Below are 44,080 nucleotides of genomic sequence, written 5' to 3'. Positions count from 1 at the left end.
GCGCGCCTGCTGGGCCCGCAGCCGCGCTTCGCGTTCGGCAGCGGCCGCGCGCCGCAGGGAGTCCGCCCGCCCCCGCACCGCGTTGGCGCGCTCCTCGGCGGTCCGCACCGCCAGCCGGGCCTCCACTTCCACGCCGCGGGCGTGTTCGGCGGCGGCGGCGATCTGCTGGCGACTCACGGGTTCCGCCGCGTGCACGTGCTGGGTCTCCTGGGCGTTGCGCAGCCGGGTTTCCAGCGCGGTGACCTCGTCGACGGTCTGCGCGCGCCCGGCTTCGGCCTCCTCGCGCTGGCGCAGCAAGCGGTTCCACTCTTCTTCGGCCGCGCGGGCGTCCTGCCCGAGGCGGCCCAGCTGCTCGTACATCGCCGAGATCGCGGTGTCGGATTCGTTGAGCGCGGCCAGCGCCTGATCGGCCGAATCCTGGCGGGCGGCCTGCTCGGTCAGTGCGCCGGACAGGGCGGCGCTCAGCTGCGCCACCTGCGCTTCCGCGGCCGTCAGCTCGCCGGCGGCCTTGTCGATTTCCGAGGTGAGCTCCAGCGTGGAGAGCTTGCGGTCCGAACCCCCGCTCACCCAGCCGGCGCCCACCAGGTCACCGTCGAGCGTGACCGCGCGCAACTGTGGCCGGGCCGCCACCAGGTCCAGCGCGTCGCCGAGGTCGTTGACCACCGCGACGCCGGACAGCATGGCCGTCATCGCCCCGCGCAGCCGCGGGGGCGCCTCGACGAGATCGAGCGCCCACAGCGCGCCGTGCGGCAGCGCGGCGGCGGGCGCGGGTTCGGGATGGTTTTCTGGGCCGGGCCAGTCGCCCAGAACCAGGGCCGCGCGGCCCCCGTCGGCCTGCTTGAGGGCGGCGACCGCGGAACGGGCCGCGCCGAAGCTATCGGCGGCCAGCGCGTCGGCCGCCGATCCGAGCACCGCGGCCAGCGCCGCCTCGTAGCCCAACCGCACCTTGACCAGCTTGGCGATCGGGCCGAAAAGCCCTGTGCCAGCGTGGTTTTGAGCGAGCCACGCCGCGCCGTCCTTGCGTTCCAGGCCTACCGAGAGCGCGTCGATGCGGGCGCGCAGCGAAGCCACTTCCCGTTCAGCACCCCGCTCGGCGGCCTGCAGCTCGGCGACGCGTTCGTCGGCCAACCGCAACGCGGCCACGGTCCGCTCGTGGTGCTCATCGAGGCCCACCTCGCCCTGGTCCAGTTCGCCCACGCGTGCCTGCACGGTCTCGAACTCGGCCCGGGTCTGCTGCGCGCGGGTGGCGGCCTCTTCGATGCGCTCGGACAGCCGCGCGACGCTGTCATCGATCGATTCGACGCGCGCCCGCATGGTCTCCACCTGGCCGGCCAGCCGCGCCAGGCCCTCGCGCCGGTCCGCCTCCGCGCGCACCGCCGCCAGGTGGGCCCGGTCTGCCTCGGCGGCCGCGCGCTCGCGCTCGGCCAATTCGGCGCGCGCGGCGTCCAGGCGGGTCCGCGTCGCGGCCAGCTCGGCCAACAGCCGCTGCTCGGTCACCTCCACCTGCTGGGCCTCGGCTTCCAGCTCCTCGGGCTTCCTGGGATCGGTGTCACCGGTCATCACCGGCTCGACGTCGAGATGCTGAGCGCGTTCGCTGGCGATGCGCACCGTGGCGGCCACGCGCTCGGCCAGGGCGGACAGCCCGAACCAGGTGTGCTGCACCGATTCGGCCCGGCCCGAGAGCTCGGTGAGCGCGGTCTCGTGCGCGGTCAGCTCCTCCGAAGCCACCGCCAGGCGGGAGGCGGCCTCGTCGTGCTCGCGGCGCATGAGGGCCTCGGCCTCGAAGATCGCGTCGCGCTCCACCTGCCGGCTGACCAGGTCGTCGGCGGCCAGCCGCAACTTCGCGTCGCGCAGGTCGGCCTGGATGGTCTGGGCGCGACGGGCCACCTCGGCCTGGCGGCCCAGGGGTTTGAGCTGGCGGCGCAGTTCGGTGGTCAGGTCGCTGAGCCGCGCCAGGTTCGCCTGCATCGCGTCGAGCTTGCGCAGCGCCTTCTCCTTGCGCTTGCGGTGCTTGAGCACGCCCGCGGCCTCTTCGATGAACGCGCGGCGGTCCTCGGGTCGCGACTGCAGGATCTCGTCGAGCTTGCCCTGCCCGACGATGACGTGCATCTCCCGGCCGATGCCCGAATCGCTCAGCAGCTCCTGGACGTCCATCAAACGGCAACTGCTGCCGTTGATTTCGTATTCGCTGGCACCGTCGCGGAACATCCGCCGCGTGATCGACACCTCGGAGTACTCGATCGGCAGCGCGTTGTCGGAGTTGTCGATGGTGACGGTGACTTCAGCGCGGCCCAGCGGGGCCCGCGAGGAGGTGCCGGCGAAGATGACGTCCTCCATCTTCCCCCCGCGCAGCGTCTTTGCCCCCTGCTCGCCCATCACCCACGCCAAGGCGTCGACGACGTTGGACTTGCCGGAGCCGTTGGGCCCGACGACGGCGGTGATGCCCGGCTCGAAGCGCAGAGTCGTCGGCGATGCGAAGGACTTGAAGCCCTTCAGCGTCAGACTCTTGAGGTACACGGCGTGCCAGACTACCGCTCAAGTCGCCAGGGTCAGCTTCACCGAGGAGTGTCGGCCTGCCCGAAATATGCCTGTGGTTTACAGCTGGACGCACTGGCCACAGTGGCCACATCAGTCACTCGGAGAAGCCATGTTGCCTTCTGAAACGTGATAGCGCCGCCGCTATCACAGCCGGCGGTGTCAGCGCTCAACGAAACCGTTGAACTGCTCTTGCGGCTCCGACCATTCAGCGACCACCTCGTCGACGTGACCCGGCCGGGAAGGCGACGCGGCGCCGCCCTCCAGCAGCTGCAGCAGTCTCTCGGCGGCCTCGCGCGGTCCCTGTGCGACCACCAGCACGCGGCCGTCGGCCAGGTTGGCGGCATAACCGGTGAGGCCGAGCTCGAGCGCCCGGCAGCGGGTCCACCAGCGGAAGCCGACCCCCTGGACCCTGCCGCGCACCCAAGCGGTCAGCCGGACGTCAGGCTCCGACATCGACGATCTCGAAGTTGACGGTCGTGCCGGATTTGAGCGTGCGCCCGACGGTGCAGACCAGATCGACCGCCCGGTTGGCGACCAACAGCAGGCGCTCCTTCTCCTCCTCGGAGAGTCCCGACATGTCCAGCTCGAGAATCTCCTCGAGCAGCGGATAGCGTTCCTGTTCGCGGTCGGCGGCGCCGGACACCTTGACCACGGCCTTGTAGTCGTCGCCCAGCCGGCGCGCCAGCGGCTCGTCGGTGGACATTCCGCTGCACGCTGCCAGCGCGATCTTGAGCAGCTCGCCGGGGGTGAACACGCCCTCGACGTCGTCGGAGCCGATGAGCACCTGCGCGCCGCGCGAGCTGTATCCCGTGTAGCGGCGCGATCCGGTGCGTTCCACCCACAGTTCCGTCATGGCTTCTTTTCTACCGGGCGGACTTTGCGCCGGCGGGCCCGTCGAGTGTGCGTTGAGGGCTTTGAGCGTGATCCCGTGGTGAAAAAGCCGGCGAATTCCCGCCGCACACGCACAATCAAAGCCCTGAACGCTCACTCGAAACACGGGGCCGCGGCTGGCATCTCGGGCAGTAGAACGAGGAACGGTTCATGAACTTCTCCCGGCGCATCACCGCGCCGCAGCGCCGGCAGGGTTCGCCTTCGCGGCCGTAGGCGTCCAGGGACCGGTCGAAGTACCCCGACTCGCCGTTGACGTTGACGTACAGCGAGTCGAACGAGGTGCCGCCCTTGACCAGCGCGTCGCGCATCACGTCGGCGGCGGCGTCCAGCACGGCGATCAGCTGGCGGCGAGTCAGCGTGGCGGCGACCCGCGCGCCGTGCACCTTGGCCCGCCACAGCGCCTCGTCGGCGTAGATGTTGCCGATCCCCGACACCACCTGCTGATCGAGGAGCTGCCGTTTGATCTCGGAATGCTTGCGCCGCAACACCTTTACCACCGCGTCGGCGTCGAAGCGGGGATCCAGCGGGTCACGCGCCAGGTGGGCGACCGGCAGCGGAACCACGCTGCCGTCGACACTGACCAGGTCGGCGAGCATCCACCCCCCGAACGTCCGCTGGTCGGCGAAGCTCAGCACGGTCCCGTCGTCGAGCAGCGCGGAGATGCGGACGTGGTCGGCGCGCGGCACCTCCCCCAACAGCATCTGCCCGCTCATGCCGAGGTGCACGACGAGCGCTGTGTCCGCGCCGTCGGGACCGTCCAGCAGCAGCCACAGGTACTTGCCGCGCCGATCGGTTCCGGTGATCTTCGCGTCGAGCAGCCGGGCGGTGAGGTCGGCGGGCCCGGCCTCGTGGCGGCGCACCGCGCGCGGATGATGCACCCGGACCGCGGTGATCTTCTTGCCCACCACGCGGGCCTGCAAGCCGCGGCGCACCACCTCGACTTCGGGCAGTTCGGGCATTCAGTGATGATCGCAAGCGCGGCGAAGCCGGGCGCAGCGGGTCATCACCATCGATCCAGTGATGATCGCAAGCGCGGCGAAGCCGGGCGCAGCGGGTCATCACCATCATCACCGTCGACCTAGACGGACGTTTTCCCCGCGGGGTCCAGCACTTCCAGCGCTTTCCAGGTTGCCGCGGCGGCCTTTTGCTCGGCCTCCTTCTTGGAGCGGCCCATGCCCGACCCGTATTCGGTGTCCATCACCACGACCACCGCGGTGAACTCCTTGTCGTGGTCCGGCCCGGTGGAGGTCACCATGTAGGACGGCGCCCCCATGCCACGCGCCGCGGTCAGCTCCTGCAGGCTGGTCTTCCAGTCCAGACCGGCTCCCAGCGTCGGCGCAGCGTCCAGCAGCGGGCCGAACAGCCTCAGGATCACCTCACGCGACGTGTCGATTCCGTGCTGCAGGTAGATCGCGCCGAGGAGCGATTCCATGCCGTCGGCCAGGATGCTCGACTTGTCGGCCCCGCCGGTGTTCGCCTCGCCCCGCCCGAGCAATAGATGCACGCCGAGACCCCCTTCGGACAAATTCCGCGCGACGTCGGCCAGCGCCTGGGTGTTGACCACGCTGGCCCGCAGCTTGGCGAGGTCGCCTTCGGATCGATCTGGGTGGCGATGGTAGAGCTCGTCGGTGATGATGAGGCCCAAGACGGCGTCACCCAAGAACTCCAGGCGCTCGTTGGTCGGCAGCCCGCCGTGCTCGTAGGCATAGCTGCGGTGCGTCACGGCCAGTGAGAGCAGCTCGTCGGGGAGGTCGACCCCGAGCGCATCGAGCAGGGCTTGCCGCGAGCTCACCGCTCGTCCCCCGGGATGTCCGGGTCGGACGGCAACATCTCGGCCAACTTGGACCACCGCGGGTCGATGCGATCGTGGTGATGGCCGGGCTCCGCCGCGAGCGCAACACCGCATTCGGGGCACAACCCCGGGCAATCCGGCGTGCACACCGGCGCGAACGGCAGCTCCAGCCCGACGGCGTCGACGATGGGCTGCTCCAGGTCGATGGTGTCGTCGACGATGTGACCGACCTCGTCTTCCTCGGTGGTCGCCTCGGTCGTGCTGTCGGGGTAGGCGAACAGTTCGGTCAACCCGACCTGCACACTCCCGGTGACCGGCGTCAGACAACGGGAGCATTCGCCGAGGGTGGGCGCAGCCACCGTTCCGGTCACCAGCACGCCTTCGGACACCGACTGCACTTGCAGGTCCAGTTCCAACGGGGCGCCCCGGTCGATCGCGATCATGTCCAGTCCGATGCGCGACGGGCTGGGCACGGTTTCCCGCAGAGTGACCATCGCGCCCGGACGCCGCCCCAGCCGGGTGATGTCCACCGTCATAGGCGCGGCTGGCCGTGGCGCTCCTCGGCGGGTCCTTGTAGTGCTGTGCTGCCGCGTCATAGAAGAAATCCTACGGCGCCCCGCGAGTAATGAAAGGGCGCGGACGGGCTAGCGCGTCGCGTAGTCGTGGGTCCCGGCGGCCGTGCGGAGCTGGTGGCGACCGCGTCCCACGGAACGCAGCGTGCCGTTGAGGAACTCCTCGAACTCGGCGAGCTTGTTGTCGACGTAGATGTCACACTCGCCCCGCAGCCGATCGGCCTCGGCGTGCGCGGTGTCGATGAGGCGGGTGGCCTCGGCGTTGGCCGCCTGCACCACCTCGTTCTGCGAGACCAGGCGCTGCTGCTCCTTGATGCCCTCCTGCACGGCCTTCTCGTAGGAGATGTTGCCGTTCTCGATCAGCCGATCGGCTTCGGCCTGGGCGCGGCCGACGCTGGCCTCGTACTCGCGTTTCGCCGCCGTGGCGATGCGAATCGACTCCTCGCGAGCCTCTCCGACCATCCGCTCGCTGTGCTGGCGCGCCTCGCTGACCATCCGGTCCGCCTGCGCTTTCGCGTCGGACAGGAGCCGGTCCGCCTCGGCACGGGAGTGGTTGAGCATCGACTCCGATTCCGTGGTCGCCGAGGAGACCATGGATTCGGCATGCGACTTGGCGTCCTGCAGCATCGAATCACGCGCGTCGAGCACGTCCTGGGCGTCGTCCAGTTCGCCGGGGATCGCATCCTTGATGTCGTCGATCAGCTCCAGCACGTCGCCGCGGGGGACCACACAGCCGGCCGTCATTGGCACGCCGCGCGCCTCTTCGACGATGGCGCCCAATTCGTCCAGCGCTTCAAAAACTCGGTACACGGCCATACCCTCCTGGCGTCGTTGTTGTTACCAGTGTGCCTGCTGTTACCTCTGTGACAGTGGTGGCGACGCCGGTGTGTCGGGCATTTGCTCGCCGAACCCGCATGTCGCGAGTGAAATTCATCGATTTGCCCGTTCACGCCGTGCCGCGGGCCCGACCGCCACGCGGGGTTTCTCAGTCCATATTTTTTTGCCCAGTCCCCGCACCGATTGTGCAGCCATTCTAGGGACCAGGACCGCCCGAGCCTCGAAATCGGCCCACTCCCGCCTTGCTTTATACCCCCCTGGGGTATAGATTGACCGACTGACGGACGCGGCTCCGAACGACCGAAGCGGAGGACTCAGTGAGGGTGCTGGCGGCGATCGGTCATGGCCTGGGCTTGGCGGGGTCGATGACGTGGGAAATCCTGTGGGCGCTGATCCTGGGCTTCGCCCTGTCGGCGGTGGTGCAGGCCGTGGTGCCTCGGTCGACGATCGTGACCCTGATGGGTGACGACCGGCCGCGCACGCTGGCGGTGGCGGCCGGGCTGGGAGCGGCGTCGTCATCGTGCTCCTACGCCGCGGTGGCTCTGGCGCGCTCGCTGTTCCGCAAGGGTGCCAACTTCACCGCTGCGATGGCGTTCGAGATCGGTTCGACGAACCTCGTGGTTGAGCTGGGCATCATCCTGGCGCTACTGATGGGCTGGCAGTTCACCGCCGCGGAATTCGTGGGCGGCCCGCTGATGATCGTGGTGCTCGCCGTCCTGTTCCGGCTGTTCGTGCGGTCCCAGCTCGTCGAGGCGGCCCGGGAGCAGGCCGAGCGCGGAATCGCCGGCTCGATGGAAGGCCATGCCGCCATGGACATGTCGATCCAAAAGGAGGGCTCATTTTGGCAACGGCTCTTCTCCCCGCAGGGCTTCACCTCGGTCTCGCACGTGTTCGTCATGGAGTGGTTGGCGATTCTGCGCGACCTCGTCGTGGGCCTGCTGATCGCGGGTGCCATCGCGGCGTGGGTACCCGAAAGCTTTTGGCGGAGCTTCTTTTTGACCGATCACCCGGGCTGGTCCACGGTGTGGGGGCCGATCGTGGGACCGCTCGTGGCGATCGTGTCCTTCGTCTGCTCGATCGGCAATGTGCCGCTGGCCGCGGTGCTGTGGAACGGGGGCATCAGCTTCGGCGGTGTCATCGCATTCATCTACGCCGACCTGCTGATCCTGCCGATTCTGAACATCTACCGCAAGTACTACGGCACCAGGATGATGCTGACGCTGCTCGGCACCTTCTACGCCGCAATGGTCGCCGCCGGTTACCTCGTCGAATTGCTATTCGGTGCAACGGGTCTGGTTCCAAAGCAGCGCAACGCCAGGGTGATGGAAGCGTCGATCTCGTGGAATTACACCACCTGGCTCAACATTGCGTTCCTTGTCATCGCGGCAGTGCTGATCGCCCGGTTCGTCACCACGGGGGGGCTTCCCATGCTGCGCATGATGGGCGGATCCCCCGAGCCGGCAGATGGTCATCATGATCACAGCCATCAATGCGACGAACGGCCGTAAACATCACATGACGCGAATGCCTTAACTGACGAAAGCCACGATGAGCTTCTCACGAACAACCGTCAAGTGCACCAAATTCTCCCCCTTGCTGGGTCGGTCGAAATCTACAGGTGCGTCTTTGTCCGATTTCAGGTGCGGCGCACTATGGGCAGTATCCTGGGCCTGCGGAAATTTCAATCTGTCGGTCCCGCTAGCGGGACCCATCGGCTAAGGAAGCCATGATGGCGGACTCCGGGATGCCAACGCCGACGGGGGCTGGTGACTATCCGCCACCGCCTTGCGGCCCACCGCCACCGGGCGACATCGGCCGGCTGTTGCTGCGCTGCCACGACCGGCCGGGACTGATCGCCGCGGTGAGCAACTTTCTGGCTCAGGCCGGCGCGAACATCATTTCGCTGGACCAGCATTCCACCGCCCCGGAGGACGGAACATTCCTGCAGCGCGCGATTTTTCACCTGCCTGGCCTGACCGCCGCCAGGGACGAGCTCGAGCGCGACTTCGCCCGCACCGTCGCCGACAGATTCAACATCGACTACCGATTCACCGAGGCGGCCAAGCCCAAGCGCGTCGCGATCATGGCGTCGAAGGAAGACCACTGCCTGTTAGACCTGTTGTGGCGCAATCGTCGCGGCGAGCTTCAGATGGCTGTTGCGATGGTGATCGCCAACCACCCGGACCTGGCCGATCACGTGCGCCCCTTCGGGGTGCCGTTCATCCACATCCCCGCCACCCGTGCGATCCGCGCCGAAGCCGAACAGCGTCAGCTTCAGTTGCTCAGCGGCAACGTGGATTTGGTGGTGCTGGCCCGCTACATGCAGATACTGAGCCCGGCATTCCTCGACGCGGTCGGCTGCCCGCTCATCAACATCCATCACTCGTTCCTTCCCGCCTTCACCGGCGCGGCACCCTACCAGCGCGCCCGCGAACGCGGTGTCAAGCTGGTCGGCGCCACCGCCCACTACGTCACCGAGGCGCTCGACGAGGGGCCGATCATCGAACAAGACGTCGTGCGCGTCAATCACACCCACACGGTCGACGATCTGGTGCGCATTGGTGCCGACGTCGAACGCGCGGTGCTATCCCGTGCCGTGCTGTGGCATTGCGAGGACCGGGTTATCGTTCACGACAACGAAACCGTCGTTTTCTGACGGCTCTCAGGGCCGGTCCGAAAGCTTCTCGCGCAACCGGCGATTCACAGGTTCGGGCAGAAGCTCCGTCACGTTTCCGCCGAACATCGCGACCTCTTTGGCCAGCGACGAGGACACGAACGAATAGCGCGGGGTGGTGGCCACGAAAAACGTGTCCACACCGGCGATGTGCTTGTTCATCTGCGCCATCTGCAGCTCGTATTCGAAGTCGGTGCCGGTGCGCAGGCCCTTCACGATGGCGGTCATGCCGCGCGACCTGACGAAGTCGACCACCAGACCCTCGCCGGCCTCCACCCGCAGGTTGGGCAGGTGCGTCGTCGACTCCTCGATCATGGCGATCCGCTCGTCGAGGTCGAACATGCCCTTCTTGGCGGGGTTCGCCAGGATCGCCACGACCACCTCGTCGAACTGGGCCGAGGCGCGTTCGAAGACATCGATGTGCCCCAATGTCACCGGGTCAAAAGAACCGGGGCATACCGCGCCGCTCATGACGAATGACGGTACACGCCTGGCTCACCCGAATTCGGCCAGCTCCAGACGGGTGTCGCCGTAAATACGCTCGGCCCACCCGGACCAGCCCGCCGGCCACGTCAGCGCCGCGCCGCCGGTCGCGCGCTCTACCGCCGCAACGGTTCGCTCGCGCACCCAGCCGCGCGCGGTCAGCGTGGCCAGCACGGCGTTCATCTCCGCGGCGTCGATGTCGTAGGGCGGGTCGGCCAGTATCAGGTCCACCGGAGACGCGGCCCCGGCGGCCAGGACGGTCGCCACCGTGCCGCGGCGCAGGGTCGCGCCGGCCAGGCCCAGCGCCTCGATGTTGCGCGCGATGACGGCCGCGGCGCGCTGGTCGGATTCCACGAAGAGCGCGGAGGCGGCCCCGCGCGACAGCGCCTCCAGCCCCAGCCCGCCCGAACCGGCGTACAGGTCAAGCACCGTCAGGCCGGTCAGGTCCCGCCGCGCGGTGACGATGTTGAAGAGCGATTCGCGCACCCGGTCGGTGGTCGGCCTGGTTCCCCGCGGCGGGACCGCGATGCGCCGGCCCCCGGCGACGCCGCCGATGATCCGGGTCACGCGCAGGCGTTCACAAGAGCGTCGACCAATAGTCCCAGAACCGCACCATGATCAGCAGAAACACCGCCGTGAACCACAGCGCGGCGATCGACCACCGCCACTGGTACAGCACCCGCACCGGACCGGTCTGCCGGCGTTGCAGCGCCGGACGAAACGCGACCGAGGCGACCACCACCAGCAGCGCGATGGTGACCACCCAGACCACCATGCAGTACGGGCACAACGCCCCGATGCGATACAGGCTCTGGAAGATCAGCCAATTCACGAACGCCGAACCGATCAGCACCCCGACCGTCAGCACGGCCCAATACCATTGGGGCAGAGGCACTTTCGCTACCGCCAAGACGCCGGTGACAATCACCACGGTGAAGCCCACCAGGCCGAGCAGCGGGTTGGGGAATCCCAGAATCGACGCCTGCGGCGTCACCATCACCGACCCGCACGACACGATCGGGTTGATGTTGCACGACGGCACGTACGACGGGTTGAGCAGGATTTCGATCTTCTCCACCGTCAGGGTCAGCGACGCAGCCAGGCCGATCACCCCGGCGATGAGCACCCACCACGCGCTGGGCGCGGCGACGCGCGCCCGGCCGGGCGAATCCGGCGTCAGGTCGCCGCCGTCCTCGGCGCGCTGGGCCGACACCGGGGTTGTCGTCACTGCGCGGGAGCGACGGCGGTGTCTATGCCCGGCACCTCGCCCACTATCGACTTGATCTTGCTGACCAGCGCGTCGGGCGTCGACGGCTCGTAATTGTCGCCGTTGATCTTGATGGTGGGGGTGGCGTTGATCTTGGCAGCCGCCGCCTCGCCGGTGACCTTGGAAAGGTACTTGCCGCTGTTGATGCAATCGGGGACCTTGCCGACGGCGCCGGCTTCGCGGGCGAGTTCGATCAGCCGCGCGTTGTCGGGGAAGCTGGTGCCGGTCTCGCTGGGCTGGATGTCGGCGCTGTACAGCGCGCTGTGGAAACGGCGGAAAGCATCGATGGATTCGTCGGCGACGCACAAGGCCGCCGCGCCCGCCCGCGACGAATAGTTCTGGTTCTTCGGGCTGTCCAGAATCGACACCATGGAGTAATCGGCCGCGATGGCGCCGACGTCGATGAGGTTGGAAACGGTCGGCCCGAACGTGCGCTCGAATTTACCGCAGGCCGGGCACAGGAAGTCCTCGTAGAACGCCACCACGGCCTTCGGGTTGCTGGACCCCGGCTGGGTGACCAGCTTGCTCGACGTGACCCGCACGGTGTCGCCCTCGCCGGTGGCGCTGCTCTTCTTTTTGTGGCTGACGGCCCAGTAGACGACGCCGACCAGGAGGAGTATGACGAACGCGGTGCCGGCGATCTGGATGAGTCGGCCGGATTTGCCGGTACCGGGCTTCAGGTCGTATCGCGGGGGGCGTTTGGGTTTGTCGGCCACGGGTTCGCTGATCCTTCGATGCTGGCTTGTCCGGCGGTCGGACAATGACGCTCTAGACAATGATGAACGCTTGAGAGGCGCCTCTAGCGTACCGGCGCTCGGCCCGGTGAATCAGGCACGGCTCAGGTGGGCACGCAGCGCCGAAATCAGTTCGCTGGTCCCGACGGCGCTGTCGCCGCCCAGCTGGAACAGATTCGCGAAGCCGTGGGTGAGCGAGCCCATGTAGCGCAGGTCCACCGCCGTCCCGGCGGCCTCCAGCGCCGCGGCGTAGGCCTCGCCTTCGTCGCGTAACGGGTCGAAGCCTGCGACCGCGATCAGTGCGGGCGCCAGCCCCGACAGCGACTCGGCCAGCAGCGGTGACACGCGCGGATCCTCCCGGTCTAGCCCCGAACGTCTCAGGTACTGAGACTCGAACCAATCGATGTCGCGCCTGGTCAGCAGGAAGCCGCGGGCGAACAGGCTCATCGACCTTGTTTTGGCGGTGAGGTCGGTCCGCGGGTAGATCAGCCACTGCAACACGGGGGCGGGTCCGCCGTCGTCGCGGGCCAGCTGGGAGACGACGGCGGCCAGATTGCCGCCGGCGCTGTCGCCGCCGACCGCGACCCGCCCGGGGATCGCGCCGAGTTCACCGGCGTGCTCGTGTGCCCACTTGAAGGCCGCGTAGGCATCCTCGACCGCCGCCGGCGCCGGGTGCTCGGGAGCCAGCCGGTAGTCGATCGACAACACGTGGATGCCGGCGTCACGACACGTCAGCCGGCACAGCGCGTCGTAGGTGTCCAGATCGCCGATCACCCAGCCACCGCCGTGGTAGAAGACCAGCAGTGGCGCGGCCGCAACACCGGCCGGACGGTAGTGGCGCGTGCGGATCTCACCGGCCGGTCCGGGCAGCGAGAGCTCGTCCACCTCGACATGAATCTGCGGTCCGGGAAGTTCCATCGACAGCTGGCGCTTGTTGGCTCGGGAAGCACCCGCGTCGTCGTCGACGACCAGGCCGTCGATGCCGACGGCGCGCAACCCGGACAGCATCAGCTGCAGCGTCGGGTCCAGCGTGTTGCCGTCGATGATCACCGAGCGGCCGCCGAACAGTGCCCGCTTGGCGGGGGCCGGAATCCACGGAATGACCTTGATACCGATGGTGGAGACCGCGCCCTGCATGCGGCTCGTCCACCGCATCGGTGCGCGTTTCTCTCTAAGGTCGAGCGCCGGCGCGAGACCCTTGGCCATGACTTCTCCTGCTCCCCTACTCACGCCGAACGACGGTTATCCGATACCCCGTCGATTCCGGCGTGCGTGCGACCACCCTACGTCGTGACCACATTGCCGAATTCCGACCACGACGAGTACGGCACGCACAGGTGTTGATTAGGTGGTGTTTCCAGTGGGTAATATCGTGAGTCCCCAAGTCGGTGAACGCCACACGGATTGCGAGCAACTTCGACGTGTTCGATTTCGAACTCATTGCTTCGCTCGACGACGGAACCCGACCGGGCCGGATCCACGAACCTTCAATTTCACAGGTAGGTGAATGACGTTGACTCGCGAGTCGGGCGCCGCCATACCCTCGATAGCTCTCAATGACGAAAACACCATGCCGGTGCTCGGCCTGGGGGTCGCCGACTTGTCGGAGGACGAGGCTGAGCGGGCGGTGTCGGCCGCTCTCGAAGTCGGCTGCCGGCTCATCGACACCGCCGCCGCCTACGGCAACGAAGCGGCCGTGGGCCGCGCCATCGCGGCTTCCGGGATTCCACGCGCGGAGCTGTTCGTCACCACCAAGCTCGCCACCGAGGACCACGGTTTCAGCAAGGCCCCGGTGGCCTGCAGCGCCAGCCTGGAGCGACTCGGCCTGGACTACGTCGACCTCTACCTGATTCATTGGCCGGCCCCGGCGCGGGGCCAGTACGTCGACGCCTTCGGCGGCATGATCCAATCCCGCGGAGATGGCCATGCCCGCTCGATCGGCGTATCCAACTTCACCGAGGACCAGCTCTCGACGGTCATCGACCTGACCTTCGTCACACCGGCGGTCAACCAGATCGAGCTGCACCCACTGCTCAACCAGGGCGATCTGCGTAAGGCGAATGCCCAGCACAACGTCGTCACGCAGTCCTACACGCCGCTCGCACTGGGGAAGCTGATCGATAACCCGACGGTGACCTCGGTGGCCGCCGAATACGGCAAAACGCCGGCCCAGGTGCTGCTCCGGTGGAACGTGCAACTGGGTAACTCGGTAATTTTCCGCTCGAGCAAGCCCGAGCGCATCGCCGGCAATCTGGACATCTTCGATTTCGAATTGGCCGGCGAGCACATGGATACGATCGACGGCCTCAACGACTGCACCCGGCTGCGCCCGGATCCGGACACCTACGACGGCGCTTGATCCGTTGCCGCCGCGTCGGCGGCGCTACCCCGCCGGGCAGGTGCCCGCGGCCTGACGCAGCACTCCTGCCGACGGCTGGTCCAGCGCCAACTGGTAACCGCGCAGCACGGTGATGAACTGCATCGCGTATTGACACGCGAACGCGGTGTTCGGCGGCATCCATAGGGCCGGCGGCGAATCGCCCTTGTCCTGATTGGCCTGCCCTTCTACGGCCAGCAAGTTGGCCGGATCGTTGGCGAATCGCAGCCGCTCGGGCAGCGGCCAGTTGTAGGCCCCCATGTCCCAGGCGTAGGCCAGCGGGACGATGTGGTCGATCTGCACGGCTTCGCCGACCTTGGCGCCCCGCTGAAACGCCACGGTGGTGTTGGTGTACGGGTCGTGCAGGGTTCCGGTCGCCACCGCGTTCGGACACCGCTTGATCGAAACGTACGTCTTGTCGACGAGGTCGCGGTTGAGGATGTCGTCGCGGGTGTCACACTCGTTGTGCCCGAGCGGGGCGTCGTTGTTGTCGTCCCAGGCATCGCCGAACGCCGCGCGGCGGTAATCGTACCGATGGGCCCGCTCGGGCAGCACCGCGACGCCCGCGAGCACATCGGTGCCGGGTTGCACGGTGGGCACGTCCGCGCGGGCGGCGACTTCGGCACGCTTGGCCGACAACGATCCCAGCGTCTGATAGGCGACCAGCACCGCGAGCACCGCGGCCGCCGACAACCACAGCAGCAGCTTTCGGTTCATGATTTATCGAGGTAGTCGATTCGGTCAGTTTCGGTGAAACGCGCTGCCATCAACCGTAATTCGGGATTCGAGGGGTCCTGCTCGTAGGCCCGGACGCAGAAGTCGCGGGCGGCTTCGATGTACGTTCCGTGATCGGCCAGCGACAGCAGCCGCAGGGTGATGGCCCTGCCGGATTGGTTGCGGCCCAGCACATCCCCTTCGCGGCGCTCCTTGAGGTCCAGGTCGGCGAGGGCGAACCCGTCCATGGTCTCGGCGACGGCCCGCAGCCGCCGACCGGCCTGCGATTCCGGGGGGACCCAGCTGGCCAGCAGACACAGGCTCGGATGCTGCCCGCGGCCGATGCGGCCGCGCAGCTGATGCAGCTGGCTGATCCCGAACCGGTCGGCGTCCATCACAAGCATGACCGTGGCATTGGGGACGTCGACACCGACCTCAATGACCGTGGTGCACACCAGCACATCGATTTCACCCGCGCGAAACGCGGCCATCGCGGCGTCCTTCTCGTCGGCCGACAACCGTCCGTGCATCAGCCCCAGGCGCAGGTCCGCCAGCTCCCTGGAGCGCAATCCGTCGAAGAGTCCCACTGCGGTCGACGAACGCCTGCCGGCCTCCTCTCCTTTTTCCGCGTCGTCGGTCTCGTCGATTCGGGGCGCCACCACATACACTTGGCGGCCCGCGGCGGCCTCCTCGATGATGCGGTGCCAGGCACGGTCGAGCCACGCGGGCCTGTCGCCGACGAAGATGACGTTGCTGCTGATCGGCTGGCGTCCGCGCGGAAGTTCGCGCAGCGTCGAGGTCTCCAGGTCGCCGTAGACGGTGAGCGCGACGGTGCGTGGTATCGGCGTGGCCGTCATCACCAACAGGTGGGGGGTGACGCCCGGACGGGCCTTGGCGCGCAACTGATCTCGCTGCTCGACACCGAACCGATGCTGTTCGTCGACCACCACCATGCCCAGGCTGTTGAAGTCCACCGCGTCCTGCAGCAGCGCATGGGTCCCGACGACGATGCCGGCCTGCCCGCCGGCGACCTCGTCGCGGACCTGCTTCTTCTGCGCCGCGGTCATCGAGCCGGTGAGCAGCGCCACCCGGGTGGCGTTTTCCGCCCCGCCCAGCTGGCCGGCCATCGCCAACTCGCCGAGCACGTCGCGGATCGATCGGAGATGTTGCGCGGCGAGGACTTCCGTCGGCGCCAGCAGCGCGCACTGGTAGCCCGCGTCGACCATCTGCAGCATCGCCAACACCGCAACGATCGTCTTGCCGGAGCCGACCTCACCCTGCAGCAGGCGGTTCATCGGACGGGTGGACGCGAGCGCCTCGGAAAGTACGTCGAGCACTTCGCGCTGCCCGGCGGTCAGTTCAAACGGCAAGCGGCGCAACAGTTCCCCGGCCAAGCCTTCCGGCCGCGGCGGTGCCGGCGGCCCCGACTCGGACAGCTCACCGTGCCGGCGGGCGGCCAGCGCCCACTGCAGGCCGACGGCCTCGTCGAACGTCAATCGCTCACGCGCCCTTTGACGTTCGCGCTCGTCCTCGGAGACATGGATGGCGCGCAGCGCCTTGTCTTCGGAGATCAGGCCGAGTTCCGCGCGCAGGTCTTCCGGCAGCGGATCGACGACGGGATCCAGGACGTCGAGCACCTGTCGCACGCAGGCGAAGATGTCCCAGCTCTGCAGTTTCGCGCTGGCGGGGTAGATCGCGAAGAAGCGGCGTTCGTAAGCGTCTATGACCTCTTCGGCGCTGGTGGCTCGTGACGCGTGGGCGATCTTGGCCAGCGACCTGGTGCCATGGGTCTTTCCGTCCGGCGAGTCGAGGACGAGAAACGCGGGGTGGGTGAACTGCATGGTCCCCTTGTAGTAACCCACTTCCCCGGACAGCATCACCTTGGTGTTTTTGGTCAGATCCTTGCTGATCCAGCCCGCGTTGAAAAACGTCGCCGTCACCTTGTTGCGTCCGCTGCCAACGGTGATGCGGCAATATTTCTTCTTCGGGTCCTTATTCATCTGCTTCGTCACCGCATCGGTGATGACGTCGACGATGGTGATGTGCTCACCCTCTTCGGGCCGCTCGTCGTCGAAGCCCCAGCGGGCCGCGCCCTCGGAGTAGCCGCGCGGGTAGTGCCGGAGCAGGTCGTCGACGGTGCGGATGCCGAACTCGTCGTCGAGCAGTTTCACCACCTTGCCGCCCACGACGTAGTCCAGCCGGTCGGACAGTGACGCCACGGCTACTCCACCCCGATCAGCAGGACATCGCCGCGGTGGCCGGTGCGGTACGCCATCAGCTCGGTTCCCGGGTGGTTGTCGTGCACGTGGTCTTGCAGGATGTCGCCCACAGAGTTGGAGGCTTCATCCTCGATGCCGGCGCCGATCAGCACGGTCACCAGGTCGCCGCCGGATGCCAGCAACAGATCGAGCAGGCCGATCGCCGCCCCGGCCACATCGGCGGCCACGATGAGCACCTCGTCGCCCGCGATGCCCAGGCCGTCGCCCGGCTGGCAGCGACCGGCCCAGGTCAACGCGCTCTCGGTCGCGATGCGTACCGAGCCGTGCCGGGCCGCGCCGGCGGCGCGGGCCATGGTGAAGCCGTCGTCGACCGCCTGCCTATCGGTGTCGTGAACGGCCAGCGCGGCCAGCCCCTGCACCATCGACCCCGTCGGTATCGGCACCACGTCGATCCCCCACCCGATGGCCGCCGTGCAGCCGGCCACTAGCTCCTCGGCGGGCACGTAACCGTTGGGCAGCACCATCACCTGGGCGGCGCCGGTGTCGACCACGGCCCGCACCAGCTGGTGGGCGCTGACGTCCATGGCCAGATCCGGCTGCAGCACGCACGCGCCCTCGCCGGCGAACAGCTCCGCGGCGCCGTCGCCGTCGACGACGGCCAGCACGGCCCGTTCGCGCGTCCAGCCGCCGGCGGGCAGCCCGGTGGCGCCGGAGCTCAGCGCCGAGATGACGATGCGGCTGAGGCGCCCGGCCACCAGTCCCGCCTCGACGGCGGCCCCGGCGTCGTCGGTGTGCACGTGCACGGAGTAGCTGTCGGGCGCGGCGGATTCCTGCGCGGCCGCCTGAGCGATGGCCACGGATTCGCCGAGGCCCTCGAGCCGATTCCGCAGCGCGTCCGCGGCCAAGGAATCGCAGCCGTCCAGCCGGTACATGACCTCGAACTGCGGCGCCGGGTGTGCGGCGGCCGTTTCGGGCCGCGCCGCGCGCGGCGATAGCTCGTACACGGTTCGTGGGGGCGCGTGCCCGGTGATGGTGGAACGCAACGCGTCCAGCAGCACCAGCAGGCCGCGTCCGCCGGCGTCCACCGCGCCGGCGTGGGCGAGCACATCGAGCTGCTCGGGGGTCTTTTCCAGCGCGACCACCGCCGCGTCGCCGGCAGCGGTGATCGCCGCGGGCAGTCCCTCGTCGGCGCACGCCTCGACGGCGTCGGCGGCGGCCCGCAACACCGACACGATGGTCCCGGGTACTTCCTCGCCGCCCATCGACGTGATGACCAGCTCGACGCCGCGCTGCAGCGCCGCCCCGAAGGTAACGGCGTTCATGTGGGGCAGCTCGCCACCGGAGTCTGCTGCCGCGGCCGCGGTGACATCGGCGATGCCGCGCAGGAGCTGCGACAATATCACTCCAGAATTTCCACGGGCGCCGTTCATCGCACCGGCCGACAGTGCCGCCGCCACCCGCGCCACGCACCGGTCGGCGCCGGCTCCCGCGTTGGCCTCCGCCAGCGCGGAACGCATGGTGAACAGCATGTTGGCACCGGTGTCCGAATCGGCGACCGGGAACACGTTGAGCCGGTTGATCTCGTCGATGTGGGTGATCAGGTCGCTGACGGCGGTATGGGCCCAGTCCCGAAGGATCACCGCGTCCAACAGGGCATCCCTGGACGCACCAGACGCATCAAAAGCACCCTCCGAGGTGCCCAAGTGACCCACCTCCCTCCGCGCCAGCCTCCCGGTGGGCGCCAGCGTAGCCCGGCGACGATACGCACGGCTTCAGGCCGCGGCCGCGCGCCCGCGGGCCCGGGTGAACCGGCCCATTGAGCCTAGCCAGCAGGGGCGACAGCACCGGTCGCACGCCGTCGGCCGTTTTGGTGGTTGCCCATGTCAGTCGGTATCCTGGGCAGGCCCGGGTCACCCTGGGCCGTGCCGGCCGGTGGCCGGACCCCCCGAACATTTTGAGGAGTTTGAACAATGGCCGCTGTGTGCGAAATCTGCGGGAAAGGCCCCGGCTTCGGCAAGTCGGTGTCGCACTCTCACCGCCGCACCAGCCGCCGGTGGGACCCCAACGTCCAGACCGTGCACGTCGTGACCCGTCCCGGCGGCAACAAGAAGCGGCTGAACGTCTGCACGTCCTGCATCAAGGCCGGCAAGGTCGTCCGCGGCTAGCTGACTGTCAGCGGCACGCTGCTCGATTATTCAAGCCTCCGAAGCACGGTGCTTACGCGGCGCGGCAGAGCGGGGCGGTAGGGCACGCATGTGGTCGCGGGCGCGGCTCATTATCTCGCCCAGGGTGTGCACGTCTTCGTCCGAAAGCGAGTCGAACAAAAGGTTGCGTACCACCTGGATGTGGCCGGGTAGAACCTTGGCGACAAGGGCTCGGCCCGCCTCGGTGATGTCGACGAGTGTGGCTCGCTGGTCATCGGGACTGGCGTCGCGGGTGATGAGCCCCGCTTTTTCCAACAGTCCCGCCTGATGGGTCAGGCCGCTGCGGCTGTACACCACCCCGTCGGCCAGGTCGGTCATGGTGAGTTGCCCGTCGGCGTCGGCGAGTTTGGCCAAGATCTCGAACTGCACGTAACTGAGATCGCCTTCGGCCTTCAGCTGCTGTCGCACGGCGTACTGGAGCAGGCTGAATGCCTCGGTGAGGGCGAAGTACGTGCTCAGTTGCCCGGGCTTGAGGGCTTCCACCATGCCGCAATGGTACTGCTTCGATCTCGAAGCAATGAGACGACGATCACACCTTCCGCCGGGATTGCTTCGATCTCGAAGCAAGTTGCTTCTTCTGTAACCGCTTCAATTTCGAAGCAAATAGGTAGTGGAGGAAACCATGAAGGCAGTGCTTTACCACCGTTACGGCAGCAGCGAGGTGCTGGAATCCGCAGAGGTCCAGCGGCCGACCCCGGGAGCTGGGCAGGTTCTGGTGAAGGTGGCCGGGACCTCGTTCAACCCGGTTGACGCGGGCATCCGCGGCGGCTATCTGTCCGAGGTGTACGCGATCACCTTTCCGCACATCCCGGGTATCGACGTGGCCGGCACCATCGCCGAACTCGGCGACGGGGTGACGGGGTGGAACGTCGGCGACGCGGTCGTGGCGTTGCTCCCGTTGGACGCCGACGGTGCTGCCGCCGAGTACGCGCTGGCGCCGGCGGAGGTGTTGGCGGCCGCGCCGCGGTCGGTGGCACTGGCCGATTCGGCCGCGCTGCCGACCGTCGGGTTGACGGCGTGGCAGGCTTTGTTCGAAGTCGCCGGATTGAAGGCCGGGCAGACGATCCTGATCAACGGCGCCGGCGGAGCGGTCGGCGGCTACGCCGTCCAGCTCGCCAAGGAAGCCGGTGCCATCGTCACCGCAACCGCATCGGCGCGCAGCGTGGACCGTCTACGCGGCTACGGAGCCGACCGGATCATCGGCTACGTCGACTACACGGCAACACCGATCGCCGTCGCCGGACAGCCGTTCGACGTGGTGCTCAACTTGGTGAGCACGTCACCGGAGGAGACCGAGGCGCTCGTCGGCGTCGTCGCCGACGGCGGCTTCCATGTCGGCACCATGACGTCTGGGCTGGAGGATCCCGCGCGGGGGGTGCGCGCTCAGCGGATCTTCGTCCGTAGCGACGCCGCGCAGTTGGCCGGCCTCGTCAGCCGCGTCGACGCGGGACAACTGCGCATCGACGTCGCCGACCGCCGCACGCTGGCCGAGGCCGCCGCAGTGCACGACGCGGCCGACGCCGGCCGGCCGCCCGGCAAGACGATTCTCTCCCCCGCCGGTCAATAACACAGCGCATGTTGTCCCGCCGGCGGCGTCCGGCGGGACAACACCGTCCCATCCGGTCGAACGTCAGCGCTGCCGCGGCCGTCAATCCGGGACGACGATCACCGTCTTGCCCGCACGCCGGCCCGGGCGCCGGCCACTCTCGAACGCCTCCCTGCCCCGGTCGAGCGGGAACGTCGCGGCGATTTCCACGCGCAGCCGGCCGCCGTCCACGAGGGCGGCAAGCTCGTCGAGCTGACCCCGATTCGGGGTCACGATGAAAAACGTTGCCGTGACGCCGTACTCATCGGCGTTGCCCTCCGGAGGCGGCGCCGACAGGGTGACCAGCCGTCCGCCGCGGTGCAACACGGCAAACGATCGGTCCAACGTCTCGCCGCCGACGGTGTCGATGACGATGTCGTAGGGGCCGCTTTCGCCGAACGCCTCGGTGCGCACGTCGATCACCCGCCGCACGCCGAACCCGCCGAGGAACTCGCGGGCGTCGCTGCGCACGGTGGCGGTGACATGGGCGCCGAGGATGGCGGCCAGCTGGACGGTCAAGGCACCGACCCCGCCCGCCCCGCCGTGCACCAGGACCGCCTCCCCCGGTTGGACCGCGGCGTGGTCGATCAAGGCCTGCAGGGCGGTGAGCCCGGCCAGCGGTAGCGCGGCGGCGACAGCGTGCGACACGGTCGACGGCTTGGCGGCCAGGTCGGCCGCCGGCACCGTGACGTATTCGGCCGCCGCGCCGTCGCGGTCGAATTCGATCAGCCCGTAGACCTCGTCGCCGGCGTTGAAATCCGCTACGCCGGAGCCCACTTCAGAGATCACGCCGGACACCTCGTGCGACGGGATCACCGGGGTCCGGCCGACGCCGTCGCGGGTCCACGTCTCCTCCCACGTCAGCTCGTCGAACGTGATGGCCGCCGCGCGCACCGCGACCAAGACCTCGCCGGCCGCGGGGACCGGGACGGGCGCGCGATCGACGACCAGCACCTCGGGGCCGCCCCGGCGGTGTGCGCGCAGGGCGGTCATCGCGGTCAGGGCAACCGCCAATCGATCGGGTCGGCACCCATTCCCGCCAGCAGCTCGTTGGCGCGGCTGAACGGGCGCGAGCCGAAGAAGCCGCGAGACGCCGACAGCGGCGAGGGATGCGGCGACTCGATCGCCACGCAATCGCCTTCGGCCAGAATGGGTTTGAGCGTCGACGCGTCGCGGCCCCACAGGATGGCCACCAGCGGCCGGGACCGCTCGGCCAGCGCGCGAATCGCGCACTCGGTCACCGCTTCCCAACCCTTGCCCCGATGCGACGCCGGGTTGTTGGGGCGCACCGTGAGCACCCTGTTCAGCAGCAGCACACCGCGCTGCGCCCAGGGCGTCAGGTCCCCGCACTGCGGCTGCGGATGGCCCAGATCGGCGGCGTACTCGTCGAAGATGTTGGCCAGGCTTCGGGGCAGCGGACGCACGTCGGGTGCCACCGAGAAGCTCAGGCCCACGGCGTGCCCGGGGGTCGGGTAGGGGTCCTGCCCGACGATCAGGATCCTGACGTCGTCGAAGGGATAGGTGAAGGCGCGCAACACGTTTGGCCCCGCCGGCAGGTACTTGCGGCCGGCCTCGATCTCGGCGCGCAGGAATTGCCCCATCTGGGCGACCTGGTCGGTCACCGGCTTGAGCGCGGCCGCCCAGCCGGGCTCGACCAGCTCGCTCAATGGGCGCGCGGTCATTGCAGCCCTTGTACGAGCAGCGCCAGCGTGTCGGCGCCCGCCAGCCGGTCCTTCGAGATTTCCTGATATTCGGGTGATTGCGCGCGACCGCGAAAGGCGGCCTCATCCGGAAACGACATCAGCACCAGCTTCTCGCGGTCCCATTTGCCCTCGATCACTTCGGGAGACTCGTCGGCGGCCGGCAGCGTTCCCGGGTGACGACGGAAAATCTCCATGAACCTCGCCTGGTACCGGTCGTAGACCGCCCGGTCGGTTAATCGCAGCTGGGCGATCGCGTACACGGTCACGTTAATATTTAAAGACACCCTAGTACGACTGCCACCCGGCGTAGCCGCTCCACTTCGCGCCGTCGACGAGCACGCGGGCCGGCCCGTCGAGCACGCTCCCGATGACGCGCCACCCGACCGGCGGCGGCCCCGTGAAACACGCCGCCAGGGCATGGTCCTCACCGCCCCCGAGCACCCATGCCCAGGGGTCGGCGCCGACGGCGTCACCGGCCGCGGCCAGCACGTCGCGGTCCGCGCCCAGCGCCGCGGTGGACAAATCGATAGCCACGCCGGACGCCTCGGCGACATGCCGCAAATCGGCGATCAGGCCATCGGAGACGTCGATCATCGCCTGCGCGCCCGCGGCCGCGGCCACGGCGCCCTGGCCGTAGGGCGGCTCCGGCACCAGGTGACGACGCCGCAATTCATCGAATCCCTCGGTGCCGAGGCCAATACCTCTGTGCCACAAGGAATACCCGGCCGCTGAGCGGCCGAGTTCCCCGACGACGGCGATCACCGAGCCGGCTTTCGCTCCGGACCGCAACACAGGTACGCGGCCCTCGAGGTCACCCAGCACCGTCACCGACAACACCCACTGCGGGCAGCTGACCAGGTCGCCGCCGGCGATGCCGGCGCCGATCCGCCCCGCCTCGTCCCACATCCCGTCGACCAGCGCGTCCACCTGCGCGGCCGGCGTATCGCCGGGCGCCGCGAAGCCGACAACGAAGGCCGTGGCCCGCCCGCCCATCGCCTCGATGTCGGCGGCGTTCTGGGCGATCGCCTTGCGGCCGACGTCGCGGGGCGTCGACCAGTCCAGCCGAAAGTGCCGGTCCTGCACCAGCACATCGGTCGAGACCAGGGTGCGGCCGTCGCCCGCCGAGACCAGCGCCGCGTCATCGCCCGGCCCGAGCAGTACCGCGGCGGGTTGTCGGCGGCCCCGCACCAATCGATCGATGACCGCGAACTCACCGAGCCCTGCCAGCGTGGGGGACTCCCCCGATGCGTCGTCGCGCACGCCACCTCCTCCGGCGCGTCCCGGCCGGGTGCGCGCCACTGTACGTCGCCCGACCTGCGGTACGTTGGATCCCTGCCACGCGTGAGCGGACCGCGCCATTTTATGAAAGCAAGGAGGTGCGCGGGCGGTGACGACCGACCCCGTAACCGGCCCAGCTACCGATACCGGACCACCGCGCGCCGTGATGATCGCGGCGGTCGCGCTGGCCGTCGTGGCGATCGGCGTGATCCTGGCCATCGCGGCGACCCGCCAGGCGCCACCACAACCGGTTGCCGTCGCGGCCTTCCCTGCGCCGCAGGCGACCAGCGCCGCGTGCAAGGCGCTGGCCGACGCGCTGCCGCAGCGGCTGGGGGATTATCAGCGCGCACAGCTGGCGCAGCCGGCGCCCCCAGGCGCGGCGGCCTGGCGGGCCGGGCCGGACAGCCAGCCGGTGGTGTTGCGCTGCGGGCTCGATCGGCCCGCCGAGTTCGTGGTGGGGTCCCCGATCCAGATCGTCGATCGGGTGCAGTGGTTTGAAGTGGCCGCCGGCCAGCAATCCACGGGTGACGCCGCCAGGGCCACGTGGTACACGGTCGATCGGCCGGTGTACGTGGCGCTCACGCTGCCCTCGGGATCGGGACCGACGCCGATCCAGCAGCTCTCCGACGCGATCGATCGCACCATGGCGGCCGCTCCCATCGACCCGGCACCCGCGCGTTAGCGCAGACCCACGCCGCGGGCCAACGCCGTCTGGACCATGGTCGCGAGCAGGGTGGGATAGTCGACACCGCTGGCCGCCCACATCCTTGGGTACATCGAGATCGTGGTGAACCCCGGCATCGTGTTGATCTCGTTGATGATTGGCCCGTCCTCGGTGAGGAAGAAATCGACCCGGGCCAGGCCCTGGCAATCGATGGCCCTGAACGCCCGGATCGCCAACTGGCGCACCGCGTAGGCGATGTCGTCGTCGACCTTCGCTGGCACGTCCAATTCTGCTGCGTCGTCGAGGTATTTCGTCGCGAAGTCGTAGAACGAGTCCTCGCGTCCGCGCACGCCGGCCACCCGGATCTCGCCCAATGTGCTGGCTTCCACTGTGCCATCGGGCATTTCGAGTACGCCGCACTCCAGCTCGCGACCGCTGATCGCCGCCTCGACAATCACCTTCGGGTCGTGCCGGCGAGCGTTCGCGACCGCGGCGGGCAGCTGCTCCCAGCTCGAGACCCGGCTGACGCCGATCGACGAGCCGCCCCGCGCCGGCTTGACGAACACCGGCAGACCCAGCCGTTCGCAGTCCTCGAGACTCAACACCGCCCGCGTGGGGCGCAGCACCGCGTGCGGGCCAACCGGAAGTCCCTCGGCGACAAGGAGTTTCTTAGTGAACTCCTTATCCATCCCCGCGGCGCTGGCCAGCACACCGGCGCCGACGTAGGGCACCCCGGCGAGTTCGAGCAGTCCCTGGAGGGTGCCGTCCTCGCCGTAAGGGCCGTGCAACACAGGAAACACCACGTCGACCGACGTCAGAACATCACCGGCCCCGGGCGACAGCGAAATCAGCTCACCGCCGCGCCGCGGATCCGCTGGCAGTGCCAGCTCGGTGCCCGATTCGGCGGTCACCTGCGGCAGCTGCCGGTTGGTGATCGCCAGCGCATCGGGGTTGCCGTCGGTGAGCACCCACGAGCCCTGCGGGGTGATGCCGATCGCGACCACCTCGAAACGCTGCGGGTCGAGATTGCGCAGAATGCTGCCCGCCGACACGCACGAGATGGCATGCTCGTTGCTACGCCCGCCGAACACGACGGCGACGCGCACGCGCTCGCTGGCATTCACAACCTGGAGAGGCTACCGGGTAAAAGGCCCCTAGGTCGGGCGGCGGGCCGCTAGCTGGGGTTTCGCTCGCCGGGAGGCCTCATTCGGGCTTGGTCCTGCGGCCCAGCAGCAAAGCCATCGCCTCGTCCACGGACAGTCCCTTGTGGCAGACCCGGTGCACGGCGTCGGTGAGTGGCATTTCGACGTCGTAACTGGCTGCCAGCGCGAGCACCGACTCGCACGACGTCACGCCCTCGACGACGTGGCCGTCCCTCGCCTGCGTCGCCGATTCCATGGTCCCGCCGCGGCCCAGGCATTCGCCGAACGACCGGTTGCGCGACTGCGGCGAGCTGCAGGTGGCCACCAGGTCTCCCACCCCCGCCAACCCGGCCAGCGTCGCCCCCTTGGCGCCGAGGGCTATTCCCAGCCGCATGATCTCCGCCAGGCCCCTGGTGATGATCGCCGCGGCGGTGTTTTCGCCAAGCCCCACGCCGGCCGCCATTCCGCAGGCGAGGGCGATGACGTTCTTGCACGCCCCGCCGATCTCGGTGCCGACCACATCGCTGTTGGTATAGGGACGGAAGTAGCCGCTGTTCACCATGCGCTGCACGGCAACCGCGCGGCCGGAGTCGCTGCATGCGACGACCGTGGCGGTGGGCTGGCATTCGGCGATCTCACTGGCCAGGTTCGGCCCCGAAATCACCGCGACCTGTGTCGGGTCCACGCCGGTCACCGAAACGATCACCTGGCTCATCCGCATGAGGGTGCCCAGTTCGATGCCCTTGGCCAGGCTGACCAGCGTCGCGCCCTCGGGAACCGAGGGTGCCCACCGCTCGAGATTGCTCCGCATCGTCTGCGCCGGCACTCCCAGCAGCACCGTCGTCGCGCCGGCCAGGGCCTCGCTCGCGTCGGCGGTGGCACGGATGCCCGGCGGCAACAAGGTGCCGGGCAGATAGGCGGGGTTGTACCGGGTGGCGTTGATCTGCTCGGCGATCTCGGATCGCCTGGCCCAGAGCTTGACCGCCGCTCCCGGCCCCCCGGCGTCGACGAGCACCTTCGCCAGCGCCGTGCCCCAGGCACCGGCGCCCATCACCGCAACGGCGCCCTGAAAACCGGCCATGGCGCTGGCCATTCGATACCCCTATCTGTGACTCGACGGTGTGCCGTCACGCTACCGTGACGCGGGGCCGCGGGGTCGCGCTGGCAGGATGGCCCCATGAGCGGCACACGCGCCGACGGGGCGGATGACGGCGCGGGTGACGTCGCGCTGATCATCGCCGTCAAGCGGCTGGCCGCCGCCAAGACCAGGCTGGCCCCGGTGTTCTCGGCGCCCACGCGGGAGAAGGTGGTGCTGGCGATGTTGGTCGACACCCTGACCGCAGCGTCGGGTGTCGAGGCACTGGGCTCGATCACCGTCGTCACGCCCGACGACGCCGCGGCGGCCGCGGCCGCCGAGCTCGGGGCCGGTGTGCTCGCCGACCCGACGCCCGAAGGCAACAGCGACCCGCTGAACAACGCGATCGCCGCCGCCGAACGAGCGATAGCCGGTGCCTTCGCCAATATCGTTGTGCTGCAAGGCGATTTGCCCGCGTTGCAGACCCAGGAGCTGGCCGAGGCGATAGCCGCGGCGCGGCAGCACGGGCGCAGCTTCGTCGCCGACCGGTTGGCGACGGGAACCGCCGCGCTCTGCGCGTTCGGCACCGCGCTCGACCCGCGGTTCGGGCCGGATTCGTCCGCGCGGCACCGCCGTTCGGGCGCGATTGAGCTGACGGGCGCCTGGCCCGGCCTGCGATGCGATGTCGACACGCCCGCCGACCTGACGGCCGCCCGCCGCCTCGGAGTCGGTGCGGCGACCGCCCGGGCCGTCGCGCAGCACTAGCGCGGGCCGGCGAAACCCCGCGCCAGCAAACCTGTACGAGCGGTAAACGGTGCGCCAACGGCGAACGGATGTCCGCCGAGCGCTAGCAGCACCAGCGGGTAATGAGCAATGATCGCATGGTGACCGAAATCGAAGCCGAGCCGCGGCCCGACGAGACCGTATGGCATTCGGGCGAGGCCGCCGTGGCGGCACCACCCGCGGCCACCCCCGCCGCGATCTCCGGCGAGCTGCCCGAGGACCGCTACCTCAACCGGGAACTGAGCTGGCTGGACTTCAATTCGCGCGTCCTGGCGCTGGCCGCCGATAACTCGCTGCCGCTGCTGGAGCGGGCCAAATTCCTGGCGATCTTCGCTTCCAATCTCGACGAGTTCTACATGGTGCGGGTGGCCGGCCTCAAGCGCCGCGACGAGATGGGCCTGTCCGTCCGATCGGCCGACGGTCTGACGCCGCGTGAGCAACTGGCCCGCATCGGCGAGCAGACCCAGCGAATCGCCACCCGGCACGCGCGGGTGTTCCTCGATTCCGTGCGACCGGCGCTCGCCGAGGAAGGCATCCACATAGTCACGTGGGCCGATTTGGATCAGGCCGAGCGCGACGAATTGTCGAGCTATTTCACCGAACAAGTCTTTCCCGTCTTGACGCCGTTGGCCGTCGATCCCGCTCATCCGTTCCCGTTCGTCAGCGGGTTGAGCCTGAACCTGGCAGTCATGGTGCGCCAACCCGAGGATGGTGGCCAGCACTTCGCCCGGGTCAAGGTGCCCAACAACGTCGATCGCTTCGTCGAACTCGAAACCCGCGGTGTTTCCGACGGCGAAGGGCCGGAAATCGTTCGCTATCTGCCCATGGAAGAACTGATCGCGGCATTCCTTCCCGAGCTGTTCCCGGGCATGGAAATCGTTGAGCATCACGCTTTCCGCATTACCCGCAACGCGGACTACGAGGTTGAAGAGGACCGCGACGAAGACCTGCTACAGGCACTTGAACGGGAGTTGGCACGCAGGCGCTTCGGTTCGCCGGTAAGGCTCGAAATCGCCGACGACATGACCGAAAGCATGCTCGAACTGCTGCTGCGCGAACTCGACGTGCATCCCGGTGACGTCATCGAAGTGCCCGGCCTTCTCGACCTTTCGTCGTTGTGGCAGATCTACGGCATCGAGCGGCCGGCGCTCAAGGATCCGACATTCGTTCCGGATACCCACCCCGCCTTCGCCGACCGCGAAACACCCAGGAGCATCTTCGCGACCCTGCGCGAAGGCGATGTCCTGCTTCATCATCCGTATGACTCGTTCTCGACCAGCGTGCAGCGATTCATCGAGCAGGCCGCCGCCGACCCCAACGTGCTGGCGATCAAACAGACGCTGTACCGCACCTCCGGTGATTCGCCGATCGTTCGGGCGCTCATCGCCGCGGCCGAGGCCGGCAAGCAAGTGGTGGCAATGGTGGAGATCAAGGCGCGCTTCGACGAGCAGGCCAACATCCGCTGGGCGCGCGAACTTGAGCAGGCGGGCGTGCACGTGGTCTACGGGTACGTCGGACTGAAGACACACTGCAAGACCTGCCTGGTGGTGCGCCGCGAAGGTTCGACGATCCGGCGGTACTGCCACATCGGGACCGGCAATTACAACGGGAAGACGGCGCGGCTATACGAGGACGTGGGTCTACTCACGGTTTCCCCCGAAATCGGGGCCGATTTGACCGACTTGTTCAATTCGCTTACCGGCTACTCGCGCAAGGTCTCGTACCGCAATCTCTTGGTCGCCCCGCACAGTGTGCGCACGGGCATCATCGAACGCGTCGAGCGCGAGATCGCAGCCCACCGCGAACACGGTGGGGGCCGGATCCGCATGAAGTTGAACGCTCTGGTCGACGAGCAGGTCATCGACGCGTTGTATCGCGCGTCGCGGGAGGGTGTGCGGGTCGAGGTGGTGGTGCGCGGCATCTGCGCGCTGCGCCCGGGGGCGGAAGGCTTCTCGGAGAACATCTCGGTACGTTCGATCCTCGGCCGCTTCCTGGAGCACTCGCGGATCATGCATTTCAATCGCATCAACGAGTTCTGGATCGGCAGCGCCGACATTATGCACCGCAACCTCGACCGGCGCGTCGAGGCGCTGGTTCAGGTCAAGGATCCGCGGCTCACCGCATATTTGGACGACTTGTTCGAGTCCGCGCTGGATCCCTCGACCCGGTGCTGGGAGCTGGGTTCCGACGGGCAGTGGACCGCGTCGCCCCAGGAGGGCCACACCGTGCGCGACCATCAGGTGTCACTGATGGAGCGGCACCGCAGCCCGTAGCGCGATGTGGTAGCTTTCCAGGTCGCGAGCGACCTCAGCCGAATTGACCTGCAGGAGTTTAGGTGTCGAACCAGACCTCGTCGGCGGGTCGGCGGTCGGGCAGCCGGATCGTGCATGCGGCGGGCGCGGTGCTGTGGCGGAGGGGTGGCGCCGATTCGGCGGCCCCGGCCCTCGAGCTAGCCGTAATCCATCGGCCCCGTTACGACGACTGGTCGCTGCCGAAGGGCAAGGTGGAGCCGGGCGAGACGGTGCCCGCGGCGGCGGTGCGGGAAGTGTTCGAGGAGACGGGTCACCGCGCCATTCTTGGCAGGCGGCTCGGCTTGGTGAGCTACCCGATCGAGCAGGGCGTCAAGAAGGTCTGTTACTGGGTGGCGCGCGACACCGGCGGCGAATTCACGCCGGGCCGCGAGGTCGATGAGCTGGTGTGGCTGCCGGTCGCCGACGCGAAGGACAGACTCAGCTACCCGCATGATCGAAAGATGTTGCGCCGCTTCGCAAAGCAGCCAGCGGACACACACACCGTACTCGTGGTGCGGCACGCCAGCGCCGGCAGAAAATCACGGTTCAAAGGCGACGACACCAAACGGCCGCTGGACAAGAAGGGACGCGCGCAGGCGGAGGCCTTGGTTCCACAGCTACTGGCCTTCGGCGCCTCCGACGTCTATGCGGCGGACCGGCTTCGCTGTCACCAGACGGTCGAACCGCTCGCCGAGGAACTCGGTGTGACCATCCACAACGAGCCAACCCTCACCGAGGAGGCGTACGCCAAGAACCCCAAGCGCGCGCGCCACCGGGTGCTGCGCATCGCGGAGGAGGAAGGCACCCCGGTCATTTGCACGCAGGGCAAGGTGATTCCGGACCTGATCGCCTGGTGGTGCGACCGCGACGGAGTGCGTCCCGATAAATCCCGCAACCACAAGGGCAGTACGTGGGTGCTGTCCCTGTCAGCCGGTCGGCTGGTGGCGGCCGACCACATCGGCGGCGCCCTGGCCGCCAATGTGCGGGCCTGACACGCAAATACCCTCCGGGCGGCATCACCGCCACCCCGAAGGGCATCCGCGTGTGGAAGTTCCTAGCGGCGGCCGCGCCGCGAGGTGGCCTTCTTGGCGGGAGCCTTGCTGGCCGGCCTCTTTGATGCGGCCTTCTTGGCCGGAGCCTTGGTCGCTGCCTTCTTGGCCGGAGCCTTCTTGGCCTGAGCCTTGGTGGCCGCCTTCTTGGCCGGAGCCTTCTTCACGACCTTCTTGGCCGGAGCCTTGGTTGCGGCCTTCTTGGCCGGAGCCTTCTTGACCGCGGCCTTCTTGGCCGGAGCCTTCTTGGCCGCCGCCTTCTTGGCCGGAGCCTTGCTTGCCGCCTTCTTGGCCGGAGCCTTCTTCGCCGCCTTCTTGGCTGCGCCGGCTGATACCACACCACGTTTCACTGCAGGTCCTTCCGCCGGGAGGCGCTGTGCGCCAGACACAACCGCTTTGAATTGAGCACCGGGCCGGAACGCTGGGACCGATGTCGGCTTCACCTTTACTGTCTCACCGGTACGCGGATTGCGGGCCACCCGCGCCGCGCGCCGCCGCTGTTCGAACACACCGAACCCGGTAATGGTGACACTGTCGCCCTTGTGCACCGCACGGACAATGGTGTCGACGACATTCTCGACGGCAGCGGTCGCTTGCCGACGGTCCGAGCCCAATTTCTGTGTGAGCACGTCAATGAGCTCTGCTTTGTTCATCCAAACCCTCCGAAGCTAGTGGTCCTCGTTTTGGGAACCGACTAGTGGACACGGTAATCCCTCACCCAGCAAATTTCCAAGAGCCACGCGCAATTTCAGGACCGAACGGCCGAAGTTGTCGCAATCCGGTTGCCGCCCTTGGTCGGTGGGGGGGCCGGAAAATCGGCCGAGTTTACTTAGCTGACCAGAAGAAATTCCGTCCCGATCGACCCTTCAGGAGACGGGCAGAGTGCGCGGTTTCCACTGGGGACGCGCTGCCTCGAACGCCTCGATCTGGTCGAGTTTCCGCAGCGTAAGGCCTATATCGTCGAGACCCTCGAGCAGTCGCCAAGCGGTATGGTCGTCAATGTTGAACGGCAGCACCGCCGTTCCGGCGGTGATATTTCGATCTTGAAGATTGGCAGTGATTTCCAAGCCCGGACTCTGCTCGATCAGCTTCCATAGGAGTTCCACGCCGTCCTGAGAAATTTCGGCCGCCAGGAGGCCCGCCTTGCCGGCGTTGCCCCGAAAAATGTCACCAAATCGAGACGAGATGACCACCCGGAATCCGTAGTCCATGAGCGCCCACACCGCATGCTCGCGCGACGATCCGGTGCCGAAATCGGGGCCGGCCACCAGAACCGAGCCGCGGTCAAAGGGGCTGAGGTTTAGCACGAATGAAGGATCCGACCGCCACGTGGCGAACAAGCCGTCTTCGAAACCGGTTCTGGTTACGCGCTTCAGGAACACCGCGGGAATGATCTGATCGGTATCGACATTCGACCGCCGCAGCGGCACGCCAATGCCTGTGTGGGTGCGAAAGGCTTCCATTCTTGTCCTCGATTCACAATCAGTTGGAGTTCAAGTCGGCCTGCGCGGACAGCGTGCCCCGCACCGCCGTCGCGGCGGCGACGGCCGGGGACACCAGGTGGGTGCGGCCGCCTTTACCCTGCCGCCCTTCGAAGTTGCGGTTGGACGTCGCGGCGCACCGCTCCCCCGGGGAAAGCTGATCGGGGTTCATGCCCAGGCACATCGAGCATCCCGCCTGGCGCCACTCGGCGCCGGCGGCGGTGAAAATCTCGCCCAGCCCTTCGGCTTCGGCCTGCGCGCGCACCCGCATGGAGCCCGGCACGACGAGCATCCGCACCCCCGGGGCGACCTTGCGGCCACGCAGGACGCCGGCCACCGCGCGCAGGTCTTCGATACGACCGTTGGTACAAGAGCCGACGAACACGGCGTCGACGCCGATGTCGCGCATCGGCGTCCCGGGTCGAAGGTCCATGTACGCCAAGGCTTTCTCGGCGGCCTGCCGCTCGCCGTCGTCGGCCATCAGTTCGGGATCCGGCACGGCCGCGTCCAGGGGCACCCCCTGGCCGGGGTTCGTTCCCCACGTGACGAACGGGCTCAACCTGGCCGCGTCGAGGTAGACCTCGGTGTCGAAGACGGCGCCAGGGTCGGTGCGCAGCTGCTGCCAGTACTGCACCGCGGCATCCCATTGCGCGCCGGTCGGGGCGTGCGGGCGGCCGCGCAGAAACTCGTAGGTGGTCTCGTCGGGCGCCACCATGCCCGCCCTGGCGCCGGCTTCGATGCTCATGTTGCAGACCGTCATCCGGCCTTCCATCGACAGCGATTCGATGGCGCTGCCCCGGTATTCGATGACGTGACCCTGCCCACCGCCGGTGCCGATCTTCGCGATCAGCGCGAGGATGATGTCCTTGGCGGTCACGCCGGCGTCCAACGGCCCGTCGACATTGACCGCCATCGTCTTGAATGGCCGCAACGGCAGGGTCTGCGTGGCGAGCACGTGCTCGACCTCCGAGGTGCCAATCCCCATGGCCAGCGCGCCAAATGCGCCGTGCGTGGACGTGTGACTGTCGCCACAGACGATCGTCATCCCCGGCTGGGTGAGGCCCAATTGCGGCCCGACGACGTGCACGATGCCCTGCTCGATGTCACCCATCGGATAGAGCAGGACGCCGAATTCCTCGCAGTTGCGCCGCAACGTCTCGACCTGCGTGCGCGACACCAGGTCGGCGATCGGCTTGTCGATGTCGACGGTGGGCACGTTGTGATCCTCGGTGGCCAGCGTCAGGTCGGGGCGCCGCAGGGGACGGCCGGCGAGGCGCAGGCCGTCGAACGCCTGTGGACTCGTGACCTCGTGCACCAAATGCAGGTCGATGTAGATCAAGTCGGGGGCCCCCGCTTGTTCAGAACCGCCCCCGGATACCACAACGTGGTCGCCCCAGACCTTTTCGGCCAGGGTGCGCGGCTTGACGTCGGATCCCATATCGAATTCGCCCCTATTCGGTCTCTCCGCTGTCATCTCAGAATGCGAGACGTTAGTATCTCCTTGTGAGACAGCATAGCGGCATCGGCGTCCTCGACAAAGCGGTGGGCGTGCTGCACACGATCGCCGAATCCCCGTGCGGACTGGCCGAACTGTGCGAGCGAACCGGGTTGCCCAGGGCCACCGCCTACCGGCTGGCGGCCGCCCTCGAAGTTCATCGGCTGCTGGCGCGCGACGACGAAGGGCGTTGGCGGCTGGGTCCCGCGGTCACCGAATTGGCCGCCCGCGTCAACGATCCGCTGCTGGCCGCGGGCGCGGCGGTGCTGCCCGCGTTGCGTGAGACCACCGGCGAAAGCGTGCAGTTGTATCGCCGCGAGGGAACTTCGCGGGTCTGCGTGGCCGCCCTCGAACCGGCTGCGGGTCTTCGCGATACGGTTCCGGTCGGGGCGCGCCTGCCGATGACGGCGGGCTCGGGGGCCAAAGTGCTACTCGCCTATGCCGACGCCACCGTCCAGAAGGCCGTGCTGCCCGCGGCGAAATTCACCGACCGGGCGCTCACCGAAGTGCGCCGGCGCGGTTGGGCGCAAAGCGTGGCCGAGCGCGAGCCCGGTGTGGCGAGCGTGTCGGCGCCGGTGCGCGACGGCCGCGGCGTCGTCATCGCCGCCATATCCGTGTCCGGACCCGTCGACCGCATCGGCCGGCGCCCGGGGGCCCGCTGGGCCGCCGATCTGCTGTCCTCGGCAGAGGCGCTCACCCGCCGGCTCTAAGCGCCCGTGTATCCACGGGAGCCGGGATCGCAATTTTCACGCCCCCAGGACACTAGACGCGAGCTTGGTCCTCGGGTTGTTCCCCGGGCGCCTTTGAGTGTGCGCTGGCGGCTTTCAGTGTGCGTCTAGGGCTGAAAATCGCCGAAAACTGCTCCCTCAGCACACACTGAACGCCCTCAGCACAGACTGAACCCGCCAGCACGCCCAATGCCACCAGTGCACAGCCACCGCGGCGCGGCCTGACAAACTGACCGCCATGGGAACCAATCAGCGAGCGGGCATCGTCATGTCGGAGGACGAGATCGCCGATTTCGTCGTCAAGAGCCGCACCGGGACACTGGCCACCGTCGGCCCCGACGGCCAGCCGCACTTGACCGCCATGTGGTACGCCGTCGTCGACGGCGAGATCTGGCTCGAGACCAAGGCCAAGTCGCAGAAGGCGGTCAACCTCACCCGCGATCCGCGGGTGAGCTTCCTGATCGAGGGCGGCGACACCTACGACACGCTGCGCGGAGTGTCGTTCGAGGGCGTCGCGGAGATCATCGACGATCCCGACGTCTCGCACCGGGTGGGTGTCAGCGTGTTCGAGCGCTACACCGGCCCCTACACCGATGACATGAAGCCCTTCGTCGAGCAGATGATGAACAAGCGGGTCTGCGTGCGCATCGTCGCCCGCCGCGCGCGCTCGTGGGATCACCGCAAACTCGGATTGCCGGCTATGCCGGTCGGCGGATCGACCGCGCCGGCCGCGCTGGGGACCGGCCAGTAGAAATATGTAGCCCCGATGGGATTCGAACCCACGCTACCGCCGTGAGAGGGCGGCGTCCTAGGCCGCTAGACGACGGGGCCAGAACCGATCCGAGCAGCCAGCATAGCTCACCTGAGAAAGGCGCACCTAATCGCAAGCCATGCTGCGATTTTGCTGGGGTACCAGGACTCGAACCTAGAATGGCTGAACCAGAATCAGCTGTGTTGCCAATTACACCATACCCCATTGGCTGCCTAAAACCGCTGGTCACAACGGCTTCTGCGCACCCTGTCGGTGTCCTGGAACCGCCGTGGCCCGCCGTAGGCGGCCTTTGTAAACCGCAGTGCAGACTACCAAAAAGTCAGACCGCGTCGTCGCGCGCGGCCCGCAACCGCCGCAGGCTGCGCTCGCGGCCCAGCAGCTCCAGCGATTCGAACAACGGCGGGCTGATCGTTGTTCCCGTCACGGCGACCCGGATCGGCCCAAACGCCTTGCGCGGTTTGAGCGCCAGACCCTCGATGAGCGCGGACTTGAGGGCGGCCTCGATCTGCTCCGTGGTCCAGTCCGCCACGCCGTCCAGCGCGGCCAAAGCCGCGTCGAGAACCGCGTTGCCGTCGGGGCCGAGCTCCTTGGCGGCGGCCTTGGGGTCGATCGCGTATTCGTCGTCGTCGAGGAACTTCAGCAGGTCCCACGCGTCGCTCAGGACGACGATGCGGGTCTGCACCAGCTGGGCGGCGGTGGCGAATCCGGCGTCATCCAGCCGGATGTAATGGCCGTGGGTGTCCAAGTAGTCGCGCAACCGGGCGGTGAAGTCGTCGGGGTCCAGCATCCGGATGTGCTCGGCGTTGAGCGCGTCGGCCTTCTTCTGGTCGAATCGGGCCGGGTTGGAATTGACGTCGACGACGTCGAAGGCGGCCACCATTTCGTCCACGCTGAACAGGTCGTGATCGTCGGCGATCGCCCAGCCCAGCAGCGCAAGGTAATTCAGCAGTCCCTCCGGGATGAAGCCCCGGTCGCGGTGGGCGAACAGGTTCGACTGCGGGTCGCGCTTGGAAAGCTTCTTGGTTCCCTCCCCCAATACGGTTGGCAAATGCGCGAATTGCGGTATGCGTTCGGCGACGCCGATCCGCATCAGCGCCTGATACAGAGCCAGCTGACGCGGGGTCGACGGCAGCAGGTCCTCGCCCCGCAGCACATGGGTGATCTTCATCAGCGCGTCATCAACCGGGTTGACCAAGGTGTACAACGGATCTCCGGTCGCGCGGGTCAGCGCGAAATCGGGCACGGTGCCCGCCGCGAAGGTGGTCGTTCCGCGCACCAGGTCGTCCCAGCCGAGATCTTCGTCGGGCATCCGCAGCCGCACCACCGGCTTACGGCCTTCCGCCAGGAACGCCGCACGCTGCGGATCGGTCAGCTGCCGGTCGAAGTTGTCGTAGCCCAGCTTGGGGTTGCGGCCCGCAGCGATATGACGTGCCTCGACCTCCTCGGGCGTCGAGAAGGCGTAGTAGGCCTCGCCGGCCTCGAGCAGCTGCGCCACCACGTCGCGGTAGACCTCGCCGCGCTGCGACTGCCGGTACGGGCCGTAGGGCCCGCCGACCTCGGGCCCCTCGTCCCAGTCGAGGCCGAGCCAGCGCAGCGCGTCGAGCAGCGCCAGGTAGCTTTCCTCGGTGTCGCGCTGCGCGTCGGTGTCCTCGATGCGAAAGACGAAGGTGCCGCCGGTGTGTCGGGCGTAGGCCCAGTTGAACAGTGCGGTGCGCACCATCCCGACGTGTGGGGTGCCGGTGGGCGACGGGCAGAATCGGACCCGTACCTTCGAAGTGGAGGTCACGACTTTCCTTTGCGGACAACCGGATTGACGAGGCTGCCGATTCCCTCGATGGTGATGGAGACGGTGTCGCCGTCCTCGATGGGACCGACGCCGGCCGGTGTACCCGTGAGGATGAGGTCGCCGGGCAGCAGGGTCATCACGGCCGAGATCCACTCCACGATGGCGCCGACGTCGTGGATCATCAGCGAGGTGCGGCTGTGTTGCTTCACTTCGCCGTTGACCTCGGTGCGCAGTTCGAGATCCGCCGGGTCGACATCGGTGACGATCCACGGCCCGACCGGGCAGAAGCTGTCATGGCCTTTGGCGCGGGTCCATTGGCCGTCGGCCTTTTGTTGATCGCGTGCCGACACGTCGTTGCCGATGGTGTAGCCGAGGATGTTGTCGGCGGCCTGGGAGGCCGGAATGTCCTTGCAGGGCCGGCCGATGACCGCCGCCAACTCGCCCTCGAAGTGCACCGGTGAGGCATTGGCGGGCAACCGAATCGGCACATTGGGCCCGATGATCGCGGTATTGGGCTTGAGGAATATCACCGGATCGGCCGGGGCCGGGCCCGTTTGGAAGCTGCCCATTTCCGCGATGTGATCGGCGTAGTTCTTGCCCACGCAGACCACCTTGCCGGCCAGCATGGGCGCCAGCAGCCGTACGTCGGCCAGCGGCCATGATCGGCCGGTGAAGGTCGGGGTGCCGAAAGGGTGCTCGGCGATCTCCCGGGCGAGCATGGCGGCGGGATCGTCGAGTTCGCCCTCGATGCTCACGAAGGCGACACCGTCCGGGCTGGCGATTCGACCGAGGCGCATTCGCTTGAGCCTAGTGATCGGTAATCGCGGCTCGCGCAACCGGTGCCAGGGCTGTGGAAGCATGGACTAATGCCCAAGGGGCACCCTGCCGCCCTCAGCGCCGGCAAGCGGTGGTCGATCATGATCGTCTCGCTGTTCGTGACGACCAGTTCGTTCCTATTCATCAACGGCGTTGCCTTCCTGATCCCGTCGCTGGGAGCCACGCGCGGCACCCCGTTGGCCGAAGCCAGCCTGCTGTCGTCGATGCCGAGCTGGGGCATGGTTGTCACGCTCGTCGTCTGGGGCTACGTGCTCGACCGCGTCGGCGAGCGGCTCGTGCTGACTGTTGGCTCGGGGCTCACCGCGGCCGCCGCGTATGCCGCGGCGTCGGTTCACTCGCTGGTGTGGGTCGCCGTCTGGCTGTTCCTCGGGGGGATGGCCGCGGCGAGTTGCAACACCGCCGGCGGCCGGCTGGTGTCCGCGTGGTTTCCGCCGCAGCAGCGCGGGCTCGCGATGGGCATCCGTCAGACCGCGCAGCCGTTGGGAATCGCGGTGGGCGCGCTGATCATGCCCGAGCTGGCCAAGCACGGCCCGCATGCGGGCCTGATGTTTCCGGCGCTGGTGTGCGGCGCGGCGGCGGTGGCCAGCGCGGTCGGCATCGTCAACCCGCCGCGGAAATCCCGGGAGACGGCCACCAAGGAGGAGCTGGCCAGCCCGTATCACGGCTCGTCGGTGCTGTGGCGGATCCACGCGGTCGGGGGCCTGCTCATGATGCCGCAAACGGTGACCGTCACGTTCATGCTCGTCTGGCTGATGAACCACCACCACTGGTCGGTCGCCGCGGCCGGCGGCCTGGTCACCCTGTCGCAGTTGCTCGGGGCGCTGGGCCGCGTCGCGGTCGGACGCTGGTCCGATCGCATCGGCTCACGCATGCAACCGGTCGCCGTCATCGCCGCCGCTGCCGCGTTGACCCTGTTCCTGCTGGCCCTTTCGGACTACGTCGACTCGCGATTCGACATCCCGCTGATGGTCGCCGTCTCGGTGTTGGCGGTGCTCGACAATGGGCTGGAGGCAACCGCCATCACCGAATTCGCGGGGCCTTTCTGGAGCGGACGCGCCCTGGGCATCCAGAACACCACCCAGCGGGTGATGGCGGCCGCCGGCCCCCCGCTGTTCGGCGTGCTGATCGGTGCGGCCAAGTATCCGTCGGCGTGGCTGCTGTGCGGGCTGTTCCCGCTGGCGGCGGTGCCGTTGGTGCCGGCCCGGTTGCTGCCACCCGGCTTAGAAACTACAGCGCGGCTGCGATCCGTTCGCCGACTTCGGTGGTGGCGCGCCGTTCGCTCCCACGAGTTGCCAGATAGGCCTCGACGGCCCGGTCCACCCGGGCAGCCGCATCGTGCTCGCCGAGATGGGAAAGCAGCAGCGCCACCGACATGATCGCCGCGGTCGGATCCGCGATGCCCTGACCGGCGATGTCGGGTGCGCTGCCGTGCACCGGCTCGAACATCGAGGGATTGGTCCGGGTCGCGTCGATATTTCCGCTGGCGGCCAAGCCAATTCCGCCGCACACCGCCGCGGACAGGTCGGTGATGATGTCGCCGAACAGGTTGTCGGTGACGATCACGTCGAAGCGGCCGGGGTCGGTCACCATGAAGATGGTGGCGGCGTCGACGTGTTGGTACGCGACCTCCACGTCGGGATATTCCGCGCCGACCTCGGCCACGATCCGCGACCACAGCTTGCCCGCGAACGTCAGCACGTTGTTCTTGTGCACCAGTGTCAGGTGTTTGCGGCGCAGCCTTGCCCGCTCGAATGCGTAGCGCACCACTCGGCGCACCCCGAACGCGGTGTTCACGCTGACCTCGGTGGCCACTTCGTTGGGCGTTCCGGCGCGGATCGCGCCGCCGTTGCCGGTGTAGGGTCCCTCGGTGCCTTCGCGCACCACCACGAAGTCGATCTCGGGGTTTCCGGCGAGCGGACTGCTCACCCCTTTGTATAGCCGGCCCGGTCGCAGGTTGACGTGGTGATCCAGCTCAAAGCGCAGGCGCAGCAACAAGCCTCGCTCCAGGACGCCGCTGGGCACCGACGGATCGCCGACCGCCCCGAGCAGGATGGCGTCGTGGTCCCGCAATTCGGCGAGCACCGATTCCGGCAGTAGCTCGCCCGTGGCGTGGAAACGACGGGCGCCCAGGTCATAGCTGGTCTTCTGCACCCCCGGCACGACCGCGTCAAGGACTTTGATCGCCTCGGCCACTACCTCCGGCCCTATCCCGTCGCCGCCGATCACCGCGAGTTTCATAGGCGCCGTCCCCCGCGAGTGGGAGCTGCCCCCACCTCATCGCTCCGCTCTGCATAGTCGCCGGCGCATTTCACGACAGGTCAACCACTTCGAGCTTGTTGGCGCCCACCGCCGCCGCGATCGCCGATCGCACGTCCTTGGGCACGTCCTGGTCAAGCCGCAGCAGAATCGTCGCGCCCGGACCCTCGGCGTCCTCGGACAGCTGCGCCGCCTGGATGTTCACGCCGGCCGCGCCCAGCAGGGTGCCGATCTTGCCCAACGCGCCGGGCTGGTCGACGTAGTTGATCACCAGGTTGGTGCCCTGGGCGCGTAGGTCGAAGTTGCGGCCGTTGATCTGAACGATCTTCTCCACCAACTGCGGTCCGGACAGCGTGCCCGCGACGTTCACGAACGAGCCGTCGTGGGCGACCGCCCGCAGGTCGACGACGCTGCGGTGGTTGGGGCTCTCCGTCGCGGTGGTGATTTCGGCGGTAACGCCCCTCTCGGCGGCCAACGCCGGCGCGTTGACGAACGTCACCGCCTCGTCGATGACTGCCGAGAACAGGCCGCGCAGCGCCGAAAGCCGAAGCACCTCAACATCTTCGGAGGCGAGCTCGCCGCGCGCCTGCACCGACAGCGATACCGGCACCTCGCCCGACAGCGCGGCGGCCAGCACCCCGAGCTTGCGCACCAGGTCCAGCCAGGGCGCCACCTCCTCGCTGACCACTCCCCCGCCGACGTTGACGGCGTCGGGAACGAACTCCCCCGCCAGCGCCAGCCGCACGCTCTCGGCGACGTCGGTGCCGGCCCGGTCCTGGGCCTCGGCGGTGGACGCCCCCAGGTGTGGCGTGACCACCACCTGCGGCAGCTCGAAAAGCGGGCTGTCGGTGCACGGTTCGGTGGAGAACACGTCGAGGCCGGCGGCGCGGACATGCCCGCGGTTCACCGCGTCGGCCAGCGCCGCCTCGTCCACCAGACCGCCGCGCGCGGCGTTGACGATGATGACGCCCGGCTTGGTCTTCGCCAGCGCCTCCTTGTCGATCAGGCCCGCCGTCTCCGGGGTCTTCGGCAGATGCACCGAGATGAAGTCGGCGCGGGCCAGCAGGTCGTCCAGGGTCAGCAGTTCGATGCCGAGCTGCGCCGCCCGGGCCGGCGGCAGGTACGGGTCATAGGCCACGACGTGGGTGCCGAAGGCAGCTATCCGTTGCGCGAACAACTGGCCTATCCGGCCCAGCCCGACGACACCGACGGTCTTGCCGAAGATTTCGGTGCCCGAGAACTTCGACCGCTTCCAGGTGTGCTCGCGCAGGGTGGCATCGGCCTCCGCCACCTGGCGGGCCGCGGCCAGCAGCAGCGCCAGCGCGTGTTCGGCGGCGCTGTGGATGTTCGACGTGGGGGCGTTGACCACCAGCACACCGCGCGCGGTCGCGGCGCCCACGTCGACGTTGTCCAGGCCAACCCCGGCGCGGGCGACGATCTTCAGCTTGGGGGCGGCCGCGAGCACCTCGGCGTCGACGGTGGTGGCCGACCGCACCAGCAGCGCGTCCGCCTCGGGGACGGCGGCCAGCAGCTTCTCCCGGTCGGGCCCGTCGACCCAGCGGACCTCGACCTGGTCTCCCAGGGCGGCGACGGTTGATTCGGCGAGTTTGTCGGCAATAAGTACAACAGGCAGATTCACCCGGCCAGCCTATCGGCTGTAATTGACGGGTGGACGTCACCGTCGTCGGCAGCGGACCCAACGGGCTGACCGCGGCCGTCATCTGCGCACGCGCGGGTTTGAAAGTGCAGGTCGTCGAGGCCCAGCCGACCTTCGGCGGCGGCGCCCGCACGGCGCCCGACCCAGACTCTCCGGGAGTCTTACACGACGTGTGCTCGGCGGTTCACCCGCTGGCGCTGGCGTCGCCGTTTTTCGCGGCGTTCGACCTGCCCGCGCGCGGCGTGCAACTGGCGGTGCCAGAGATTTCCTACGCCAACCCGCTGCCGGGCCGGCCGGCGGTGATCGCCTACCGGGATCTCGAGCGCACCTGCGCCGAACTCGAGCACGGCGCGTCCTGGCGGCGCCTGCTGGGCCCGTTGGTGAAGAATTCGGGCGCGGTCGTCGGATTGCTGCTCGGCGACAAACGGTCGATGCCCGGCTCCTTACCCTCCGCGTTGCACCTCGGGTTGCGGATGGTGGCGCAAGGAACGCCCGCCTGGGGGTCGCTGGTCGGCGAGGATGCCCGCGCATTGTTCACCGGTGTTGCCGCGCACGTGATTTCGCGGATGCCGTCGTTGACGGCCGCCGGTGCCGGATTGATGCTGGCCACGCTCGCCCATTCGGTGGGCTGGCCGATTCCGGTGGGGGGCAGCCAGGCGATCACCGACGCGCTGATCGCCGACCTGCGCGCGCACGGTGGCGAACTCACGGCCGGCTGTGAGGTCACTGAGCCGCCCGACGAGGTCGTCGCCTTCGACACCGCGCCCACCGCGCTGCTGCGGATCTACGGCGACGCGCTCCCGGCTCGCTACGCGAATACATTGCGCCGCTACACGTTTGGACCTGGAGTCGCCAAGGTCGATTTCGTGCTCAGCGAGGACATCGCGTGGTCGGACCCGCGGCTGGGGCGCGCGCCGACCCTTCATCTCGGCGGCACCCGCGAGCAGATGGCGCAAGCCGAGGCCGACATCGCCGCCGGGCGCGACGCGCAGTGGCCGATGGTGCTGGCCGCCTCGCCGCACATCGCCGATCCCGGCCGCATCGACATCGTGGGCCGACGGCCATTCTGGACCTACGCCCACGTGCCGTCGGGTTCCACCGTCGACGCGACCGAGACCGTGACGGGGGTCGTGGAGCGGTTCGCGCCCGGCTTCCGCGACATCGTGGTGGCGGCCCGCGCCGTGCCCGCCGCCCGGATGGCCGACCACAACGCCAATTACGTCGGCGGCGACATCGGGATGGGCGGAAATTCCGCCTGGCGCGCGATCGCCGGCCCCACACCGCGCCTAAACCCTTGGAGCACACCGATTCCCAAGGTGTATCTGTGCTCGGCGGCCACCCCGCCCGGCGGCGGGGTGCACGGCATGGCCGGTTACTACGCCGCACGCACGTTGTTGCGCCGCGAATTCGGGATCACCGCTATGCCTAAGCTGAGCCCGTGACGAAACTCGCGATCAACTACTACTCGGCCACCGGTCACGGCACCGCGATGGCCAAACGCGTCGCGGCCGCGGCCGAATCCGCGGGCGCCGAAGTGCGCCTCAGGCACGTCGCCGAAACCCACGACCCCGCATCGTTCGCGCACAACCCGGCGTGGACCGCGAACTACGAAGCGACCAAGGACCTTGCCGCGGCCACCGGCGACGACATCGTGTGGGCCGACGCGGTGATCTTCGGCTCGCCGACTCGCTTCGGTTCGCCCGCCGCGCAATTGCGCGCCTTCCTGGACTCACTGGGCGGGCTGTGGGCCGAGGGCAAGCTCGCGGACAAGGTGTATGCGGCCTTCACGTCGTCCAACACCCTGCACGGCGGTCAGGAGACCACCCTGCTCGCGCTGTACATCACGCTCATGCATTTCGGCGGCATCATCGTGCCGCCGGGTTACACCGATCCGTGCAAGTTCGTCGACGGCAACCCGTACGGGGTGAGCCTGGTGTCCACCCACGACAACATCGACGAATTCGACGACCCCACCCGGAACGCCCTCGATCACCTGGCCCGCCGGGTGGTGGCGGTCGCCGGCCGGCTGGCGTCGTAGCTCGCCGCCGCGACACTGAAACTACGCACACGACACGCCGCGGCGGGTGTGCGTAAATTCAGTCTCGGCAAGCGGCTATGCGGTTTCGGTGATCGGGCGGTCCACCCAGCTCATCAGGTCGCGCAGCCGCTTTCCGACGATCTCGATGGGGTGCTCGG

At 68.2% G+C, this 44,080-nt stretch carries 43 protein-coding genes, 2 tRNA genes and 2 pseudogenes; 15 read left to right on the top strand and 32 right to left on the bottom strand.

From position 1 onward, the window contains the following. The 7 genes from smc to sepIVA all read right to left on the bottom strand — a co-directional run. Positions 1-2,517, bottom strand: a 2,517-nt coding sequence (smc, locus tag JWP83_RS24120) for a chromosome segregation protein SMC (protein WP_297735978.1), incomplete at its 3' end; no start/stop codon positions are given. A 180-nt stretch (positions 2,518-2,697) separates the two neighbouring features. Then, the gene (locus JWP83_RS24115) at positions 2,698-2,991 is read right to left on the bottom strand and encodes an acylphosphatase (protein ID WP_297735975.1); all 294 of its coding nucleotides are present in this window, start codon (positions 2,989-2,991) and stop codon (positions 2,698-2,700) included. Beyond that, on the bottom strand, positions 2,978-3,391 hold the full coding sequence (locus JWP83_RS24110; RefSeq protein WP_297735972.1) for an OsmC family protein: 414 nt from the start codon (positions 3,389-3,391) through the stop codon (positions 2,978-2,980). Before JWP83_RS24110 ends, JWP83_RS24115 begins: the two co-directional genes overlap by 14 nt. Positions 3,392-3,506: 115 nt before the next feature. Further along, the gene (gene mutM / locus JWP83_RS24105) at positions 3,507-4,388 is read right to left on the bottom strand and encodes a DNA-formamidopyrimidine glycosylase (RefSeq protein WP_297735969.1); all 882 of its coding nucleotides are present in this window, start codon (positions 4,386-4,388) and stop codon (positions 3,507-3,509) included. A gap of 119 nt (positions 4,389-4,507) precedes the next feature. Then, positions 4,508-5,221 carry a ribonuclease III gene (gene rnc / locus JWP83_RS24100; protein ID WP_297735966.1) on the bottom strand — a complete coding sequence of 238 codons (714 nt, stop codon included), beginning with the start codon at positions 5,219-5,221 and terminating at the stop codon, positions 4,508-4,510. Next, the gene (locus tag JWP83_RS24095; protein WP_297735963.1) at positions 5,218-5,817 is read right to left on the bottom strand and encodes a DUF177 domain-containing protein; all 600 of its coding nucleotides are present in this window, start codon (positions 5,815-5,817) and stop codon (positions 5,218-5,220) included. Before JWP83_RS24095 ends, rnc begins: the two co-directional genes overlap by 4 nt. A gap of 48 nt (positions 5,818-5,865) precedes the next feature. Continuing rightward, positions 5,866-6,603, bottom strand: a complete 738-nt coding sequence (gene sepIVA, locus JWP83_RS24090; RefSeq protein WP_297735960.1) for a cell division protein SepIVA — start codon at positions 6,601-6,603, stop codon at positions 5,866-5,868. A 344-nt stretch (positions 6,604-6,947) separates the two neighbouring features. Here sepIVA and JWP83_RS24085 point away from each other — a divergent pair, with 344 nt between their 5' ends. Further along, positions 6,948-8,138, top strand: a complete 1,191-nt coding sequence (locus JWP83_RS24085) for a permease (RefSeq protein ID WP_297735957.1) — start codon at positions 6,948-6,950, stop codon at positions 8,136-8,138. A 221-nt stretch (positions 8,139-8,359) separates the two neighbouring features. Next, positions 8,360-9,286 (top strand): formyltetrahydrofolate deformylase, encoded by a 927-nt coding sequence (gene purU / locus JWP83_RS24080; RefSeq protein WP_297735955.1) that lies wholly within the window; start codon positions 8,360-8,362, stop codon positions 9,284-9,286. A 6-nt stretch (positions 9,287-9,292) separates the two neighbouring features. Here purU and coaD read toward each other — a convergent pair whose 3' ends face one another. The 5 genes from coaD to JWP83_RS24055 form a co-directional block, all read right to left on the bottom strand. After that, positions 9,293-9,775: a pantetheine-phosphate adenylyltransferase gene (coaD, locus tag JWP83_RS24075; protein WP_297735952.1), complete on the bottom strand. Its 483-nt coding sequence runs from the start codon at positions 9,773-9,775 to the stop codon at positions 9,293-9,295. 24 nt (positions 9,776-9,799) lie between these two features. Beyond that, positions 9,800-10,354, bottom strand: coding sequence for a 16S rRNA (guanine(966)-N(2))-methyltransferase RsmD (gene rsmD / locus JWP83_RS24070; protein WP_297735949.1), 555 nt, complete (start codon positions 10,352-10,354; stop codon positions 9,800-9,802). 10 nt (positions 10,355-10,364) lie between these two features. After that, complete coding sequence (locus JWP83_RS24065; protein WP_297735998.1) at positions 10,365-10,967, bottom strand: vitamin K epoxide reductase family protein; 603 nt, start codon at positions 10,965-10,967, stop codon at positions 10,365-10,367. Positions 10,968-11,011: 44 nt separating this feature from the next. Continuing rightward, positions 11,012-11,770: a DsbA family protein gene (locus JWP83_RS24060; RefSeq protein ID WP_297735946.1), complete on the bottom strand. Its 759-nt coding sequence runs from the start codon at positions 11,768-11,770 to the stop codon at positions 11,012-11,014. Positions 11,771-11,881: 111 nt separating this feature from the next. Beyond that, positions 11,882-12,994 (bottom strand): alpha/beta hydrolase, encoded by a 1,113-nt coding sequence (locus tag JWP83_RS24055; RefSeq protein WP_297735943.1) that lies wholly within the window; start codon positions 12,992-12,994, stop codon positions 11,882-11,884. A 170-nt stretch (positions 12,995-13,164) separates the two neighbouring features. On the opposite strand from JWP83_RS24055, the pseudogene JWP83_RS24050 reads away from it, so the two are divergent. After that, positions 13,165-13,295: pseudogene (locus JWP83_RS24050) on the top strand (oxidoreductase); the annotation flags it as partial. A gap of 6 nt (positions 13,296-13,301) precedes the next feature. Beyond that, positions 13,302-14,147: an aldo/keto reductase gene (locus tag JWP83_RS24045; RefSeq protein WP_297735995.1), complete on the top strand. Its 846-nt coding sequence runs from the start codon at positions 13,302-13,304 to the stop codon at positions 14,145-14,147. Between the two features lie 24 nt (positions 14,148-14,171). On the opposite strand, the gene JWP83_RS24040 is transcribed toward JWP83_RS24045, so the two are convergent. Genes JWP83_RS24040 through JWP83_RS24030 form a run of 3 tightly spaced genes read right to left on the bottom strand, consistent with a single transcriptional unit; the run spans position 14,172 to position 18,747 of the window. After that, positions 14,172-14,882 carry an HNH endonuclease family protein gene (locus JWP83_RS24040; RefSeq protein ID WP_297735940.1) on the bottom strand — a complete coding sequence of 237 codons (711 nt, stop codon included), beginning with the start codon at positions 14,880-14,882 and terminating at the stop codon, positions 14,172-14,174. After that, positions 14,879-17,098, bottom strand: a complete 2,220-nt coding sequence (gene recG, locus JWP83_RS24035; RefSeq protein ID WP_297735937.1) for an ATP-dependent DNA helicase RecG — start codon at positions 17,096-17,098, stop codon at positions 14,879-14,881. Before recG ends, JWP83_RS24040 begins: the two co-directional genes overlap by 4 nt. A gap of 2 nt (positions 17,099-17,100) precedes the next feature. Then, positions 17,101-18,747, bottom strand: a complete 1,647-nt coding sequence (locus JWP83_RS24030) for a DAK2 domain-containing protein (RefSeq protein ID WP_297735933.1) — start codon at positions 18,745-18,747, stop codon at positions 17,101-17,103. Positions 18,748-19,068: 321 nt separating this feature from the next. Between JWP83_RS24030 and rpmB the strand changes: the two genes are divergently transcribed. Beyond that, entirely contained in the window at positions 19,069-19,263 is a 195-nt protein-coding gene (gene rpmB, locus JWP83_RS24025) for a 50S ribosomal protein L28 (RefSeq protein WP_260744676.1), read from the top strand. A gap of 30 nt (positions 19,264-19,293) precedes the next feature. Here rpmB and JWP83_RS24020 read toward each other — a convergent pair whose 3' ends face one another. Then, positions 19,294-19,788 (bottom strand): MarR family winged helix-turn-helix transcriptional regulator, encoded by a 495-nt coding sequence (locus JWP83_RS24020; protein WP_297735927.1) that lies wholly within the window; start codon positions 19,786-19,788, stop codon positions 19,294-19,296. A 136-nt stretch (positions 19,789-19,924) separates the two neighbouring features. Between JWP83_RS24020 and JWP83_RS24015 the strand changes: the two genes are divergently transcribed. After that, the gene (locus tag JWP83_RS24015) at positions 19,925-20,869 is read left to right on the top strand and encodes an NADP-dependent oxidoreductase (RefSeq protein ID WP_297735924.1); all 945 of its coding nucleotides are present in this window, start codon (positions 19,925-19,927) and stop codon (positions 20,867-20,869) included. 81 nt (positions 20,870-20,950) lie between these two features. Here the strand turns inward: JWP83_RS24015 and JWP83_RS24010 are convergent, their stop codons facing one another. The 4 genes from JWP83_RS24010 to JWP83_RS23995 are packed head-to-tail and all read right to left on the bottom strand — an operon-like array spanning position 20,951 to position 23,850. Then, positions 20,951-21,880 carry an NADP-dependent oxidoreductase gene (locus JWP83_RS24010; RefSeq protein ID WP_297735921.1) on the bottom strand — a complete coding sequence of 310 codons (930 nt, stop codon included), beginning with the start codon at positions 21,878-21,880 and terminating at the stop codon, positions 20,951-20,953. Between the two features lie 5 nt (positions 21,881-21,885). Beyond that, a complete protein-coding gene (locus JWP83_RS24005) occupies positions 21,886-22,569 on the bottom strand; it encodes a uracil-DNA glycosylase (RefSeq protein ID WP_297735919.1) in 684 nt (227 codons plus the stop codon). Further along, positions 22,566-22,856, bottom strand: coding sequence for a DUF1330 domain-containing protein (locus JWP83_RS24000; protein WP_297735916.1), 291 nt, complete (start codon positions 22,854-22,856; stop codon positions 22,566-22,568). The genes JWP83_RS24005 and JWP83_RS24000 overlap by 4 nt, the downstream gene beginning before the upstream one ends. A 19-nt stretch (positions 22,857-22,875) precedes the next feature. Continuing rightward, complete coding sequence (locus JWP83_RS23995) at positions 22,876-23,850, bottom strand: thiamine-phosphate kinase (RefSeq protein ID WP_297735913.1); 975 nt, start codon at positions 23,848-23,850, stop codon at positions 22,876-22,878. A 184-nt stretch (positions 23,851-24,034) separates the two neighbouring features. Here JWP83_RS23995 and JWP83_RS23990 point away from each other — a divergent pair, with 184 nt between their 5' ends. Continuing rightward, the gene (locus JWP83_RS23990; RefSeq protein WP_297735990.1) at positions 24,035-24,550 is read left to right on the top strand and encodes a DUF3515 domain-containing protein; all 516 of its coding nucleotides are present in this window, start codon (positions 24,035-24,037) and stop codon (positions 24,548-24,550) included. Here JWP83_RS23990 and JWP83_RS23985 read toward each other — a convergent pair. Together JWP83_RS23985 and JWP83_RS23980 are read right to left on the bottom strand one after the other, a co-directional pair. Beyond that, positions 24,547-25,656: a D-alanine--D-alanine ligase family protein gene (locus JWP83_RS23985; RefSeq protein ID WP_297735910.1), complete on the bottom strand. Its 1,110-nt coding sequence runs from the start codon at positions 25,654-25,656 to the stop codon at positions 24,547-24,549. The two genes, JWP83_RS23990 and JWP83_RS23985, sit on opposite strands and share 4 nt — an antisense overlap. Before the next feature lie 79 nt (positions 25,657-25,735). Then, entirely contained in the window at positions 25,736-26,755 is a 1,020-nt protein-coding gene (locus JWP83_RS23980) for an NAD(P)H-dependent glycerol-3-phosphate dehydrogenase (protein WP_297735987.1), read from the bottom strand. A gap of 96 nt (positions 26,756-26,851) precedes the next feature. On the opposite strand from JWP83_RS23980, the gene cofC reads away from it, so the two are divergent. The 3 genes from cofC to JWP83_RS23965 all read left to right on the top strand — a co-directional run bounded on the left by cofC (position 26,852) and on the right by JWP83_RS23965 (position 30,815). Continuing rightward, positions 26,852-27,514, top strand: a complete 663-nt coding sequence (gene cofC / locus JWP83_RS23975; RefSeq protein WP_297735907.1) for a 2-phospho-L-lactate guanylyltransferase — start codon at positions 26,852-26,854, stop codon at positions 27,512-27,514. 101 nt (positions 27,515-27,615) lie between these two features. After that, positions 27,616-29,805, top strand: coding sequence for an RNA degradosome polyphosphate kinase (locus JWP83_RS23970; RefSeq protein WP_297735904.1), 2,190 nt, complete (start codon positions 27,616-27,618; stop codon positions 29,803-29,805). Positions 29,806-29,867: 62 nt separating this feature from the next. Beyond that, positions 29,868-30,815, top strand: coding sequence for an NUDIX hydrolase (locus tag JWP83_RS23965; protein WP_297735901.1), 948 nt, complete (start codon positions 29,868-29,870; stop codon positions 30,813-30,815). A 62-nt stretch (positions 30,816-30,877) separates the two neighbouring features. Here JWP83_RS23965 and JWP83_RS23960 read toward each other — a convergent pair whose 3' ends face one another. The 3 genes from JWP83_RS23960 to leuC all read right to left on the bottom strand — a co-directional run bounded on the left by JWP83_RS23960 (position 30,878) and on the right by leuC (position 33,791). Beyond that, positions 30,878-31,525: an HU family DNA-binding protein gene (locus tag JWP83_RS23960; protein ID WP_297735898.1), complete on the bottom strand. Its 648-nt coding sequence runs from the start codon at positions 31,523-31,525 to the stop codon at positions 30,878-30,880. Between the two features lie 213 nt (positions 31,526-31,738). Next, entirely contained in the window at positions 31,739-32,335 is a 597-nt protein-coding gene (leuD, locus tag JWP83_RS23955; RefSeq protein WP_297735895.1) for a 3-isopropylmalate dehydratase small subunit, read from the bottom strand. Positions 32,336-32,354: 19 nt separating this feature from the next. Beyond that, positions 32,355-33,791 carry a 3-isopropylmalate dehydratase large subunit gene (gene leuC, locus JWP83_RS23950; RefSeq protein WP_297735984.1) on the bottom strand — a complete coding sequence of 479 codons (1,437 nt, stop codon included), beginning with the start codon at positions 33,789-33,791 and terminating at the stop codon, positions 32,355-32,357. 65 nt (positions 33,792-33,856) lie between these two features. Here leuC and JWP83_RS23945 point away from each other — a divergent pair, with 65 nt between their 5' ends. Then, positions 33,857-34,558 (top strand): IclR family transcriptional regulator, encoded by a 702-nt coding sequence (locus JWP83_RS23945; RefSeq protein ID WP_297735892.1) that lies wholly within the window; start codon positions 33,857-33,859, stop codon positions 34,556-34,558. A 256-nt stretch (positions 34,559-34,814) separates the two neighbouring features. Further along, entirely contained in the window at positions 34,815-35,327 is a 513-nt protein-coding gene (locus tag JWP83_RS23940) for a PPOX class F420-dependent oxidoreductase (protein WP_297735888.1), read from the top strand. A 7-nt stretch (positions 35,328-35,334) separates the two neighbouring features. On the opposite strand, the gene JWP83_RS23935 is transcribed toward JWP83_RS23940, so the two are convergent. The 4 genes from JWP83_RS23935 to JWP83_RS23920 form a co-directional block, all read right to left on the bottom strand. Beyond that, a tRNA-Glu gene (locus JWP83_RS23935) sits at positions 35,335-35,407 on the bottom strand. Between the two features lie 73 nt (positions 35,408-35,480). Then, positions 35,481-35,552, bottom strand: a tRNA-Gln gene (locus JWP83_RS23930). 115 nt (positions 35,553-35,667) lie between these two features. Continuing rightward, entirely contained in the window at positions 35,668-37,134 is a 1,467-nt protein-coding gene (gene gltX, locus JWP83_RS23925; RefSeq protein ID WP_297735885.1) for a glutamate--tRNA ligase, read from the bottom strand. Further along, positions 37,131-37,931, bottom strand: a complete 801-nt coding sequence (locus JWP83_RS23920) for a fumarylacetoacetate hydrolase family protein (RefSeq protein WP_297735882.1) — start codon at positions 37,929-37,931, stop codon at positions 37,131-37,133. Before JWP83_RS23920 ends, gltX begins: the two co-directional genes overlap by 4 nt. A gap of 69 nt (positions 37,932-38,000) precedes the next feature. Here JWP83_RS23920 and JWP83_RS23915 point away from each other — a divergent pair. Next, a pseudogene (locus JWP83_RS23915) lies at positions 38,001-39,065 on the top strand (MFS transporter); the annotation flags it as partial. A 133-nt stretch (positions 39,066-39,198) separates the two neighbouring features. Here JWP83_RS23915 and JWP83_RS23910 read toward each other — a convergent pair. Further along, complete coding sequence (locus tag JWP83_RS23910) at positions 39,199-40,209, bottom strand: 3-isopropylmalate dehydrogenase (protein WP_297735879.1); 1,011 nt, start codon at positions 40,207-40,209, stop codon at positions 39,199-39,201. A 70-nt stretch (positions 40,210-40,279) separates the two neighbouring features. Beyond that, on the bottom strand, positions 40,280-41,866 hold the full coding sequence (gene serA / locus JWP83_RS23905; RefSeq protein WP_297735876.1) for a phosphoglycerate dehydrogenase: 1,587 nt from the start codon (positions 41,864-41,866) through the stop codon (positions 40,280-40,282). A 29-nt stretch (positions 41,867-41,895) separates the two neighbouring features. On the opposite strand from serA, the gene JWP83_RS23900 reads away from it, so the two are divergent. Further along, on the top strand, positions 41,896-43,326 hold the full coding sequence (locus JWP83_RS23900; RefSeq protein WP_297735873.1) for an NAD(P)/FAD-dependent oxidoreductase: 1,431 nt from the start codon (positions 41,896-41,898) through the stop codon (positions 43,324-43,326). Next, on the top strand, positions 43,323-43,922 hold the full coding sequence (wrbA, locus tag JWP83_RS23895) for an NAD(P)H:quinone oxidoreductase (RefSeq protein ID WP_297735870.1): 600 nt from the start codon (positions 43,323-43,325) through the stop codon (positions 43,920-43,922). The genes JWP83_RS23900 and wrbA overlap by 4 nt, the downstream gene beginning before the upstream one ends. A 75-nt stretch (positions 43,923-43,997) precedes the next feature. Here the strand turns inward: wrbA and JWP83_RS23890 are convergent. Continuing rightward, a partial coding sequence (locus tag JWP83_RS23890; protein ID WP_297735981.1) for a hypothetical protein occupies positions 43,998-44,080 on the bottom strand: 83 nt, incomplete at its 5' end.

The sequence above is a fragment of the Mycobacterium sp. genome, assembly GCF_025965855.1.
Taxonomy (GTDB): Bacteria; Actinomycetota; Actinomycetes; order Mycobacteriales; family Mycobacteriaceae; genus Mycobacterium.
The sequence above is the reverse complement of the archived record's forward strand: the minus strand, read 5'-3'. Positions and strand labels throughout refer to the sequence as shown.

Excerpts from the sequence above, each read along its gene's own strand:
- coaD (WP_297735952.1), bottom strand. The coding sequence starts at position 9,775 with ATGAGCGGCGCGGTATGCCCCGGTTCTTTTGACCCGGTGACATTGGGG.
- JWP83_RS24095 (WP_297735963.1), bottom strand. The coding sequence starts at position 5,817 with ATGACGCGGCAGCACAGCACTACAAGGACCCGCCGAGGAGCGCCACGG.
- rpmB (WP_260744676.1), top strand. The coding sequence starts at position 19,069 with ATGGCCGCTGTGTGCGAAATCTGCGGGAAAGGCCCCGGCTTCGGCAAG.
- leuC (WP_297735984.1), bottom strand. The coding sequence starts at position 33,791 with ATGGGATCCGACGTCAAGCCGCGCACCCTGGCCGAAAAGGTCTGGGGC.
- JWP83_RS24005 (WP_297735919.1), bottom strand. The coding sequence starts at position 22,569 with ATGACCGCGCGCCCATTGAGCGAGCTGGTCGAGCCCGGCTGGGCGGCC.
- leuD (WP_297735895.1), bottom strand. The coding sequence starts at position 32,335 with ATGGAAGCCTTTCGCACCCACACAGGCATTGGCGTGCCGCTGCGGCGG.
- JWP83_RS24040 (WP_297735940.1), bottom strand. The coding sequence starts at position 14,882 with ATGAACCGAAAGCTGCTGCTGTGGTTGTCGGCGGCCGCGGTGCTCGCG.
- JWP83_RS24110 (WP_297735972.1), bottom strand. The coding sequence starts at position 3,391 with ATGACGGAACTGTGGGTGGAACGCACCGGATCGCGCCGCTACACGGGA.
- JWP83_RS24020 (WP_297735927.1), bottom strand. The coding sequence starts at position 19,788 with ATGGTGGAAGCCCTCAAGCCCGGGCAACTGAGCACGTACTTCGCCCTC.
- JWP83_RS23940 (WP_297735888.1), top strand. The coding sequence starts at position 34,815 with ATGGGAACCAATCAGCGAGCGGGCATCGTCATGTCGGAGGACGAGATC.
- JWP83_RS24055 (WP_297735943.1), bottom strand. The coding sequence starts at position 12,994 with ATGGCCAAGGGTCTCGCGCCGGCGCTCGACCTTAGAGAGAAACGCGCA.
- JWP83_RS24115 (WP_297735975.1), bottom strand. The coding sequence starts at position 2,991 with ATGTCGGAGCCTGACGTCCGGCTGACCGCTTGGGTGCGCGGCAGGGTC.
- JWP83_RS24010 (WP_297735921.1), bottom strand. The coding sequence starts at position 21,880 with ATGACCGCCCTGCGCGCACACCGCCGGGGCGGCCCCGAGGTGCTGGTC.
- JWP83_RS23910 (WP_297735879.1), bottom strand. The coding sequence starts at position 40,209 with ATGAAACTCGCGGTGATCGGCGGCGACGGGATAGGGCCGGAGGTAGTG.
- mutM (WP_297735969.1), bottom strand. The coding sequence starts at position 4,388 with ATGCCCGAACTGCCCGAAGTCGAGGTGGTGCGCCGCGGCTTGCAGGCC.
- JWP83_RS23970 (WP_297735904.1), top strand. The coding sequence starts at position 27,616 with ATGAGCAATGATCGCATGGTGACCGAAATCGAAGCCGAGCCGCGGCCC.
- JWP83_RS23920 (WP_297735882.1), bottom strand. The coding sequence starts at position 37,931 with ATGCGCCTCGGTCGAATCGCCAGCCCGGACGGTGTCGCCTTCGTGAGC.
- cofC (WP_297735907.1), top strand. The coding sequence starts at position 26,852 with ATGAGCGGCACACGCGCCGACGGGGCGGATGACGGCGCGGGTGACGTC.
- JWP83_RS23980 (WP_297735987.1), bottom strand. The coding sequence starts at position 26,755 with ATGGCCGGTTTTCAGGGCGCCGTTGCGGTGATGGGCGCCGGTGCCTGG.
- JWP83_RS23990 (WP_297735990.1), top strand. The coding sequence starts at position 24,035 with ATGATCGCGGCGGTCGCGCTGGCCGTCGTGGCGATCGGCGTGATCCTG.
- JWP83_RS23960 (WP_297735898.1), bottom strand. The coding sequence starts at position 31,525 with ATGAACAAAGCAGAGCTCATTGACGTGCTCACACAGAAATTGGGCTCG.
- purU (WP_297735955.1), top strand. The coding sequence starts at position 8,360 with ATGGCGGACTCCGGGATGCCAACGCCGACGGGGGCTGGTGACTATCCG.
- JWP83_RS24015 (WP_297735924.1), top strand. The coding sequence starts at position 19,925 with ATGAAGGCAGTGCTTTACCACCGTTACGGCAGCAGCGAGGTGCTGGAA.